Genomic DNA, 57,671 nt, shown 5'->3' on the forward strand with positions numbered 1-57,671 from the left:
CATCTATTTTACTTTTTATTTCCCTTGGTTTTCTTACATCAGATCCTGCACTATTGATATATCTTTCAACTGTACGAGGATCACAATTAAATCTTCGTGCTAGTTCACTTTTATTCAATAATTTTACATCCTCCTTTATCAACTTAATTTGATTCAATACATCTTTTCGCATAATATCTCTCCTGTCAGTTAAGCTTTTTAGAAATATTATACAAGAAAAAATGTATAAATTTGTGCATTTTGAGATTCTAATTTTTCTACATTATCAGTTTATCATTTACACCATGTAAAAGTCGTATTCACGCTGCAATTCCTCCTGCGTAATCTCGTGTGCCACGGTGTTAGGTATCTTAAAATTCTCAATCTGTTTTACTTCCATTGTGATTCCTCCAGTCCGGGGAACGGTGGAAATGTTCCCTCTGCCTATAAGCGAAAAGACAGGCTGAATCGAACCCCCAAATGGGTAAAAAAATAATGCCCTTCAAGGAAAAATCCTCAAAGGGCATCGTGTTAGTTCGGAATCTTCAGTTTCCAACCGCTATAAATCACATTGGAAGTCAGTCCGTTCAGCTTTTTAATTTCAGTGTATCTGCTGCCTTTGCCGAGATATTTCACGGCAATATCCCAAAGGGTATCGCCCTTCACAACCGTATGGACACGGTAATCCGGCTCGGCTGTGCTGTCGGCAGGATAAATGGCAGTGCCGTCATTGGCAAAAACAAAAGTACCAGGGTTCTTATCTGCGGCCGCCTTTGCATTGGAAAGAATACGATATGCACCTACCTGGGATTTGCTGTCCTTCCAGGTCTTACGCACACGGTAATAACCAGTAGTCAGCTTTTCGGGATATGTCACCGTAGGCTCTGCAGGAGTTTCGGTTTCCTCCTCATCGGTAGACGCCAGGAGTTCCTTTACCTCCGCACGGAAAGTATCCATACTCTTGCCGTGTTTCGGAAACCAGTGCATTACATCACCGTGGTTAGATGCAACACCCTGCTTGTAACCCTCGGAATGGCAGATAATGTTCTGCTCGGTCAAACCATACTCCTTGCAGAGGTAGGCACAAAGTTCAGCGGCCTCACGGTACACCTTTTTGAAGTAGGCATAATCCGTAAGACCGTCCTCGCAGATTTCAAAACCGATATGCGTGTTGTTTGCACTACCCCCGGCGTGCCATCCACGATGATTCCAAGGGAGCGTCTGATAGGTTGCAATGCTACCGTCAGCCAGCTTACCGATGAAAGCATGAACGCAGACCTCTCTGCCGCCGGGATGATAAGTATTCCAGTGATTGCCGTACTGGTTCTTGCCAAGCAGACCATCATCGGGACCGACATAGCGTTTCAGATTCGGATTGTTGGCACCCGTAGAATGAACCATGATGCCCTTGACCGTGATTTTCTTGCCCGCTTTGTAGCAGGCGTTTTCCGTAAAAATAAGTTTGTGTAAGTTCATATTACTTGCCCTCGCTTTCTGTATCATCTACACGATTATGGAGCTGCTCTAAGATATCCTTCATCTTCTCCGGAATCGGCAAACCAAGGCGGGATGCGTTTTCCAAAAGGCTCACGCCCTCATTGGAGAGATAGAAGAAAATAACCGCCGTTCTGAGTACGCTGCCGTCACCGATAACATTGGCATCCAAAATGTGCGCAATGCCCACCAAAGTGAAAATCAGCACCTTACGGCAGATGCCCTTGAAGCCTACGGAACTGGACAGGTTCTTGTCCACAATGGCACACATGACTCCTGTGATGTAGTCCACAACCACGAACGCCACCAGTGCATACAGAAAACCGTCAAAGCCTCCCAAGAACCAGCCGAGCCAACCGCCAAGGGCAGTAAAAATGATTTGAATGGTGTTCCATAAATCCTTCATAGTAAAATCCTCGCTTTCATAAATTTTTGTAAAACAAAATGGCTGCCCAATCGGACAACCATCTGTAGATAACGTATTTAAGGCCGTTCATCCTCAATATTTGTGATTTTGGCCATGTAATAAACCTGTCTGAGTGTTCTTGGAAACAGCACATCAGGGTTGTTGATAATAAGATAGAGCCACGCAGAAGACACAACACTCTCCCAAACATGAAACTCCCACGGAAGTGTACCGTAGGTGGCAGTGGTATATATCACTCCTCCGGAACTGCCGTTGCATTCCTGCAGGCGAATACACTCATCCACATAGAACTTTGCCTCATCCGCGCGTCCTAACATAAGAGCAAGTGCAGCATATCCCAACGTACCCTCTGTCCACACAATGTCCGGTGCACCTGCATAATCTATCGTTCTGTCACTGTAAGGTTTGAAACCGGAAAATGTGCCATCGGATGAATATGTCATGTTGTAATAGTCCGTTTCGGAACTCATGACGATTTCCTTATCCGTGGTCAGATAGACCTCGCAGGCGGTATTAAGGCAGGTTTTGGCACAATCCGAATGCACCACAGAAAAAATGAGCATTCCTGCCCAAGTGGTACAGTCCAATGCCCATGCCTCATCCGGTTTGCCGCCGTTGATGCCTTGAAAAAATCTGCCGTTTTCAGTGTCATAGCATTTTAAGAACAACTGGTCACGTACCAATTCCGCTGCCTCTTTGTATTTCTTCTTTTTCAACACAAGGGCGCAGCCTTCCAATGCCTGCAGAGAAGAGCATTGATGCTCTACCGAACACCACTCAATCTCCACGTCGGTATAGTTGTAATCATTGTCATAAACACCATAGCCGCCTCGGAGAAGACCGTAACGAGGGTCATCCTTATTGGTTACTTGGCGAGATAACAGCCAACTGCCTCCTTTTTCTAACATCTCAAGCCATTCAGCGGTTTTATCTTTACCGTCAGTTCTTGTAAGCAAAGCATAACAAATTCCCCAGACAACCCATCCCATTGCTCCGGTACGAACATAATCGTGAAATAACTTCCCGATATAAATGTCATAGGAGAAATTCCAACTTCCGTCTGTATTCTGGTCTAACATCAGACGGTGCAGCATTTCATCCACGATGTCCCAATCACCAGAGGTGGCAAACACCAACAGCGCAAGACCCACATCATATGACCATGTACGGGAGTTCAGCATATATCCGTATGCACCGAGAGCAGTGTTACCTTCTTTGCTGAATTGCGGGTCACCCTCCGGTATCAGAAACGAAGCCGGGTATCGATACCACGCATCATAGCCGCTGCCCGTTGCTCCCACTGTAATTTCAGTATTCACATCATGAATACGAACAATCTTTTTCCCTGCAAAAGACTGCGGAAACGCAATATATCCCATAGGCATCACCTCCCGATGGAACACGAATCAATCGTTGTTCCTTCATAATCATAGGTAGTCAGCGTAATCTGATTTGTGGTAACATCCATGACCGTATACATCGGCTCTTTCTGCTCTATGACAACCTCATTCCATTCGGCAGAAGGATTATCCGGCACATGGTATTTTGAACCTGTGCAGGTAGGTGTTGTAAAGAACAGTTTACCAGGATAAGTGGTTCGGCTGAGATGATGTTCGTGTCCTGCCAGAACCATACAGATATCCGTCTGATTTACGATAAAGTCCGTCAGTCCTTCTCGCAGCGTATTCACATTGTCTGAAATACCGGACTTACTTGCAGAATACAAGCTGTGGTGCGTAAGGAGTATCGCCCACGTGTATTCATGCTCTGCCAGAGCCTTTGTAATATAGTCGATGTGGAATTGGCAGTTCGTATTATTTGTATCGATAGCAACAAAAAGGACTCCCTTATGCAGAAAGGCAAAATTGCCTCCATCTGCATTTGGAAGTCCATAATGACCGAAGAAATGCTCGTTTTTATCATGATTTCCTCGCACTGTCGCAATCGGAACGGAATGCTGTTCCGTAAACATATGATACTGCGATGTCCTCGTTAGGCCATCCGTGATAGCATCCACCTGATCACCCATACTGATGATGAGTGTCGGTAACGGGTCAAGAATCGTCTGTACACGATACCAGTTCTCAGCAGAATCTTCCGCAATAATCTGAGGGTCACCTGCAATGAGAAATCTCATATTATCCGGCACTACAAAACTCTTGGTAAGTGTTACACCGTTTTTCCCTTCAATGGTGTAGGAATACTCACCGCCAAGAGGTGCCTCCACCACCGCATGAAAGGTGTAATATCCATCCACAATATCCTCATAGGAAACTTGTTGCGAATTGCCGTTTACGGTTATCGTACAGGCATCCGTAAAATTGGTAATCCAAGTTATGATGACCTTTCCCTCAGAGGTATATGGCTGAACGATGGCATCTCTGATAAACGGCACAGGCTCCTCCGGCAGAATAATCGGATTCTCTGGCAGGTCAGCAAGTGTAACAACGCCATCATAATAAATATCCGTAGTAAACGCATCATACTCAACATCAGCGTAAATATAGAGCGTTGCAGTGTAATCTGCATACCTTGGAACGGCATTATCCAGTATCGTGTCATCCACCAACTGCGGACGGAGAGTATATGTTTCAGCATATAAAAATTCTTCCGTCGGTGCAGTTTCTCCCTCCGGTACATCAAAGATTTCCTGATTAAACAGTTCCTCGACCATACCGGGGAGATTGTCCACATCTATTACCGTGCCATCCTCGTCAAGCCAATCATAATATTTTAAGGTAAATCCTTTGATACCATTTGAACCGCCCTCATTGATAATGACATCCTGTCTGTACCAATAGGTCTGTTTCTTTGTTACCGTTCCGTTTACTCCATAATAATCCGTTTCCTTAAAATAGAGTTCACTGTGCCACGTCCCATCATCGTGAAGGGCGCAGATATTGGAACGATACTGCATATCCGTGTAGGTTGTTATCTCTACACCCATCTTTTTTGCTGCCGTATCGAGGTTTTGATGCTTTCCACTGCAAATACCTACATAGGTTTCATCGTAGAACTGGTCGCAGCAGATATAATTCGGATAATTGACTATAGCATCCTCCGGAATATCAACAGCAGCAAGCACACGGCCTGTATGCGCATCCGTATAATCTTCTTTCAGCACCGGATGAAGGGTATAGTTATTTACATTCATCTGCCTTTTGATAAACTCAATAGCCTTATCAGATGAAATCTTGTATTTCTCATCATTAAATATGCCTGCCATAAATACTCCTTTCCGGTTATTCTTCATCTGTTGGGACGGTACAGTAGAAAACAAGCAGCGTTGATGTAGTAGTATCAACTCCCGAAAGCGTTGCTCCCACATACGAACCAAATTCACTACCACTGCTACGATTAAGCGTGATGACACCTTCACTTCCATCACTCGTATGAATATGAAAGTAGGGTCTGTCATGATAGGCACGGGTAAAATAAAAAGTGCCATTCCCGATCATCTCACCAAATTCTACGGTGTATTTTGCCGTAGTATCGCGGATGTTCTGCACGGCATTGATATATTCATAAAGCGAATCGTTCAAGGTGGGGATGTACGCACCGATTGTGATTCTTACTTCCTTATGGTTAAATGGATTCCAATCCATACCAACAATTCTGCTCTCCGTCTGGATTGCCATAGGTTTGAACGCCACAATCAGTTCATCGCCGAGTTCAAGAGAACCCTTTTTATATAGCGAAATCTCATAGTTCGTAGTCTTATCAGAAACACTGTAAGAAAAGCTGATATCCTGAACGGATGCCTTCTTTACAATATCAATTGGCGTTTCGTTTCCCACATGGCCGCGAATACCAATGGTGTATCCATAATACTCGATTTCTCCCTTGGCAAGTGCTAAAAGCTGCATGATAGCAGCACGGCGGGTACATTCCTTGTTAATTCGGAGAGTGACCTCTTCCTCAATATCAACGATACCCACATTGAATGGTGTTCCCATCAAAAGAGTTTCTAAGATGCTCTTTACCGTACCGGATTGTTCAAACGCCGTAACCTTGTACTCATCGTTATTGAGAATGTAGGTGATGTGTTCTCCAGTAAACTGCGTATAACATATGCCGCCGGAAATGTTTTTCTTAAGTCCTGTAATATAGAACACAAGTCCATCCAATTCCAATCGACTGTTCACATCAACATACCCTTCCGTGGTTCTGGTAAGGAGGCTTACATCAATCGTACATTCGCCGCTTAATTTCTGCACAATGCTGCAGGAATTTACTGCCCGGTAGCTTTTAATCAAATCACCGGAAGAATTATCCTCTGCGGGTGCATAAAACTTCAGCACCGGACTCGGTGGTATTTCACGATACAACGGTTTTAGAGTTCTGTCAGAATCGATATTTCTATAGGATGAACTCCACCTAAGAAATATCATTCCTTTTATTTTCTCCGGTGTTGGAGGAATGGCATCTCCACCTTTATCCACATACTGGACAGACAAAAGGTCATCCTCGGCATAATTTAAAAATCGCACTGTGAATCCTGTAACCTCATACACAGGATTGATAGTCAAATCGGACTGCACATTGGTGTAATCAGTATCCCACTCAACAAACGTCTTACCACTGACAACTTCCGGTTCAGGAGGCACTGCATCATATGTCTGCTCGACTGTTTGTGTAGACAAAGCTGCAGTGCCATCGTGATTCATGAATATTACCGTGTACAGATTATGGTAGAGGGGTCTGACCGTCTTGTCATTCACAATATTGGTAATATCGCGATTCCAACCAATAAACACCATATTTTCAAACACTTCTGGTTTCGGTGCATATGGTGTAGCATCACCGCCCTCCGGCACATCGACAGTGCCAAGGAGGTCATCACCATCATAATTCAAAAATCGAACGGTGTAATATGTCACACCATCAAGAACATAAGACATAGGGACCTCCTTTAAACTGTACCAAGGTTACGAATGGATGCTCGGCCCTGGCTATACTGAATTTGGGAAACAATAGTTGTGATGATTTTTCCATCAATCATCAACGGCTGATTTAAGGTAAAACTTGCTGGGTTATTTGTGAATTCCATTGGCGTATGCTTATCCGCCGTGTATCCGACATCGGCAGAAAAGTCAAAGTCGGTAGGCAGTGCAGTATTCATCTCTGCTGCCAAGCCATGCATAACGCCGTTGATGTCTTCTGCCATGTGCTGTGCAGATTTTACGGCATCTTTACCGCTTGAATCAATGGCACCGGACAGACCCTTTACAAGCATTTCACCGACCCATGCCATCTCATCGGATGGAGAGTGGATTCCAAAGAAATCACAAATACCATCCCAAATGGACGAAATCCAACCGGATACTTTATTCCATAACCACGAGGCGAGGGACTGGATGCCTTGCCATAAACCACGAACAAGGTTACCTCCGACCTCTGCAAGCTGCCCGACACCTTGACCAAATGCGGATACAAGACCCGCTAAAATCTGCGGAACTACTTTCACGATTTCCACGATAATGGTAGGCAGATTTTGTACCAATGCAATGAGGAGTTTCACACCAACTTCGATAATCTGTGGGATAGCGCCAATGAAGAAATCTACAAGACTCAAGATAATTGCAGGCAACTGCTCAATCAGCACCGGAATCGCATCAAGCAGACCCTGTGCCAATCCCATAATCAACTGCAACGCTGCATCCAAAATCATCGGCAGGTTTTCAATAAGGCTCTGAACAATCGTAATCACAGCCTGCACTGCTGCAGGGATAAGTGTAGGAAGTGCCTCGCCGATGCCTTGCACCAAAGACATCACAATCTGAATGGCCGCATCAATCAGCAACGGCAGATTTTCAATCAGTGTGTTTACGATGGTCATCAGTGCATCGATTACCACGGGGATAAGTTTCGGCAGCATGGTAAGTATGGTGTTCAGCACCTGCGAAAACAGGTCAACCACGGTATCCAAAAGTGTCGGAAGAAGTTCTCCCACTGTTGCGAGCAAGGCGTTCAGAGCCGTTGGCAGTGCCGCTATAATGTTTTCGATTACAGGCGTGATGTTGGTCAGCACATCCTGGAACGCATCCACCACATTGTTGCAGAGCATTTCAATGTCTGCATCTGCATTACCGAAACCTACGATAAGGTTATCGATGGCAGCCTTCATGGAGTTCAAAGAACCCTCAATGGTGTGTTCCGCCTCTGCTGCCGTTGCACCCGCCACACCCATGCTCTCTTGAATCACATGGATGGCAGAAACCACATCGGCATAGGAACTGATATCATACTCAATACCGGAAATCGCCTGTGCATCGGCAAGCAGACGTTCCATTTCAGTCTTGGTGCCTCCGTAGCCGAGTTTCAAGTTGTCCAGCATCGTGTAGTTCTGCTTGGCAAAACCCTGGTAGGCGTTCTGGATGAGTCCGATGTCCGTACCCATCTTATTGGCATTATCCGCCATATCGGTAATAGCCATATCCGCATACTTTACTGCCGCCTCAGTATCTCCTCCAAGGGAAGAAATAAGGGATGCGGAAAAAGAGGTAACCGTGGACATATAGTCATTTGCCGACATACCCGCAGTTTTGTAGGCATTATTGGCGTATTCCTGCAAAGATGCAGAGGAATCCTTGAACAGCGTGTCGATACCACCGACCAACTGCTCATACTCGCCGTATGCTTCTACTACTGCTTTTCCAAGGGAAACTGCGGCGGCAGCGGCAGCCGTAACCACCGCACCCATTGCAACGCCCACGGTTTTCAGAGTGCCGCCAAGTTTTGAGAATTTACCCTCGGAGTCATCGGCAGCATCTCCGGCATCATCGAGTTCTTCTTCCAGATCATCCGCAGCATCGGCGGCATCGTCCATTTCACGTTCGGCCTCATCCAGGGCAGTGTTATTACGGTCAAGTTCACGCTCCATATCATTGAGCGCCGCCGTAGCGTTATTAAGCTGAATCTGCCACTGCTGTGTCCTTCGGTCATTTTCTCCGAAAGACTCGGAGGCATTGGCAAGTGCCTGCCGCAAGGTTTCGATTTTCTGTTTCTGTGCCTCGATTTCCTTATTCAGCACCTGATTCCTTGCGGTCAGTGCCTGCACGGAATTATCGTTTTTGTCGAACTGTGAAGTAACAACCTTCATTTCCGACCCCAGAACCTTAAAGGACTGGTTGATTTCGGACAATGCTTTCTTAAATTCTTTTTCGCCCTCAAGGCCAATCTTCAGACCAAAATCATCCGCCATCAAACCACCTCCTTAGATTCCGTCCGGAATGATATCGTCAATGAAATATTCTCGTTTCGGTTTTGCTGCACCCGTGTACTGCTTGTGGCATTCCCACAGGTCCATTAGCAAGCCAAACGGCATCAGCCACACCTCATCCATTGACAGATGAAGCTGACTGATGCCGTAATATAAAAGTCGAGTAAATAACTCTTCGTCACTTACCCGACCGCCGCGTTTTTTGAGTTGTCCTCACTTTGGATGTTACGCTTGGTACCCTTATACAGAGCCTCGGTAATGGCAGCCTTGTAATCTGCCAGATCCAAAGGTGTGGTCAGAAGTTCCACCATCTCCTCGGTAAGGACTTCTTTCTTGTCATCCTTGTTTTTCAGGTTGTGGACAAGGATGGACTGGTTTGCCAGAAGCGTAATCAGCCATACGATTTCACCGATTGCCATCTCGAAGTTCTCGGATTTCATCAGCTTGTCGCCAAGGTTCTCCAAACCGCCGTAGCGTCCTGCGATTTCCCTGGTAGCCTTGGTAGTGAGGAGCAGCGTATACTCGTCACCGCCGATATTGATAATTGCAGAGCGTTCTTTATCCATGTGTCATATCCTCCTTATTCAGCCGCCTCTGTAGCATAGGAAGGTTCATATACTTCCGTATACCAGTTTGTGATGATTTCCGAAGTCACTGCAGCATCACCCTCCGTAACCTCTGCCTTCCAGGGATGCTTGCCCTTGCCGTCCACCTTGTTACGGCGCAGAATCGTACCCTCGATGGTAGGTGTAGAGAATGTAATGCTGTCACCCTTGGTAGCAAGGTTGGTGGCAGGGATGCCAAACTTCACGCGGTAGAGCCAGTAATACTTGTATTTGCCGTTGGATTTCTTTGCACGGAAACCGACAGCCACAGGCTCTCCGCCGTCCTCACTTGCAGACACCACAACACCGTTTGCATCGATAGTCGCACCGGTAAGGTCGGATGCCACAGAAGCACCGATATCATCCACGCCCAGTGAAAGGGTGCCGTTCTTAAATTCCTTCACGATTTCCGATGCGCCGTCATCGGCATAAAGGGTTGCCTCGGCAAGTTCTACCGAGAGATCGGCGTTCATAGCCTTTGCCAGTTGCACCGGAGTGCCGTAGGTTTCATCCCCGGCATCATCTTCGGTGATTTTGGCATAAAAAAGTTTATCAAGACCGATAGTAGCCATTGTTTATTCCTCCATTTCATAGTGTTTCGCCACATCCACGTTGTAATGGAAGTAGCCTGTTTCGGTTTCATAACCGATATATCTGCGGTCGGTTATGGTAAAATCCGCACCAAGCAAGGCACGGACGATTGCATTTTTGTCTTTAGTGTAGCTGCCTTTGGCATACAGAGAAATTCGTGCCTCCTGGATATCACAACCGGGAGTATTGTCTGCATGAAGTTCAAAGCTGTCTGCCATAGGAACTACCACGATATATTTATCCGGAGCCTCATCCTTAAAGACGCCCGTTTCAAGCGGAACGCCTAACGGCTCAAGGGTTGCATTGATATCTGACAGCACACTCACAGTTTTCTGACCTCCTCCTCGAATTTATTCTGCATTGCACTGATACAGGCAGCACGGGATGCTGTCTTTGCGGGTTTCATAAAAGGTTTGGCAGGCTGGCCGTGTTTGCCGTATTCGATGATGTTCGCCAGTTTTGCATTGCTAATGCCGTCACTGCGGGGTTCGGCAAAGCCGACTTTGATGTTGTGATTGCCGTTTTTGTCCATCTTCACAGAAGACAATCCGAGTGCGCCCTCCAACTCTCCCGTGGAACGGGACTCATACTTTGTGCCGCTGCCTACCACAGAAGAAAGGTTGCTCTGTGCCTTGGCAAGGACAATCTCGGCTCCGGCTTCAAGCACTTTCTGTGCAACAGGGTCAAAGTCCGAGCCGAGCCTTGAAATACGCTCCAGAAAGTCCTCCGGCATTTTGATATCCACTTTAGCCACTGGTCGACACCACCTTTTTCGCAAGCACCTCCACATACATCCCACGCCCTTTGACATCTTCCACGGACGTAATTTCAAAACGCCCGTCCTCACAGACCAAGATATGGTCGGTGGTAATCTCAAGACCGGGAATGACACGGAGGCGGAATAGGTCGGTTGCCTCGGAGAATGCAGCGAGGTTTGCCCAACGCTCACTCCCGTGGCGGCCTTCCCTGTAAACACGGACAGAGGCGAGGATTTCATCTGTCGTAGAGGAGAAACCCTCGCTGTCCTTTACCTTTTTTGTGATGACAATGTCAGCAAAGCCATTCATTTTTCCGAAACTCATATCACACCTTCCAATCTCGGTCGAGCCTGAGAAGAAGGTTGACCGTATTCCATACCTGCTGACCCGCCTGAACATTATCGGCAAAGAAACCGCCCGTAGAGCCGTCCCTGGATTCATAGAAATGCGATGCCAGCATAACCACTGCCTGTTCGGTAGTGGCGGGCATCGCATTTTCCGTATAATATCCTGCCGCAATGTGCTGATAGCTTTCCGCATAGGAAACGGCGGCAGTGATGAACCTTTCAATCAGTCCATCATCCACCGAATGCTCCAGTATCAGATTTTCCTTAACCTTCGTCAGAAGTTCACTCATCACTGCCACCTCCCATCTTAGGCAGTAGCCATAGTGAGCAGTTTTACTGCTTCAGGCAGTACCAACTTGCCGTCCACACGCTCCTTGGCAACAAAGCCGACCATACCGTTTCCGGCGAAGAGTTCCTTCAGTTCCGCAAAGGAACGGGTACCACGGTCACCGATGTTGTAGTAGCTGTAGTCACCGAAGGCAATGGCAGGCATACCTGCAGTGATAACAGGGAAATAAGGAGAAGTATGCACCTCATAACCCAACAGTCTGCCAGGCTCTCCCGCCTGAACGGAATCCTGCCAGAGGTAGCGGCCGTTCTTGTCGGTCAACTTACGGATAGCAGCCAAGGTCTGGTCATTACAGATAAACTTGGCATTCTTACGGTAAGGACGCTTGAGGGAGTACACAAGGTCGATGAGTTCATCGGCAGTGATATCCGTTGCAGATGCGGCAGTGACACCGATTTCCGCACCGCCCTCAGATGCAAGCAGACCCAAAGGCTGACCCACGCCGGTACCGTTGAGGAAGGCATCCTCTTCCGCATTGGCGAGAGCCTTTGCAAACTGACGGAGAATATACTTCTCAAGACCGAATGCATTGTCATACAGAAGTTCCTCGGTAACCTTAACAGCAACATGGAGCTTGTGGGCATCCAGGTTGATCTGGGCGAACTTTGCATCACCCCAGGTAAGTTCCTCGCCCTCGTCAATCCACGCTGCCGCAGGCTTGGTGGCTGCGATGTTGATTTTACGCTCACCACTGGTAGTGATGGTGTGACCCAGCTTACGGAAGATGTTCTCTTCCTCCAAAGCCTCAATCAGGCGGGAATCGTACTCTTCGGGAACAAGGTAACCACCGTCAGCGTCAATTCCCTCGGACAAAACATTGCTGACCTGTCGGAAGTTGGTACGGAGTGCCTTAAGCATACCGTCCTTGTAAGCATCAGAAGCACGTCCGGTCTTTGCCTTCTGACCGTCCATAGCCTTGCCGTTCATAGGCTTTTCAGTGATGGGAGCAGAGGTAGGTTTGGAAAGCTGTGCATCCATAGCTGCCATCGCCTCCATACGCTCAATTTCAGCACCGAAGTCCTGAACCTTCTTCTCCATCTGTGCATAGGTCTTTGCATCCTCATCGGAAAGCAGACCGTCCTTGTCGCGCTTGGTTTCCACAAAAGCCTTTGCAGCCTGCCAAGCCTGGTTACGCTTTTCGCGCAGTTCGTTAATAGTCATAATAAATTACCTCCAATTATTGATAAGATTTAGCCTTGCCATAAGGTCATCAGCTTTGGTTTTACGGGTTGGTTCGGACTTGATTGCACACTTGGCTGCAACCTTGTCCATGAGAGAATTGACCACATTTGCCTTGGAATAAAGCATGGAAACCGCAGGGGATTCCATATCCTCGGCACCGCCCACACGCTGCATGATTTCATCTGCAAAGCCGAGTTCCACGGCCTTGTTTGCATCCATCCATGTTTCAGCATCCATAAGGTGGGACAGCTTTGTGCGGGACAATCCTGTCTTGATTTCATAGGCATTTATGATGGAATCCTTCACGCTTGCCAGCATTTCAATGGCTTTCTGCATTTCCGCAGAGTCGCCGAAAGCAACGGTCATAGGGTTGTGAATCATCATCATGGACACAGGGGACATCAGCACCTTTGTGCCTGCCATCGCAATCACGGATGCTGCGGAGGCAGCGATACCGTCAATCTTGACCGTGACATTACCCTTGTATTCCATCAGCATATTGTAGATTTGGGCGGCCGCCACGCAGTCACCGCCGGGCGAGTTAATCCAAACGGTAATATCACCGGAACCTGCATTCAGTTCTTCCTTGAAAAGCTGTGGTGTGACATCATCATCAAACCAGCTTTCTTCTGCGATTGTTCCGTTCAGAAACAGTGTCCTCGCCTCCGGCATCGTTTCCGTCTGTGCCTGGTTCTTCCACTTCCAGAACTTTTTCATCGGGGTTTTCCTCCTTTCCGTCATTGTCAGTTGTATTTGCAAAAGCACCCGCATCTTTCAGAGGGAGCATATTGCCGTTGATAAGGTAAAGGTCACCGCCTTCTTCCGCAGGGATGCGGTCAAGGTTTTCCAGTTCACGGATATCATTTGCAGACATCCAACCGTTCTGGCGACCGATGGCGTAACCGTTCATACGGCTTTGGTAATCGCCACGGAGCAGACCTTCCAGATTGAATTTCACGAAATAATCCTTCTTTTCCGTATTGGAAAGCAATGCCCTCATAATGGACTGCTCCCAACGGATGACCCACGGGTCCAAGGTGTATTTCACAAATTCAAGGGACTGCTGCTCAATATTAGAAAAGCTCGACTTCTCAAGGTCGCCCACCATATGGGGAGGTACTCTGAAAATTCGAGCAATTTCATTGATTTGGAACTTCCTTGTTTCAAGAAACTGTGCCTGTTCCGGTGAAATGGAAATCGGTGTGTACTTCATTCCTTCTTCGAGGACAGCCACCTTGTTGGAATTGGAACTGCCACCAAAGGCAGCCTGCCAACTTTCCCTGACCCTCTGTGGGTCTTTGATAGCACCCGGATGTTCCAGAACACCACCAGGGGTTGCACCGTTGGCGAAGAACTTGGCACCGTACTCCTCACAGGCAATTGCCATGCCGATGGCGTTCTTTGCCATAGCAATCGGAGAATATCCCACCAACCCGTCAAAGCCGAGTCCGGGAATGTGAAGCACATCAGAAGGCTGCAGCGTTACTGCAAATTCTTTGTTTTTAATGGCTTCATCAGAGCCACGGTAATAGGTGTAGTACAGATGCCCATTCTCATCCCTGTCCACTGACATCTTGTTTGGCATCAGCGGATAAAGGGCAACAACCTCATTCTTGCCGTTACGTATAATCTGGGCATAAGCATTGCCCCACAAAAGCAGATGGGTCATAAGGGTTTCTCGGAATACGAAAGAACTCATTTCCGGATTCGGCTCATCGTGAAGCAGTCGGTAAAGCGGATGGTCGATGGCTTTTTCCTTGCCGCCGTCATCGTTATATTTGTAAAGATGTAAAGGCAAACCCGCCACTGCCTCCGCAAGAATACGGACACAGGAATACACTGCCGTCATCTGCATGGCAGAACGCTCGGTTACTGCCTTGCCGGAAGTTGTACCACCCATATAAAAAGTGTAGGCACTGCCTGCCGTTCTGTTTTGGGGCTTATCTCTCGACTTAAACATTCCCGTAAAAATACCCATATCAAATCACGCTCCTTCCTAAATAAACAAAATGCCACGGTCATCGTAAACCGAAGCACTGTTGGTGTTGCCACAGCGGATTGCACGGTCGAGTGCCATAATCGTGGCAACGGCACCGTCAATCTTTTCTGTGGATTTGGCTTTATCTGCTTTGATGTTTCCGGCAGGGTCGGTTTTGATGTAGATGTTATCCATCATCCACCTAAGAACCAGATGCCCACCGTGAGCCAGTTTTTTCTCCAGCGCAAGTTTCATCAGTTCTTTGGTCGGCGGGGACATATCTTTGTACCCCTGCCCAAAAGGAACTACCGTAAATCCCATACCCTCAAGGTTCTGCACCATTTGAACAGCGCCCCAACGGTCATATGCGATTTCACGGATGTTGTATTTCTCACCCAGGGACTCGATAAATTTCTCGATGTAGCCGTAATGGACTACATTGCCCTCGGTGGTCATAAGCAAATCCTGTCGTTCCCAAATGTCATACGGCACATGGTCACGGCGAACACGCAGGTCAATGTTATCTTCCGGTATCCAGAAATACGGCAGAATGATATATTTATCATCCTCATCTTCCGGTGGGAACACCAACACGAATGCCGTGATATCCGTAGTGCTTGAAAGGTCAAGGCCGCCGTAGCAGACACGGCCTTCCAGTTCGGATTTGTCGGTTGGAAACGCACAGGCATCCCACACCGCCATCGGCATCCAACGGACAACCTGTTTTACCCACTGATTCAGCCTTAACTGACGGAAGGCATTCTCCTCGCCGGGGTTCTGCTTTGCCTGTTCGCAGGCTTGCTGCACTTTGTCGATACCAACCGTTACCCCAAGGGACGGATTGGCTTTTTTCCATACTTCCGGGTCAGTCCAGTCATCATCATCCTCTGCACCATAAATCACAGGGTAGAAGGTAGGGTCAACTTTTCGCCCTTCGATGATGTCCTTTGCCTTTTGGTGGGTTTCGTAGCAGATGGACTGCGTATCGTTTCCCGCCGTGGTGATCAGGAAGTAAAGTGGCTGCATTCTTGCGTCACCGGAACCCTTGGTCATAACATCAAACAGTTTTCGATTCGGCTGGGTATGCAACTCATCAAAAATAACGCCGTGGGTATTGAAACCATGCTTGTTGGCTACATCCGCCGACAGAGCCTTGTATTTACTGCCCGTCGGGTTGTAGGTCATGGTCTTCTGGCTTGCCTGGATGGTCATCTTATTTTTAAGCAGTGGACTTCGCCTTACCATTTCCAAAGCAACATCAAATACAATTCGTGCCTGGTCTTTATCCGCAGCACAGCCGTACACTTCTGCACCCGGCTCAAAGTCAGCACACAAAAGATACAACGCCACTGCCGCCGCCAGTTCCGATTTGCCTTGTTTCTTTGGGATTTCGATATAGGCTGTGTTGAACTGCCTGTATCCGTTTGGTTTTAGGACACCGAAGATATCTCGAATAATCTGCTCCTGCCAGTCAATCAGTTCAAATGGCTTTCCATCCCATGTACCTTTGGTGTGACAGCAGAATTTTTCGATAAAGCATACTGCGTGGTCGGCGGCATCCTTATCGTAATAACTGCCCTCCGCCATAAAGCGGGTTGGCTTATAGTTTTTCAGTTTTCTCAAATGCCGTCACCTCCTCAAAAATGGCATAAAAAATAGCCGCCACCATATTCGGTGCGACTTTGCGTATACGAGGAACAGAGCCTCTCGGCTCCGTCCTGCCTTTACAGGATTTTTAATTGTGTTCGTTCAGCAAAATGCAAAGGGCAAGGTTTGCTTCTTCGGTTGCAGGCTCGATGTCCCAACCTCTGTCATAGTTGGCAATGACCTCACCATTCAGTTTCAGCATCAGCTTGCTGATTTTTCCGCCGTTGATACCGAACTGGCTGCCTTCCTCATAAACCTTTATCCAGTAGTGGACTGCCTTGTAACCGCCGTCCTTTTGCGGGATGCCGATTGTTCCTTCTTTCCACATAGTCAGTCCTCCATTTCGCCTGTCAGAATAAAGTGGGTGTATTCCTTACGGTGTTCCTCAAGGTATACCACCAATTCGTAAAAATGCATCTCGTTGGCAATGTACTGCACCATCGGAACATCAAACATATTGGTGCGTCCGGTTGCTCGGATGGCGAGTATCTGTTCCTTGATTTTATTCATCGGTGCAGACCTCCTTGCCCATAAGCAGTTCAGTGTAAATCTTGGTATAGCGTTCACACTCGCTGCCCTCTGACCCTGCAATGGCACGAAGGTAGAAGTCGGCAGCCTCTTTTCTGCTGTCCCAAACCTCGGTGCTGCCGTAGCAGGTAATGGTCACTGCATCCAGTTTTCGACAACTATCGACACCGTACACCACATTCAAGCCGGAGCCGTTATCCCAACGAACCATGATGGAGGCAGTATCATCCACACCTCGAACCGTACCCTTCGTGCCAATGGGTGGTGCCTGCATATCTTCCATCTGCACCAGTTCCACACGGCAGCCTACAGGGTAGGCTTTGCGTACACGCTCGACTGTTTCTTTATTCGGAAATCTCATGCTTGACACCTCCTTTGAAAGCACTGCTGCCGGAAAGGTTGCGGAGCAGAATTTTTCGCTCGGTCTTGTATTCGTTTCCGATAAAGCCGAGGCGGAGGAGAAAACAGCGGAATGCGTATTTCTCGTTGTCCACCGCTTTTTCCGTAGCATTGATGCGTTTCTGATTTTTACTCATTTCGCAAAGGGCAGCAATGAAGTGGCTGTAAGCCTTGACCTCGTCGGCATCCAACTCACCTTCGAACCAAGGGAAGGAAACCCTGTCCTCGCCGATTTCGATTGGTGTTGCCGAAATGCCCAACGCCTTCTTAATAAGACCGCCCTTGGCATCCAGAAGGTTTGTAAGGTTACCGACCGCAACCTTATCAAGAGGAATCGCCACCGTAAGCCCCACCGTTTCGCCCTGTGGCTCGTTTTCATAAGGGGTAAGGTAATCCGGCGGGCAATCTTCCATCGGCTCTTCTTCGGAAATTACAGGCTCCTGCTGTTCGCTGTCATACTCTGAGATGTCACTTTCAAACCCCTCATCGTAAAGATGCTCCAGAAGTCTTTCGATGACCTCACTGTCTGCCATATCATCAAACAGCAGGTTGCCTTCCTTGTCGATTGTGAAGTAGTCCACTTCGTATGCGCAGGTGGGAACTCCCTTGTACCTGCAGTCTGCCTCAAGCCATGTGGCTATGGTCTGTGCCAGTTCCTTGCGTTTTTTACCTGGAACATTGTAATGAATTCTCATTGTGAGTACCTCCTTTATTTTCGGTACTACATATATCACTCTAAAGGGCAAAAATAGCAAGTCATATGTGCAAAATATATGGGAGAATACTTGTAGATTTACACCCCTTCGTTTTGTGTATAGTACACGATGCCCATCAGCACATAAACCACATTGGGAAGTGCCACGCCGTTGCCCCACATCTTATACTCCGCCGAATCAGAGTGAGGGTTCTGTAGCCACTTGAATATCTGCTTCCGTGTTTTCGGTTTGCTTGATGTTCCCACAATCTTACGATGTGTTTCAAAGATTTCTGCCCACCGTGCGAGTTCCTCTTCAGAAGGAAGTTTCTCACCAAGGTCAGCGCACCACCAATCCGGAAATCCCTGGAGCCTTGCACATTCCGTAGGTGTCAGCCTACGCACAATGTATTCCAGATCCGCATCGGTATCGTTGACAAGCGGAGGGTCTTTGTAATCCGTAGCTACTAAAGTATTGGCGAGTTCCTCTTCCGCAGAAGTGAAGAACGATGCCTTGCTGCTTGAGTAGGTGGGAACGGCAACCGCATCGGGCCCCGTGGCTTTCAGTGTGGAATTGACACCCTCATCACTGATACCCATATTCCTTGCGAAGTTCTGACCGCAGTTATAACTTTCACGGTCAATGGCATAGACAACGGCGTGGCGGTCTACGGTGTTCAAGGTGTACATGACATCACTTTCGGCATAACCGTTACCGTGGTGGGAAGGACGAGAGCCGTTGCCCTCCACAATGGCAATGCCGCCCTGATTGCAGGCAGGGTTTCCACCGTTGCCGTCAAGGGTTCGTGAAGTATCCGCTTTATAAAATCCGCTGTTGGGATTTGCAGACTTCATTGCATTACTGTCCTTGGAGCAGACACCGAAAGCGGTCGGCTCTACCACAAACGGCTGATTGTTTCCGCCTGTGCCGTAGGTTGCCGCCACGGTCTGTGCCACATCAAGGGGACCCACATATCGGGTATCCTGCGAGTGATTTTCATATACGGTTGCAGGAACGACTCCTGCTCGTAGCGTTGGAGATTTTTCCGCCTCATAACCGATGCCACGGCTGTCGGCAGAGTGTTCCGTACAAAATCCCGCAGACTCCATAACACAAGGCGGATGATGCGCCTCGGCACGAAGGGTACAGGTCACATCATCAGTGACATCCATACGGTTGCCGCCCTGGTCATTTAGGACGATGCCTGTCGCAGGAGTGCTTTCTTCAGAAGTTCCGGCAGTTCCTTTCCACGGGCATCGGCTCGTTTCAAGATTCCTAAACAGGCCTTCTGACTCAAATAATATTTTTCCGGCACACCCACCATTAAAATCTGCGACAAGATAGATACGTCTTCTTCTTTGGGGAACTCCCCAAAACTGCGCGTCAACGCATCTCCAGGCGATACTGAAACCGTCTCCCAGGATTTCTCCTGCACCTGTCCATTTTCCTTTTGGAGGACAAGAGACAGCATAGTCACCTTTGACGAACGCGACTGCTTCGAGGACGGCTCTGAAATCTTCTCCTGCGTTTGAGGAGAAGGCGCCGGGGACGTTTTCCCACACGATGTATCTTGGATACTCACCATTGGTTTTACACCTCATTTCTTTTACGATTCGGATTGCTTCGTAGAACAGGCAGGAGCGTTCTCCGTCAAGACCACTGCGTTTTCCCGCCACACTCATATCCTGGCAGGGACTGCCGAATGTGATGATGTCCACGGGGTCAACCTCGGCACCGTTGATAGTTGAAATATCACCCAGGTGCTTCATCTGAGGGATACGCCTGCTTGTTACACGAATAGGAAAAGGCTCAACTTCCGATGCCCACAAAGGGGTAATACCGGAAATCAAGCCTCCCAAAGGAAATCCCCCGGAACCGTCAAAAAGACTGCCGAGGGTCATAGGTTTCTTATTCATCTGCACCAACCTCCTTCACAAGGTCGGCATACGGTATCTGCACACCGTTACGGATAACAAAGACAGCGTCTGCATCACCCGTATCTTCCACATATCTGCGGAGGATAACCGATGCGTACTTTTCATCCAGTTCCATCGTATGGCAGATACGGTTGGTTCTCTCGCAAGCCATCAGCGTTGAACCGCTGCCGCCGAAGGTATCCACCACAATGGAATTCTCACGGCTGGAATTGCCGATGGGATATGCCAGAAGGTCGAGCGGCTTGGAAGTCGGATGGTTTTTATTTTTCTTCGGCTTATCGAAGTTCCAAATGGTGGTCTGACTTCTGCCTGCGCTCTTGCTCCAGTAATGTTTGCCGTTCTGAAGGAAACCATAAAGCACAGGTTCGTGCTGCCACTGATAATCACTTCTTCCAAGCACCAGGGAATTTTTCACCCAAATGCAACAGCCGGAAAGGTGAAAGCCTGCATCGATAAATGCCTTACGGAAATTCAAGCCTTCCGTGTCGGCATGGAACACATAAGCGGCACCGCCTTTTTCCAGGTGGGCAGCCATGTTCTGAAATGCCGAAAGCAGAAATTCATAAAACTTCTCGCTTGCCATCTTATCGTTTTTAATGGACAGACCATCGGAACTTTCAAAGGCGACGTTATACGGAGGGTCAGTCAGTACAAGGTTGGCTTTCTTACCGTCCATCAGCGTTGCCACATCATCGGGGTTTGTAGCATCACCGCACATCAGTCTGTGTCTGCCTACCGTCCACACATCGCCACGCTCCACAAAGGCTGCCTTTTCCAAAGCATCGTTCAAATCAAAATCGTCCTCTTTTACATCGGATTTATCATCTCCGGCAAAGAGGTCTGCGATTTCATCATCGTCAAAGCCTGCCAGACCGATATCAAAATCCATGCCCTGCAAGGACTCGATTTCGATTTTCAGCATTTCCTCATCCCAGCCTGCATCAAGCGCCATACGGTTGTCGGCAAGGATGTAGGCTTTCTTCTGTGCCTCGGTAAGGTAGTCCACAAAAACACAAGGCACCTCATCGATGCCTTCTTCCTTGGCAGCCATCACACGCCCGTGTCCGGCAATGATACCGTAATCCTTATCAATAATGACAGGATTGATAAAGCCGAACTCACGGAGCGAAGAACGGAGCTTCATAATCTGCTCCGGAGAATGGGTGCGGGCGTTATTTACATACGGCACTAATTTTGTAATGGAAACAAGTTCCATCTGCGTTGTTGTTCTTCCCATAGCACCCTCCTTAATACAGACCCCATTCAGCAAACTTCTCAAAGCCACCGAGTTTCTGAATGAACTCTCTTGCAATGGCTACGATTTCCGCATAAGGCTTGTCATCAATGGTGTCATCTCCAATGGCACAGCAAAGCTGCACAGGCTGTTTGGTTTTCTGTGCTTTCAGGAACGCATACACATTTACAGACACATCCGCCTTACTGAGGTCCTTGCCGTGCAGACCGCCGCCTATAACGGAATCAGCCATATCAGAACCGAGTTTACGGTTGGTCGCACCCGTGTCTACATTCGTGCCGCCGGTCCAGTCACCAAGAGGATTGATTTCCGCACCGGGGTAAAGCATCTTCAAATCCGCTGTTTCTACATTGCTCTGACAGATGATCAGGCGAACACCGTCCATAATGTACTTTCCGTCATAAGGACATCTGCCGTAAATGTCACGGGCAATGTGGGAAAGTTCCTCTTGCTCCTGTGTCAGAGGCATCCCCTTAAAGATGCCGTTATCCCCACAACGCACACCGTCTTTTTGATTATCCGACAGGTGCTTATCCTGGGGAACGATAACGATGTCCGTATCCATCACACCTGCGATGCGGTGCACGGCATTTATAATTTCTGCTTTATCCAAATCCGCTGTGGTTTCAATAATGGCATGGCACACACCATGACCGATTAAAACCTCCACTGCGATTTTCGGATTATCTTCTTTTGCATAAGCCAGATCCACAATGGCTCCTGCAATTCTATCTGCCACCTTGTCCGGATGGCTCGGATTTACTTTTTCAATCATGATTAGAACCCCTTTCGTTGGTGCAATAGTCGTTCCAGGTCATCATTCGGATTGGTACCGGAAAAATCCACGGAACAGTTTTCTTTTACGATTTGCATGATGTTGTCCCACTGCCTTGAGGCCTGGTTCATATAGTTGATGCCGATATTGATAAACGGGGAGGTGACAGGTTTTCCGGTTGTGGGATGCTTTGATAAGAATCCAAGTTCATTCGTCATCTCCTCGCACTGCAGCCATCTCGCCACACACATAGCGTAACGCTCAATGGTCTGTGGGGAAACATAACCCGCACAGCCGATGGAATTGAGCCAGTTCCATGTATCCTCATAAATCTGCTTTGCTCTCAATTCCGTTCCGTCTCGCTGCTTTGCACTGAGCAGTTCATTTGGTTTCGGCATCTGGATACCTTCCACATCGGGGATATCCAGCATCGTTAGTTTGCGACCGCCGGGGTTGCCGTTCTGCACCTTTTCCAGATTGGACTTTGGCTTACGACCTGCACCCGGACGTTTTCCGCCACGGCCGCCTGTGTTATTCGATTTTGTTGGCACATTTCTCACCGCCTTTCTGTCTGCGGGCCTTATTACCCTTTTGAATACGCAATTTTTTCACACGAAACCCCCCGCCCGTTGCACGAAACATATCCACTAGAGATTTTGACCCCCCTACCGTCTTGCCCACCGCTCTCCTTCGCGGGCAGTGATCGAAGAGTGACATCTTTTACACAGGCTCATAAGGTTGCTGTCTGCATTGGTTCCGCCTTTAGACAAAGGGATGATATGGTGCACCTCTTCGGCCGGAGTGAGACTTCCGTACTTTTGACACTCCTCACAAAGCGGATGCTCTGAGATATATCTGTCTCTGATGCGTCTCCATCTCCGGTCATAGCGTTTTCTTGTTTGGGGATCTCGTTCATATTTGTTGTAATAAGCATCAACTTGCTTTTGATGCTTATCGCAGTACCTTCCGTCCGTCAGCTCAGGACAGCCGGGAAAGGAGCAAGGCCTTTTTGGCTTTCTTGGCATCTGGCCACCTCCTTTACGGGTATAAAAAAAGCCCTCACAGGTTCATCCCATGAAGGCTTATCCATAATTTTTCACAATACCATTATATTTGGATTTATAATGAATTTCATCTCATAAAAATCTCATCTGGAATATTGAACAACACATTTGCTATTTGACCATGGCATCTTACCGTTATAATACTTATCGGAGATATACCGCTGCATATCGGGTGGTAAAGCTGCAAGCAAAAGATAAGCCTTTTTTCTATCTTCCTCTAACTCTTGGGTGCTTTTATAGAAGGAACATTTATCTTGCAAGCACTTGTGTACAGTCAGGATATTGCAGCCGTTCCTTCCGTTACTGCCAAAGCATTTATTAACCATCTTTCCTCCCTCCTGTTTTATGGCATAAGAAAAAGCCCCGAGGGGCTTATGCGTTTTAATGTCATTTTTCCACGATATCATTATATATGGGATACCTGTGTTTTACATCTCATAAAAATCTCACATAAAAGGAATGTAAAAATATCAGTTTATTTGTTCAAAGATAGCTTTCGAGTATACTTCTATATCTCCAGGAGTGAGCATGTTGAATTTTTCTTTCACAGCGACAAAATATTCCCCGATCAATTCTTTGGGTATTACACGATTAGAATGCGCATCCACCGGCAAACCGTCTCTGGTATACCGCCATGGTTTCTCCAGATGCGTAAACTTTTCTAGTATTTTTCCACTATAGCAGCAGAAGTTCTTAATAACGCTATCCAATATCGCTTTTTCAGCAGTTGTAAAAACTGATTCATCGAAAGCTTCAACGCTCTCAATTGGGTCAAACCGATAAGATGAATACCTGTTATATACATCTCTGTAAACCGGTCCATGAACCCATGCCTCACAGTCTTCTTCAAAAAGAAACCGTCCTTCAAAAGCGTAATAAAAGCCCTGGACATAATATAGCGCCTTTTGTAAAGCTAAAGGAGTTATGTCCTCGCACTTATAAAGCAGATATTGGATAATTGAGTCCAGCTTTGAACCCGTTTTGTTTTCTTCCCCAAGCAGTTCCTGTACCTTCCGCTTACTTTTTTCATATGCCTGCAGAGATTTTAAATTGTCCTTATTTTTCTCCAGCAATTCTTTATAATATGCTGGATCATCATAAATCTTTTGAAGAATATCCGAATACTGTTTTGTAGGCATATCACCTTCACAATATCTCGAAAAAGTCATTTCTCCCCAACCTAAAAGCAATGATAGGGGACGTTTGCCAATATTGTATTTCTGAGGTATTTCTAATATCTTTTCCAGCGAAATAATGCCGTTTTTTTGACGGTACGTGTCATACAAACCCTTTAGATTTTCGTCTTCTATATCCGCTACATAGACTTCGCTCCCACATTCCGTACAAACAGCCTTCTTTCCAGTATACTCATATTCTTCGCCTTTAAGTTTACCCTTAATTGTTGCTGTTTCTACTATATATTCGACATCTCTTCTGCATTCCTCGCAAAATGTCTTATTCCTATTCATAAGGCGGCCTCCTTTCAAACTCTCTAATTTTCTGATTGATCATCGGAAAAGATAATCAATCGGCTTGTTTCGCTTATGAAACGATATAACAACCACTCGTTTTCCACTTTCACTATCAATTAGATTAAATTTCGTATATATATCAACTATCTCCTCAATGCCATCAAAGTTAAATAACGTAACCTGGGGACAAAATACATATAAAACCTCATGTTCAAATCCTACTTTCGTATTTTGCAATGAATGGCAAAAATCTTCTGTTTTTATTTTCAGTAAAATCTCCTTTTGCCTTCTGCTGTTTAGATTATATTCATTTATAAAATCTATGTTTTCTTGCCTATTCTCATTTTTTGATATAATGAATCTGCCCTCTCTAATACAGTCATGTATCATTGCCAAAATCTCATTAATCTGTTCCCAGGTATAATTCTGATTATAGTGCTGATTCATTGCATCACCTCTTTTGTGATACAATGATACTATATTATATGCCTTTTGTCAAGATTTATGCATCAATTAGTGCATTTTTTATTTTGTTGATTTTTACATTAAGATATGTATACTAAAGATAACAGTTCCTACGAGCTTATATTAGGCGCAATACAGTAGGCCATTAAAAATACCCACTTAGGTAGTTCGTTCTATCTAAGTGGGTTCCTATTTAACATGCAGCTAATGTTATCTTAAACTACTTCCCGTATAAAAGCAGTGCCAGATGATTAAGTGCCTTGTCCTTCCTACGGTACACCTGTGCTCTTTCAAGAAACAGCTTCTCTCCGATGTTTGCTACAGCTTCTGTCTTGCTCACATCATTAACAAAAAATTCTGTCAGTATAAACTGTTCTTCCTCCGACAAGGCGTCCCAAGCAGGCTTGAACCATTCCATATATTCCAATGCCCGTCTATAACGTTCTTTCAACACATCAATCTCGTCAAGGCAAGCAGCAAGGCGTTCTTCGCCGCTTTTGGGATTGTGTTTGCCCGGAACTCCGGTAATCTTTGCACTATGAGGGCTTGTCATACGGGTTTCAATTTCATATATATCCTCATCACTGTGTTCGATAATGTACTGCATGCTGCTGTAATCTTTCAAAGCTTCAACAGCAGCCGCTTTTTTATCTAAATACTGCCATGCAATCAGCATATCGCACCTCCAAAAAATCAAGATAAAAAACCTTGATCTTTGAAGCAGTATGCCTTTTTTCGTTGCTTTGCAGTGCTTGTTTCCTTGTTCGTTATGTCTTCGTTCTTTATAGAAGGCCATGCTTTTCCAGAATAACCTTCACCTCATCTACCGAATGGACAACCGCTGCCACTCCTCCTGCATTGAGGATTTTCCTTATAGTTGCTTCCTGCAGTTTTGTTGTCTTTCCCGATGGGGTTTTTATTTCAAAAGCTATAAACCGTCCATTTACACAGGCAATAATGTCTGGTATCCCCGCTGTCCCGTACATACCACCATGTTCCTTCCAACAGAAACACCCCGGTACTGTCTTTAAGTACCGCAGTACTTTAGTCACAATACTTCTTTCAGACATAACCGCTCATCCTCCAAAAATGTTACCTTTTTCCCTCTTATAACCTCGTAACGTCCAAAAAAGGCATCTCATAAATCAGCTTCCCAAGCGCTTTTCAGGATTTTGTTACCTTGTTACCTCTTTTTGGGGTAGGTGTATACACAAATATTTTTATTTTTATATTTTTTAGTCTTAAAAAAGCAATGGTACTTTCGCGCGTATATATAATGTTGAGGTAACAAAGGTAACATCGGTAACAAGTGGCTATTCATCAGCGTTTCTGGCGTTACCTTTTTGTTACCTTGTTACCTTTTTCAATACTAAAGAGGCTCAATATCTGTGATTTCAAAGCCGCTCACATCGCATCGCTCTTTCAGTATTGAGAAATCAAGAGCCCACGCTTTTTTTGTTTCATTCCCGAAACGCATCGTTTTATTGCTCTCTATAAAAAAGTCACTTTGCCTCAATTGCTTCAAAAACTGGTTATATGGAAGACATTCACCAGTGATTGCATAATCGCGTCTGTACTTGGTATAGCGGTCATATACATCACAGAAACGAATCCCGATAACCTTGCCATCTTTATCAAAAGTGTAGTCTTGATTCGGAGCCAGTTTCATCCGGGCCATGATTTCCAGGGTCTGTTCTACAATGGTCTTGTTATTGCTGCCGCCATCCAGCAAGTACTCCTGCACACCGTTTTGAAGATATCGAATACATGTCACTTTATTAATGGGAAACACTTCAGACCATGTAACATTAAGGAACTCACATAGTTTGTTTACTAGGATCAGTCCGGCATAGCAACAGGCGAGATTATTGACGATACGAGATGGAAACTCATCAGATATCTCTGACTTTGCTTCCTCATACCACTTCTCTGCCTCACCAACCGATACTCTGAGTGCTATATCCAGCAGGCTCCGACCGAAGCTGCCAAGCAGATCCGCTTTTGCACACAGCTTATAAAATGCTTGTCTATGGCTGGCTGGTTTTAAGTCCTTCTTGCTGAATAGCAATTCTATGCTCCGTTCTCTGATGGCCGCTTCATCCGGCGATTCCTCACCAGCTACAATAATAGGCGCCAACAGTTCATAAGTAACAGCACTTTGATCCGCCCTACCGCGGACACCTTCATGGCCGTCATATGCATCTCGAAGATGGTTGTATAAGGCATTTAGCCTTAACTTATCTATCTTTGAAGGCTTGAACTCATCCATTAACTGTGGTATCAGATTCGATGATGCAGATTCCTTCATCAGCGTAAATGCAGTAACCTGTGTAGCCGCGCGGATTTTACTGCATGAAAATACCGGCAGAATAACCCGCTCCAATGTATTACTTTTTCCGCTGCCTTGTTCTCCGACAAGCAATAAATGAGGAAACTTGATGCCTGATTTTTTAAGATGCGGTTTAATAAAGCATCCGGCCACCCAGGCCATTACTGATACCGTTTTTATGGGTTCGTTATAGCTGAGGAGCCATTCACCAAGCATAATAAGCTGTTCCTTTGTCAATGGCTCAAAGGTTAGGATATCGGTTGTTATGCTTTTATACTTATCAAGCTGCACGATATCTTCAATCATGTTGCCTCCGGCTTCAATGGCACCATCCGTTGAAACATATACCATCCGCCCGCCATGCTCATAAATTCCAAGAGCCTTGACCCCTGTTTTCCGTATCCACTCCATTTCGGATATATAACCTTTCAGCAGTTCCAAATCTCCTTCTGAACCAAAATAGCCTAAGGATATCGTCCGGCGGTTCAAGATATTTTTAAATTTTTGGATATTATTGAAGTCGGTAGTCATAAATGTCTGGCGGTATATTTCATCACGAATTGTAATAAGATCAGCAGTCATCTGCGTTTCATCTTCCGATACAATCATCTCCACCGGTTGAATGATAAAATTTGTTATAGGATACACACTTTCGCCTCTGGTGCGGTAATACCTGCCCTCATGTTCAAAGATAACTGACTCGCTTTCGCGGCTGTATACGTTCTCTGTAACTTCAATGGCCTTATCCAGTGTCTCCTGCCCATATGTTGCTCCACTTGCATGATGTACCGTATCCCACTTTTCCCGGAATAACCCGGAATTTCTAAACAGCCTGTCCATCTGCTCTTTGTTTTTGCCTGACCAGAAAGCTAGCATACAGCAAAGGGCAAGGTCGGCTTCGGACTGGCTCGGATACCCTGCTTCCTGCCATTTTCCTTCCCATAGCAGATTAAATTCCTTATGGTTTTCGGCTGTCCGGGCTTTCTCCAGAATTTCTTCGTCTGTAAGCGGCTCTAGCTTAACCACCTTACTGTCTTTCTTGCTTTTTCCTCTCCGCTTTTTACTTTTGATATAATTCTCATGTATCCAGGCCAGTGCCCCGTTATCTTCAGCAATGTAATCAGGAGTCCCTGGCAGTCGTTCGCCAGTCATTGTGAAGTATCTGCTGTGGGCATACATTTCAACGCCGGTTTTAGTGTTTTTATTGCCCTTGGCAGGCATCTCCCCTTTATAGAAAATATGAAGCCCAGTTCCTGAAGGGCTGATTTCCGTATAGGACGGAAACCGCTCAAGGATATCCTTAGCGGTATCGCTTAATTCCCCAGTGTTTTTGTCGCGGCAGTGATCTATGTCTATCCCCACTAAACCTCCGCTTTTTGCGAATACAAAACCTAATCCGGTATAGAGGTATTGTTCTTTTGCCGCAATCGCATCGTCAAGCGTCGACCAGTCGTTTGGGTTAGTGCTTGAGGCTTTTCTACCAGTTAAGGGATTATAAGGGATTTTACTGTCTCTTCCGTCCTTTGTGTTTGGTTCCAGACGCCAGCAGATCCATTGCTTCCGGTTTGCCAATTCTTTAGGGAATGAGATGCTCATTTACACCGCACCTCCTCGCATCGTTCATTAAAATACCGGATCGGAATGCTGCGCTGCTTTGCCTTTTCAATCTCAATGGACATCCCTTTAGTAATTTTTCTGCCAAATACCCACACTTCTGAGCACTTTGACATCAATACCATGCCAAAGTACGAGCCCAGATTTCGCATTTGTTCATCATCGTCGTCCATAAACTGCGGAAACAAGAGGTGCGGAGCAATAGGTATGCAATTCCTGCTCACTGCAAAGCGGCAGTACCCCTGAGCCTTACGGATATTACGTTCTATATCACCAGCATATGGGCTGCAGATAAATACCATCGGTCTGTAAGGCGCTTTCCTGGCCTCTCGCTCAATCCTAAGCAGTGCTTCATAAGGTGTGGGGTCGTAATATCCTTCCGCGTTAAACTTGCTGATACTCATGGTATTACCCCCTGCCTATGCGCTTTTTTGTTCACGTTCGATTACAGGCAATATACCTTTCTTGTTTTTAAGAAGGTCATAGATAAATAGCCTTCCTTTTTGTGTCCAATATGTGTGCATTACGCTTCTTTCTGCATCAATAGCGTGGGTCTTGGACTGCGTGTATCCTTGATCGGCGTACTCCTGATATAAAAGCCAGCAGTTTCCCATTTTGTACTGTACTCCAAGCTCATGAAGCAGCTTATTGAAAGCGCGGCCAGACATTCCGTAATCCTTAGCAATCTTGCTGATCGGCACAAGGCTCTTATTTTGCAATATGAGATCATAATAGCTCGCTTTGGGCTTCAACTCACTGATAATCTGTTTATTCTTTGCATTTTCTATTTCTAAAGCTTTCCGCCTGTCGCGTTCTGCCTTTAGTTCAGAGAAAATCCTGATGCCATACTCCGGATTAGAAATCATCTCTTCGATAACTTTATCTGTAGCATAAACTCCATATTTTCTGATCGTGGGCAGCACTTCATCAAAGACCCATCTTTCAAAGCGTTCAGCAGCAGGAAGCTTTGATTTAACTATCAACCGGAACAAATCACCTTCGGGAATATAATTAATGTTGATAGTTCTTTCAGGACTTTGCGGATGAGGTACCTCACGTTTTGTTAGGTACTTACAATGATCTATTACTGCCTTATGTGGGTTACTATATCCCAGCATCCTCGCACAATCTGTCGCAGGGAAGTATTCCTTTCCATCAATAACGAGTACTTTAAGTTCTCCAAATTCTGTATTCTTAAAAACCTGTAAGTTATTCATAACATCAATCCTCCATTTCTTTCATTTCTCCAAAATTTCTGCCTATCGAGGCTTCTGCCACAATAGGTACATCAAATTCTGGGAAGGGTTGTGTTTCCATACACTTTTTTATAAAGGCAACTGCTTCATCCACCTTGTCTTCCGGTAATTCAAAAACCAGCTCGTCATGTATCTGCAGTATAGGTTTCAGCCAAAGCCTCTCGGGAAGTCCACTGATGATGCGCCCACAGGCAAGCTTTAGAATATCTGCCGCTGTACCTTGAATAGGTGTATTTAATGCGCACCGCTCGGCAAAGGACTTCTTGCCCCAATCTGATGACCGAATTCCCAGCAGGTATCTTCGCCTGCCCAGCCATGTTTCTGTATAGCAGCTTACAGCAGCTCGCTTTTTAACCTCATCCTGCCATTTGGCAAGACCGGGGTATCCGGATTTCAAGTTTTGAATGATGGTCTCACATTCGGACAAAGTTGGGTTCAGCCCAGCTTTAAATTTAAGTGTTCTCTGTAAGCCAGTAGGAAACAGGCCATAGAACACACCGAAATTGCAGTTTTTTGCAATGGTCCTACGCTCTTTATAATGTGGAGCATTTTTGTCTGCTGCCTCCTCAAAAGGAATGCGGTAAATAACAGAAGTGGTCTGAGCATGGATATCACCGCCAGTACGATAGGTTTCCAGCATACATTTGTCCCTGCAATAAAATGCTCCGACGCGCAGTTCTATCTGCGAGAAGTCAAGGGATAAAATAGCCTTTCCTTCCGGTGCAATGATAAATTTCCGTACGCCTATTGGGTCATTGTCTTTCTGCGGACAATTCTGCATATTCGGGTTTCTTGACGCAAATCTGCCTGTCTCTGTCCCCAATGGCATAAGTTCCGGATGAATCCTGCCGGTATCCTCATCAATAAATCGAAGATACCCGTCTATATAGGTGGATTTGAGTTTTCCCCACTTGCGGTATTCCTGCACCAGTTCAAATAAGCGAGCAAGTTCAGGCCTGTTGGATTCACACCATTCTTTTAATAGGATCATGGTTTCATCATCGGCAGCTTCCTGATGTTTTGCGGTCGTTTTCATTACCGGAAGACCGAGATCCACAAAAAGATATTTTTTAAATGCTGAAGTTGAAGCATTTGCCCCAATCTCTACATTGCCGATAATTCCGGCAATCTCTTTTCTGATACTGACAATCTTTTCTGCGGCTTCCGCTTGTTTCTTCAGCATGGCTGACTTATCCACCAATATGCCGTTATACTTCATTATCCCGACATATACTGATGTAGGCGATTCTACCTCTTCCACAATAGTTCTGTGTTTGGATAAAAATCTATCAAACCACTGATTGAAAACATGATACAAGCGAAGAGTGTAGTCGCTGTCAGCACAAGCGTAGCGGACAGTCTTCTCATCCTGAGGGTTCAATTCATCGAAAAACCGACCTTCAGTAACCGTTGAGAATTCTGTCATTTCTGCTTTGCAGAGTGCAGGTGCAAGCGTTTTTAATCCGCTGTCAGCAAGACTTCTGAACTCCCACTTGCTTTTTAATGTAAGTTGTGATGCTGCAATCGTGTCATAGCAAGGCTTTTGAAGGACGATACCTCTTGCGTAAAGGAACATAGACTCAAAAGCCAGATTATGAGCAACTTTTATTACATCTTTTGATTCGAATAGTAATTTCAGATAATCCCATATTGCCGCCTGGTTCTCTGCATTTTGCCCGCTGCGATGTTTAAGTGGAACATATATAGCAGTCCCTTCTGATACTGAAAAACTGATTCCTGTAATATCTGCTTTATGAGCATCCAGAGCTGCACTTTTATCGTTCCTCCATTTATCGCGGGGTGACGTTTCAAAGTCGAAAGCAAATAGGACAGTGTTTTTCAGATACTCTTGTATTTCAGACAGCATATAAACACATTTGTATCCCATGCGGTTCTCCTTTCCGCCCTATCGGAGATAGAAAGTTCCTCCGATAGGGCCTTTGATCACTTAAGCGGCTCAGTAATTTCACCTGATTCAGGGTCTACGGTTATTACGTCTTCACTGACAGGTTCAGTATCATGGCCTACGCGGGTACTGAATGCTTTGACCTGTTCGGAAAGCTTGGCTATCAGTGCATATTCGTCAGCGGTCAGATCCCGATCTACTGCAAACTGAGCTTGGGAATAGGTGATACCGCTTGAATTGGTCGCCTTTTTCAATGAAAAGCGGGTAACTACGCTGTTCGACTTTTTACCTTTAGAAAGCAGCCTTTTGATGTAGCGGGAAAACTCTTTCAACGATCCAGTAGGCAAAGAAAGTATTAACGGGAAAATCTCCCCTTCACGCAGTACATATATCCTGCGGCGGTTCTTGCAAGCTTTGCTGCCGTTTTCCCCCGAACCGAACTGATTATATGGGCATTTGGCACAGCTTCCTCCGGGGTCTCCTTCGCCAGTTATACCATCAAAGCTTCCGCAATCCGGCGGGTTACTGCCTCCGGTATGCCTGTAGCAACTACCTTAATGGGCTTAGGCGGTTTTCCTTCAACCCACCCCTTGTATACAGGATTGGTTGGAATGCATGGTACAAAAACTTCAAACCTTGCGGTTTCCAATTGTGACTTATTTATTGCTGTCGGCGCAAGGTTTAGTGATAGGGTAATAAGCGATGTAAAAAGATTTGCACCCAATGCAAAGATCATGCATATTGACATTGACCCGGCCGAAATAGGAAAAAATATTACTGTCCAGTATCCGATGGTTGGGAATATTAAAAAAATACTGCACAAACTAAATCAGATGATTGATGAAAACTAAAGAAAAGAATGGATTGAACAAATTCAACTTTGGAAAGAGCAGTATCCGCTCTCCTATGATAAAAATTCATCATTAAAACCCCAGTTTATCATAGAAAAAATATATGAGCTTACAGAAGGAAAGTCCCTTATTACAACGGAAGTAGGTCAAAACCAATTGTGGGCTGCCCAATATTATAAATACACCGGACCCAGGACCTTTATATCCTCAGGCGGGCTAGGAACCATGGGTTATGGCCTCGGAGCATGCATTGGAGCACAAATTGGCAGACCGGATAAAAAGGTATTTAATATTGCAGGGGACGGAAGTTTCCGCATGAACTGTAATGAACTTGCTACAGCTGTTGAATACAAATTACCTATTGTAGTGGTAATATTAAATAATCACGTACTTGGAATGGTAAGGCAGTGGCAGGATCTCTTTTACGGCAGCCGTTTTTCATGCACTACCATCGATAGGGGAACCGATTTTGTAAAGCTTGCGGAAGCCTATGGCGCGAAAGGAATACATGTTACCAGCAATTATGAAGTGGAGGATGCAATAAAAGAAGCACTGGCGTCATCTGGTCCGGTAGTAATAAATTGCGAAATAGACAGGGATGAAAAGGTATTTCCAATTGTACCACCCGGTGCACCCATTGTGGAAAGCATTGTTGAATAAAATAATAGTCAAATTAAATAAACCATAAGGGGCAGACACAGTTGTCCGTCCCTTATTTTTTATGCATTTTAACGAGGTAGGTAGGACATAGCCATATATTTTTTTTGGCGCACAAAAGAATTCAAAAGGTTGCAATCTCTTATAAATAAAAGTATAATATCATTAGGTAATTAAATAAATTTTTAAAATAAAAAAACACAAGATTTAAGTAAAGGATGGTGATGTTAATGGATACGGATCCTTATCCGAACCAAAGCAGTATGTATAGAAGTTTTTGCAAACAATATACATACGAGATGTATAAAAAAATTCAAAAGGGTTTGGCAGAGGAAGAGTATTTTTTGACATTGCCAGAAATAATTTACTTTAATACCGTATAGTGGTGGGTTAGGTTGTCAAAAAGCTACTCTTTCTCGTCATGCACAAGTTAAATGCACTTTAAATGATGTAGTCAATAGATCCACGAACTGCAATTTAAAACAGACTAAGAGAATGGGGGTAGCAGAATGCTATGTGTATACAAGACGATAGATGGAAAGATTCAAGAAATGGACAGGATTGAAGAGGGTTGCTGGATTAATCTAGTATCTCCGACTGAAAGTGAGATTGATAGCGTAGTGCAAGCACTTAATGTAGATCCCGGCTTTTTGAGAGCTGCGTTGGATGATGAAGAGGCATCGCGAATTGAATCGGAGGATAACCAAACACTTATTATTATCGATATTCCATTAGCGCAACAAGATGAGGATACAATTTACTTTTCCACCATACCCTTAGGTATAGTTATTACTGATAAAAATATAGTTACCATATGTTTGAAGGAAAATTCCATAATTAATGAATTTTCAAATGGTATTGTAAAGTCCGTTTATACGAATATGAAGACGAGATTTGTCCTGCAGATATTCTTTAGAGTTGCAACCCGGTTTTTACAGTATCTTAAGCAAATAGATAGAATAAGTAACGAAGTGGAGAATCAGCTTCATAAATCTATGAAGAATAAGGAGCTAATCCAACTGCTTGGACTAGAAAAAAGCTTGGTTTACTTCTCCACATCCTTAAAAGCTAATGAAATTACAATGGAAAAGATTCTAAGAGGTAGAACTATTAAGCTTTACGAAGAAGATCAGGACTTGTTGGAAGATGTAATTATTGAGAACAAGCAGGCTATCGAGATGTCTAATATATATAGCAGTATATTAAGCGGTATAATGGATGCCTATGCATCTATAATCTCAAATAATTTAAATATAGTAATGAAGTTTTTAACATCCGTAACGATTGTACTGTCTTTGCCAACGATGGTAGCGAGTTTTTATGGTATGAATGTTGAGCTGCCGTTTCAGCATTCGCCCCATGCCTTTTTGTTTACCATATCGTTGTCCCTTGTATTGGTATGTACAGCTACATTCATTTTGGTAAAAAGAAAAATGTTTTGAAAATAATTGACTTTTTAGGAGATTTGACGTATACTATTGATTAAGTTAGTTTAAGATGAGTTGAGTAATTGTATAAGCTGAGATGAGTTTAGATGAGATGAGCCTATAACCGAGTTTTTTGAAATAACAGCGGTAGGGTTTTTCGTCCTACCGCTTTTTGTATTTTGGCTCTTTGTCAATAGTTGGGGTGGGATTTTTTGCAATCCCGCTCCATTACTATTTTTAGCCCTAATTTTGTGTTATGAATGAGATGGATAGAGATATACGTGTTTTAGGGTGCACTTAATAAACCTAGCTAAAATGTAGGCTTTTTACAGGTATTCACTTTTAAGATGTTTACCTAGTACAGTGAAGAATCCTATTGCGAAATCTATAAAAGTTTTTAAGTCCAAAAGATATTCGCTTTAACACCTTGATCTTATTGTTGAAACCTTCAGTTGGGCCGTTAGTATAACCATATTTAAAAGCATTTTTAATTTCTTTATGCCATCTTCTATATGTATCTGCACACTTCTCAAACTCTGGTATTCCAGAGCTTTCTGCATTTTGAATCCACTTAGCTAATTCCATACATTGGTAGGAATATTTATCGCTTTGGCAGATTTCATAAAACCATTCTTTAAGTTTATGGGCAATACGTAAGTCATCATTATATAAAAGCATTAAATCAACAGCTTCTTTATTCTCATCCTTAAGTTTGTGATAGCGGGTTAAAATCAGTTTTCTACTCCGTTTATAGTATTTTCTAAGAGTAGTAGTCATAGATTTCTGTATGCGTTTTCTCACATTTTCAATAGCCCAAGTTACATGCCTAATAAAGTGGTATTTATCAATAATAATTATGGCTTTAGGGAAAAATACTTTAGCTAAATCAACGTAAGGTTGCCACATATCACATACAAAGAATTTAACCTTATTTCTTTCCTCACGAGAAAATCGCTTGAAATAACTCACAAGATCACTTTGACATCTATCAGGAATAATATCTAAAACTTTGTTCTTTTCGCCATCAACAAGAATACATTGATACTTTCCAGTCTCTGCATTACCCTTAAATTCATCAATACAGAGAACCTTAGGTAGTGTAGGAATACCATAATTAATATGATTAAAAATACGAATAACAGTAGAAACAGAAACATTAGCAGATTTAGCCACAGAAGTTAGACTAGTTAGCTTAGTAAGCTCTTGGCAAACAAAAAATGCTAATCGATTAGTCATGCGTTGATAACGAGGCAGAAAGTTATATGACTCATAAAACCTCTTTCCACAAGAGCAAACATACCTTCTTTTGCGAAGTACAAGGTAGGTATGCTTAAACTGTAAAGGTAAATCCTTAATTGTTTGTTCTCTATAATCATGAATTCTAGAGGTTTTAGAGCCACAAGCAGGACAAGTATGTTTTCGTGGCTCTGTTGTAATATAGATCTTAACAAAAGAATCACCATGTGATATTTTAGTTACTTTAATCCCTTTTAAATTTAATAATTGTGTGATAAAATTAGATTGCACTTGTGAATAAACCTCCTTTTTATGTTTGTTTGAGCAATTAACATTTTAGCAGGTTTATTTCACGAGTGCATTTTATTTTTAGGGAAAAATAAATGTTGGAGTACATTTTTTTATACACCCCAACATTTATTATAGATCCTTTTTACATTCGCCTAAAGTTAATGGGTATGAGCAACTACAGATATTTATTGAGCCGAAAGGTACCCACCTTGTCAAAAATGATAGTTGGAAAGAAGATTTTTTATTGCAACTTGAGTCAAATGCGATTCCTATAGTTAAATTTGCAGACGACAATAATTACAGGATTTGGGGATTCCATTTCTTTAACAGGGATTTAAGACGTAAAGAGTTTGATGAAGATATGAACCGACTTTTATAATATATCGCATTGATATAAGTTATTGATAAGTTTTTATTTGATTTACATCCATCCTGTATCCTCAACCCCCTATAAAAAAGGGGGTTATCTAATCTGGTAACTCAACTATTAATTTTCAGGGTGGTTGATATGTTCCCGCAAACAATAAAAATAAGGGTTTCCTGACATTGCCACATCCAGCAGATCGGCCTCGAGAAAAACTAAATGTCTGGAAACCCTTTATTTACAAGCTTTTCAGTTTTTTATTTCTCAACCTTTGACATCAATGTGACGCACTCCACATGTGATAGTTAGACTAAATAAAACGGCAATATTGATGTCACATTCATCTTTTTAAACACCCTTAAAGCTTGTGAAATAGCCATTTCTTTAATATTCCTATATAAGCCATTACTATTTATAGCTTAAACTTTTGCAATGAGGTTGTGTTAATAATATTGATGTCATCTCAAATCTATATACTTATAACCCTAGGACGCTTTTTCCAGTCACTCAACTCTACAGTCCAATACCCTGCCCATTCTCGCATTTCTTTATATTCTGGGGAGTTAGGATTCATTATAATTTCATAAAAGTCAATAAATCCTGGCACCCCTCCAACATCCTCTGGTGGCGTTTGACCACTTGCCTCTAACAAATATGGTGATTCCTTATCGTACTCATCTATTACATTTATAAGCTGAATTTCATGCTTCCAGTTGTCTCCCATATCATAGGTATAGATTATATATTTCTTCTCAGACAAAAATTCTGATAGGGTGTGATTTTCCATCAAAATTGCTTCTTTATCATACTCTAAATTCTCCTCAAAAGGGACAATTCTGGTAATCATCTTATTCTTGTCTTTATCAATAACAGTAAAGTCATATAGATGATAGTTCTTCCAGTCAAACACTGACTGTAGCACCTTATGTAATTGTTTAAATTGTATATCTGCTGGTACAATAATTTTCCTTACCGCCTTGTATATGTCCAAATCAAGTGTGACAAGTAATTCAAAGGCACGATATTTGTAGGCTTGCTTTCCAGTAACCTCACAAAGTGCATTAATCATTGCCTTGTAAGGATAGAATCCCTCTTTATTAGTACCAGAACAATTGACAATCATTCGGTTTGCAGCAATACCTATTGTATCACTAAACATTTTTTCAATCCCATTATATTCATTTGCTACATAAAAAGCACATTCTGTTCCTGCTTTTGTTACCCATGATGCAGCCTGTCTGCTACTATTTTGGACGAATTCCACCTCACCTGACAGTCGCATATATTCTGCCACAAGCTCTGGATTTAAATTCATGGAAAGAAGTGTGTTTGAAATAGCTGTCTTCATCATTTCCCCTACATTTTTCAGTGAATTTCGCTTAACTTGATAAATAGCAACAGTAAAACGTGTTGCATTGTTCACTAAAACAAGCATATCTTCTGTTCTACGATTATCCCAAACTTTAGTCCAATTTGCTGTCCAGGAAAATAAAGGGTTTATGTCCTCATAAATAGGTGGTGGATTTATTCCCATAGCAGTCGCCAGTTTTTTAGTTAGTGCAATTTGCATATTTTCTCCTCACTTTCATCCAATTCAAATCTATGCACTCAAATCACTAGTTAAGTGCATGATAAGATTAAATTTTATCTTCTTTCTTTGTACTATAACGAGTTCCTTTTCTTTTAATTTTCCCTTCAATAACTTCTACATTGCTTCTGCGTCTCATCTCTTCTTGTACCTGCTCAAATTTTTCAAGTTCTATTATTGGTTCATGAGCGTTCTCCAGTAAATATTTTTCTTGTTCACCATGATTTATTTGCTGTTTATTATTAGGGAATACTCTTGTATAAGTTTTTCCTAAAATTACATTTCCTATATATTTTTCATTTGTAAGTATCGTTTGAATAGCACGTTTAGACCACTTATCTTTACCCTTTGAGGATTTGATATTTTTATACTCTAACTCTTTTATAATTAAGCCTATACTGTATCCTCTTAAATATAAGTCAAAGATTTTTCTTACAACCTCTGCTTGACCTTCATCAATTACCAGTTCTCCCTTTTCGTTATGTTTATAGCCATAACACTTTCTAGAATACAGCTTAGATTTTCCTGATTCAAATCCACGCTTTAACCCCCATTTGATAGCCTCACTTGTTGATTCGCTCTCTGCTTGTGCAATTGCAGTTAATGCAGCTACAAGTACATCATTGTCAACTTCACTGGTTCTAATATTTTCTTTATCAAATATCATTTCAATTCCCATGCTTCTTAACTTATTTACTGTTTCAAGTAAATCTACTGTATTTCTAGCTAGGCGGCTAATAGACTTAACTAAAACAATGTCAATTAAATTTTCATAGCAATCAAATATCATACTCTGAAATCCTGAACGAAATGTATTTCCTCCTGAATCTTTATCTATGTAAACTTTAAATAAACTCCACTTAGGATTGTTTTTTACAATCTGCTTTAATCCTTCTATTTGTGCTTCTAGACTTTCTTCTTGAGAATCATGATTTGTACTAACCCTACAGTATATTGCTACCCTTTTATTTGGCTCTATTTTAGCTGGAATGTACATTACTTTGGGATTTAAACTCTTATTCATCATAACAAAACCTCACTATTAAGTTTAGACTACTTATCTTTAATTATTCCCAGCTAAATGATAAGTAGTCTAAAAAATAATTATTTTATCCATAATTTTCAAACATCTATCTCGCCTACTCGTAAAAGCCACATCTATTCTGACTTCTCAACCTCTACGATATCTATCTTGCCTACTACACTATACAAATATTATAATCATTAAAATATTTCTCTGCAAAACAAAAATAAGGATTCCAAGATTAGAGACACATAAAAATAAATTTTATGATGCTATTCAAATCTCAGAAATCCTTTATTTATCAGTGCTTTACACACTTTTATATTTATTTTTTTGTTATCAATACGACCGTCTCAACATGTCCCGTTCTAGGGAACATATCCACACATTTTGCCTTTACTAATCTATATCCATTTTCATTGAATATTTTAATATCTCTTACAAGAGTTACTGGATTGCATGATATATATAGAAATTCTTCAGGTTTATATTCTATAATCTTTCCAATTGCTTTAGGGTGAATTCCATCTCTTGGTGGATCTAATACTACCAAGTCCGGTTTTACATCTATATCTTCTATTTTTTCTAATACATCTCCTGCTATAAATTCAACATTAGTGAAATTATTTAGCTTAGCATTTTCAATAGCCATTTTTACAGCTTCTTCAACAATCTCAATGCCAATGACTTTCTTTGCTTTTTTTGCCATTATTTGTGCTATTGTTCCAGTCCCTGAGTATAAGTCGAATATAGTCTTTCCCTCGATATTTTCGACGAAATTCAAAGCTGTTTCGTAAAGTTTTTCAGCTCCAAATGTATTTGTTTGAAAGAAAGAAAATGGGGATATTTTAAAATTAAGTCCCATAATATTTTCTGTTATATAGTCTCTCCCATATAATATCTCTATTTTATCAGCTTTTACTACGTCTGCTAATCCATCATTTATCGTATAAATTATACCTACTATATTGCCTGACAATTTTATTGACTGCAATAGTCTTACAAAATCTTCTTTGTTAAAATCCATAGTGCTTGTAGTGACTAGATTTACTAATATTTCACCTGTTGAGAGTGCTTTTCTTATAACTAAATGTCTTAAAAAACCACTGTGTGTTCTAGTATTATAGTAGGGGAAATTCAAATTTAAGAAATATTTTCTCACATTGTCTCTTATAATTGTAAAATCTTTATCGACAATATTACAATAATCTGTATTTACAACTTCAAATATTCTCCCTTTTATATGAAGTCCTAAAGAAAGAGATGTACCTTTTCCTTCATCCCCAAAAGTATATTCCATCTTATTTCTATACTCGGTTAATCTTGGAGATGGTATAATCTCAAATCCATCTAATTCAATGTTTTCTTTTTCAAATAAAGCTCTGATTTGCCTATTCTTTAATTCTAATTCATCTTCATAAGTAAGACTTTGATATGTACAGCCCCCACATAAGTCCTTATGAGGACAGCCTTCTATTTTTTCTAAATGCGATTTCTCAACTACTTCTAATATCCTAGCTTCGTCATGATCTTTTCTTCTTCTAGTTATCTTAGCTCTAACCTTTTGCCCTTCTATTCCACCTTTTAACTTTACTGTTTTTCCTTCATATTCTCCGATTGATACATTCGGATAGAGTACCTTTTGAATTTTTATTTCAACGATCTTATCTTTTCTTCCCATAATACCCTCCTAAAAATATAAAAGAAGCTTAATTAAGCTTCCTTTATATTATATCAGTTTCTTATTGATTTAAAATATTTTTACATGAGTTTAGCTATGTTATTTGCAAACTCTATAGGGTCTTCTATTGGCAAGCCTTCTATTAGTCTTGCTTGGTCATAAAGGAGATTTGTGTAAAGTTTGAATTTTTCTTCATCATTTTCAAATGCATTTTTTAGTTTTTCATAAATTGGATGATTAGGGTTTATTTCAAGTATTTTTTCTGCTTTAATCATGTCTCCTTCAGGCATTTGTTTTAAGACTTTCTCCATTTCAATAGAAATTTCTCCTTCACTAGCTAAGCATACAGGATGATTTTTTAATCTCTTTGAAAATCTGACCTTTGATACTTTCCCTTCCAACAGTTCTTTCATCTTATCGAATATCTCTTTGCTTTCTGTTTCTTTTTCCTCTTCTATTTTTTCTTCTTCAATACCTAAATCTTCGCTAGATATCGATTTGAACTCTTTGCCTTTGTAATCTCTCATTACTTTTAATGCAAACTCGTCTACCTCGTCAATGAGATATAGTATTTCAAATCCTTTCTCTTTGATTAATTCAGTTTGAGGCAATTTATCTATTAGTTCATAATTATCTCCTGAAGCATAATAAATGAACTCTTGCCCTTCTTTCATTCTTGATACGTATTCATCTAAAGTTACTAATTTCTTTTCACTTGAAGAGTAGAACAGCAAAAGATCTTCTAGTTTGTCTTTGTTCATACCGAAGTCTTGGTAAATTCCATATTTTAATTGTTTTCCAAAGTTCTTGAAAAACTCTTCATATTTTTCTCTATCTTCTTTTAGCATATTAAGAAGTTCTTCTCTTATTTTCTCCTCAATTTTCTTAGCCATAAGCCTTAATTGTCTATCATGTTGAAGCATCTCTCGTGATATGTTGAGTGAAAGGTCTTCAGAGTCAACTACGCCTTTAACAAAGCTAAAATAATCTGGCAATAGTTCTTTGCATTTCTCCATAATCATTACGCCGCTAGAGTACAGTTCGAGTCCCTTTTCATATTCTCTCGAATAATAGTCAAAAGGTACTGTGCTTGGTATATACAATATTGCGTTATATCTAACTGCACCGTCAATGCTAAGGTGTATCCATTTTAATGGTGTGTCAAATCCAAATCTCTTCTCTTGATAAAAGTTTATATAGTCTTCATCTGTCAATTCATTTTTATTTCTTCTCCAAATAGGAACCATGCTGTTGATGACTTTTTCTACTTTTATAGTTTCATATTCATCAGAGTCTTCTTTCTTCCTATACTCTGAAACTTCCATTTTGATTGGATAACGTATAAAATCAGAATACTTCTTGACCAAGTTCATCAAATTGTATTCATCTAGATAGTCATCGTAGTTTTCATCTTCCGTGTTTTCTTTTATCTTTAGTATTACTTCTGTTCCATATTCATCTTTTGTAGTTTCTTCAATAGTGTAACCGTCAATTCCCTCTGATTCCCATTTCCATGCTTTATCAGATCCAAAAGGTTTTGTTATCACTGTAACTTTGTCTGCTACCATGAAACTTGAGTAAAATCCGACTCCAAATTGCCCAATTATGTCATATCCATCTTTTATTTCATTTTCTTTCTTGAATTGTAAAGACCCACTTCTAGCTATGACCCCTAAATTGTTTTCTAGTTCTTCTTTAGTCATACCTATGCCTGTATCTTTAACACTTAAAATTCTGTTTTCTTTGTCAAAAGAAATCTTAATATAATAATCGTCTTTATTGAAGGTTATGCTCTTGTCTGTTAGTGCTTTATAATATATTTTGTCTATGGCATCCGAAGCATTTGATATAAGCTCTCTTAGGAATATCTCTTTATGAGTGTATATTGAATTTATCATTAGATCCAATAGTCGCTTGGATTCTGCCTGAAATTCTTTTTTCTCCATATTCATACCTCCTCGACATCATTAGCACTCTTTTTGTTTGAGTGCTAATAATAAATTATCATATTGATTTTTCTTTGTCAACATCTCTCCAAAACTTATTTAGTTTTGAATGCATCTCTATAATGCTATTAATTCTCTTATGATTTGACCATTCGCTAGGCATGAGATTTTTATATTTATTAGTCAAATACCTATCGTCTATTAAAAGTACAGCTCCTTTGTCATTTTCTGATCTTATAACTCTGCCAACTGCCTGCATCACTTTATTCATACCAGGGAAAGTGTATGCGTAATCAAATCCTTTTTTGTATAATTTTTCAAAATAGTTTTTTATTATATCTCTCTCAAGTGAAATTTGAGGCATCCCAACTCCCACTATAACAGCACCTATCAATTTATCACCAACTAAGTCTATGCCTTCTGAAAAGCTACCTCCTAGTACGCAAAATGATATCATATCATTGTTTAAAGTAAAGTTATTCAAAAATTTTTCTCTTTCTTTCTTGGTTAAGCTCGATTCTTCTTTCATAATGTATAAATCTGGATATTTTGAATTGAAATCATCATATACTGTGTTTAAATAAGCATATGATGGAAAAAATACAATGTAATTTCCCTTTTTAGCCTTTACAAAATTATATATGGTTTCAGTAATTTGAGGATATGTTTCCAAACGATCTTTGAACCGAGTTGAAATGTTTCCATTTATCAAAATTAATAAATTTTCTTTTTTAAATGGAGATTTTAATATCATATGATAATCATCTTCATCTGAGCCGAGCAAATCTTTGAAATAATCTATTGGGGTAAGTGTTGCTGAAAAATATATATTTGCCCTGTTGTCAGAGGTTATGTTTTTTATAAATTTTGAAGCATCTAAACAATAGAGTGTGAGTGAATGATTTTCAATTGCTTTGTCAAATTTAACAACATAATTTTCCCCATAAAATTCAGATATCTTTAAGAAAGTATTTAAATTAAAGTAAGTCTCTAAGCATTTGTCATAGCATGGTACATCTTTTTTATCCACTAAAAATTTCTCTAAAATTGCTAAACTCTTGCTAATAGGCCAGTATATGTCATCAATTTCTTCATTTTGGTATAGTCTGCGATTATTTAAAGCTTCATTTACTTTAGTTTCTATTCTGTTTATAACTTTTTCCAAGTCTTTTGTCTTTTTTATTTCATTATCTTTTAATATACTTAAAGTTTCTTTGAGTAAGCCCGTGTTTAATGATGCAGAGTACATCTCCCTAGCTCTATCTATTAAATTATGGGCTTCATCAACTAAAAATATGTTTTCTCCATTGTTAAACTCAAAAAATCTCCTCAAATAAACTTGGGGATCGAATGCATAATTATAATCACAGATTATCATGTCAACATAAAGACTTAAGTCCAATTGATATTCAAACGGACAAACTTGGTGTTTTCTTGAATATTCAATGATTACATCAAAAGAAAATAGGTCTTCATTGTTAAATATGTCTATGATAGCTTCATTTACTCTATCATAGTGACCTTTAGCGTATGGGCAATCTATTGGGTTACACTTTATTTCATCATTTAGACAAATTCTCTCTTTTGAAGTTATTATGGCTGTTTTTAATGATAATCCATTTTTCATGAGCATTTTTACTGAATTTACAGGTGCTTCTTGTGTTAAAGTCTTTGCTGTTAGATAAAAAATCTTATCTAACCCATAGTTTTCCAATGCTTTTAAGCTTGGAAATATAGTTGACATTGTCTTCCCAATACCTGTTGGGGCTTTTACAAATAATCTTTTCTGATCTTTTATTGCAGTATATACACCTACTGCTAAATCCCTCTGCCCTTTTCTGTAATTGTCAAAAGGAAATTCAATCTCTTTTATCGACAAATCTCTTTTTATTTTCCATTCTTCAACCATTTGCGCAAATACTATATATTTATCTAATAGAGAATAAAAAAATGCTTCAATTTCATCTTTATCATATTTTTTTATGAATTTCTTTATTGTTTCCGTTTCTATGTTAAAATAAGTAATGCTTATTAAAATATGATTTAAGTTTTCTTCTCTCTGGTAGATAAAAGCGTAGCAAAGGGCTTGCGCTGAGTGCAAAATGCTGATTTCTTCTTCTAGATTTTCTAGATTTCTTGTAGTGGTTTTGATTTCATCTATAATCACATTCTCATCTTCAAATAAAATCCCATCAGCTCTGCCATCTATATCAAAAACAAATCCTTTGTACTCCAAGGTAATAGATAGGGAGACTTCTTTTAAGTCACCTTTCTTATAACTACTTTGTATCTTTTGATGTGCTAAAGTACCTTCTAAAGCTCTTGACTTTGACATGAATCTATTGTCAATATCCCCTGATCTCAATGTAGTTTCTATTAAATTTCTTACTGATAATCTTATATGCTTTTGCATTTATTTCTCTCCGATATTGTTATAACTACATTATATCAGAAAACAAGTAACAGTTATGGATAATATATCTCCTTTACATATTCTTCTTTAATTTGCCAAATATTCGCTTGAACTCGAAATATATTCCATTCCTCTATTTCAAATATTCTTATCCAGCTTTCAATAATTTTCTTTTTCTCATTCGTAAAAAAGTGTGCATTTGAACCTACAAAAAATTCAAATTCATTTTTAAATCCCTTTAATTTTAATTCTTTTAAATATTCTTCATGATCTTTTTCATCTTTCGGAATGTATAGATGATTTAATACATAATCCCATTTTTGTCCATCAAAATAAATGACTTCATCTTCTGGCACTTCTAGTTCAAAGCATACACTTCCTTCAATTGGCCTATACATGTTTTCTTTGCTGATTGAACACCATATCGGCATTGAAACATAATCTGGTTTTGGCACTTTTTTAGAAGCTTCTTTCACAAACCATTTGTACAGTTCAATAAAATGATCTGCTATTTCTTCATATTGAATTCTTATGTATTTCTCTTTATTGACAAAAACTTTATTTTTTTTAAGTTCTTCAAGGCTTCTTTCATCTTGTCTTGTCCACAACCTAACATTGCTCACAATAATCACCTCAATCTTTTATTTTTATTTACCCTAATTTTATGTATAATATTCTTAAAAGGTGGGATAGTATGGGTAAAATTTATATAGATAAATGCAATGAATATGTCTATGAAGAAGTAATAAATGTTGTAGGTAAAATGCTTAGTAACATCCCTGAAATTCAGGATTTAAAGATAGGAACAGTGCTTGTAAAGACAAATTTGTTAAAGAAAAACAAACCTGAAGATGCAGTTACAACTCATCCTTTTGTAGTGGAGGGGGTAGTGAGATTTTTCCAATCAAAAGGGCATGAAGTTATCATAGGAGACAGTCCTGGTGGTCCTTTTAATCCTCATATATTAAAAAACTTTTATACCCAGGCAGGTTTAGTAGAAGTGAGCGAAAGAACAGGCTGTAAACTCAATTACGATACTGAAACAATTGATGTTAAAGTTGAAAACGGTAAAGTCGTTAACACCTTGAAATTAGTAAAAGCTTTCGTCGATTGTGATTATGTAGTTTCTTGTGCAAAACTTAAAACCCATACTATGATGACTTATACTGGTGCTGTAAAGAACCTATTCGGGACAGTTCCAGGTGTAAATAAAGCAGATTATCATTTGAAGATGAATGATACTTTAGATTTTGCAAATTTATTAATTGATATTTGCGACTATATAAAGCCAGTTGTATCAGTAATAGATGGTATCCATGCTATGGAAGGCAATGGACCTTCAGCTGGAGATATCAGGAAATTGGGGTTGTTGTTTGCAGGTGCTAATCCTTTTGAATTAGATTATGTTGCAAGTGATTTAGTAGGTATAAAAAATCCTCCAACTGTCACAGAGTCGCTAAAAAGAGGTTTGTTCGACACAGCTTCTATTGAAAAAATCGGACTGGATTTTGAAAAACTAAATATAGTACCGTTTAAGCTCCCAGAATCCACACATGTAAATTTCATATCTGGAAAAATACCAAAGTTTGCCGAGAATTATGTACTTGATAAATTCAGACCTTACCCATATGTTAATAAAGAAAAATGTATTGGCTGCGGGATTTGTAGTGCAAATTGCCCTAAAAAAGTCATTACCATAAAAGATAAAAAAGCAAATATAAATACAAAAAATTGCATCAGATGTTTCTGCTGTCATGAACTTTGTCCAGAAAAGGCTGTTTCAATAAAAAGGCATCCTTTGCATAAATTAATATTTGGTGAATAGAAAGGGGATTTTTATGAAAAATTACAGAATTGATAAGGATAATACGGTTATGCTTATGATTGACATTCAAGAAAGACTTGCTCCTGCAATATTTAATTCACAAGAAATAATCAAAAATCAAAAAATATTAATAAAAGGCTTAAACAAATTAAATATACCTATTATCTACACTGAACAATATCCAAAAGGATTAGGTAAAACATTAAGCGAATTAACAGATCTATTGGAAGAAAAAGTTGCTGTGGAAAAAATAGTTTTTAGTGCTTATACAGATGAAGTTAAAGAAAAGATTAAAATGTTAAATGTAAAAAATATAATAATAACTGGAATGGAAACTCATGTATGTGTTTATCAAACTGTTCGAGATTTGGTAGAAGGTGGTTACAATTGCTTTGTAATTAAAGATGCAGTAGGCTCAAGAACAAAAGAAAATTATGAAAATGGATTGTTTATGATGAATGATTTAGGGGCTGTAATATCAAACACTGAGACAATTCTGTTTGACTTAATAAAAAAAGCTGGTAGTGATGAGTTTAAATTCATATCAAATCTAATAGAGTAGGGGGAATTTAATCCCCCTCTCACACCACCGTACGTGCCGTTCGGCATACGGCGGTTCAATTCAAATAATAATCTAAACAACTAATGAGTCCTCGCTTTGCGAGGATTTCTTTTGATATCTTTCGTAACCCGGTGGTTTTAGCCACTGCCTGATAGTGGTTTCCAAATCCAACAGACTGTCTGGCCATCCATTCCGGTACACCAAGTTTTCTTAATCCCCACATTCTCTTCTGACTGGTTTTCCACTGTTTCCAAATCACTATACGAATTCTTGTACGCAAGTGTTCATCTATTCGTGACATATTCCATTTCATCTTTCCAATTCTAAAGTAGTTTATCCAGCCCCTGATTACCCAATTTAGTCTCATGATTCTATCGTCCATGCTGATTGACCATGAGCGTTTTGTGAGCTGCTTGAGTTTACTCTTAAATTTAACTACGGAGTCCTGATGAGGCCGAACCTCCCATTTACCCTCCATTTTCACGAAACCGAATCCCAAGTATTTTAGTCTTGTTGGTTTTGTGGTTCTTGTCTTTTCTGCATTGACTTTAAGACCGAGTTTTCTCTCTATCCACTTTGTTATGGTGTTCATAACTCTGTTGGCGGCAGCATTGCTTCCTACTGCTATGACGCAGTCATCTGCATATCTCACAAAATGTAGCCCTCTCGCTTCCAGCTCCTTGTCCAGTTCATTTAGCATGATGTTACTGAGTATTGGAGAGAGGTTACCTCCTTGTGGGGTTCCCCTGTTGGTTTCCACATATTTTCCCTTTTCCATTACTCCTGCCTTTAGATACTTGGCTATGAGTGATTCTGTATCAGGGTCTTTTATGATTTTTCCTACCAGGGTCATCAGTTTGTCTTGTGGTACATTATCAAAGAACTTCTCCAAGTCTATATCCACTACGTAGATATATCCATCATTAAGATACTCCAATAGCTTGATGACTGCCTGTTGTGCACGCCTACCCGGTCTGAAGCCGTAGCTGTACTCGCTAAAATGTGGCTCCACTATGGGTGTGATTACCTGCACTATTGCCTGCTCTATGATTCTGTCCATCACCGTGGGTATCCCAAGTTTTCTTACTCCACCGTTTGGCTTTGGTATCTCCACTCTAAGCACCGGTTGTGGTTTGTACTTTCGTTTTCGGATACGCTCCTTGATATCTTCCCAGTTTTCTTTCAGATATTCATCTATTTCGTCAATACTTATGTTGTCTATGCCTCCTGCTCCTTTATTGGCTTTCACTTTCTTGTATGCAAGCAGCATATTTTCTCTTGATAATATCTGTTCCATTAGTTGTGACATGATTTGTCTCCTCTTCCTGTTTTGCTTTCATGCATATTAGCCTTACCTCCTGTGAACCCTTCGCTCCGTTACGTCTTCGCTACTATGGTTCTCGTCAGGCCTATACACTTACATTCGTAAGTCCATTTGACTTTGAATTGTTTGGTCCTTCCTTGTTTCCAAGTACTATGACCTCTGCTGACTTCTCATGGTTCGTTGTTACTACGGTTTTGCCCGTCCATAAGATCTCACGGGATAAGCCGAATGTCTTTCCTCGTCTACCTGCCTGATCTACCTGCATGGGTTACGATTGCCTTTTGGACTTCACAGCTCTATGCCAGTTTATCCTCCAAGCAGGCCTTGGTATCAGGTTTCTGTCCGTCAGGCTACGATTTCGCTATTGCTTCCTCTCGCCCACACCTCGCGATGTGAACCTTGCAAGTCGCTTTAGGGTTCGTCGGCAACCACGCCCCTTGTGGACTTTCACCACAGACAGACGACATGCCCGTCATACATAAAATAAATGAGTGCTTGCACTCATTTATTTTGTATGTTCCGGTCTTATTGAGACGATTTCTATGGCTTTAGTTATTTCTTTTATTACATCTGCAACATATTGAGTTTCCATTTCTTTAATCTTAGAATACACTTCACCTATTTCTGTGACTGAATACATGCCTGGCAAATTATTTAAAGCCAATGCAGCGATATCTAGTCTACATTTCTCACAATTGCAGACTGAGTCAAATTGAGGCAAAAGCTTATCTACATAGGATAGTACTAAATCTTCCATGTGGTTATGCAGCTTCATAGAATCATCTCCATATTTATATTTGTTAATTTCACTATAACATAAAATTTAAAAAACAACACTAAAAAGTGTTGTTTTTTAACCAAATCTTCCCGTTATATAATCTTCAGTACGTTTGTCCCTTGGAGTACTAAATATAAAATCAGTTTCATCAAATTCTATGAGCTCTCCATTTAAGAAAAAAGCTGTTTTATCAGAAATTCTAGCTGCTTGCTGCATATTGTGAGTGACAATTATTATTGTTATCTCTTTCTTTAGCTCTTCAGCAAGATCCTCAACTTTTAATGTAGAAATAGGGTCAAGTGCTGATGTAGGCTCATCCATTAACAATACTTCCGGTTCCACAGCTAGCGCTCTGGCTATGCAAATTCTCTGCTGTTGTCCTCCAGATAATGATAGCGCGTTCCGTTTTATCCTGTCTTTAACTTCATCCCAAATAGCTGCTCTTTTTAAGCTTTTTTCAACTATTTCATCCAATACAGACTTCTTTTTTATTCCATGAGCTCTAGGCCCATATGCAACATTATCATATACTGACATGGGAAATGGATTCGGTTTTTGAAAAACCATTCCTATCCTAGTCCTTAGCTTAGTTACGTCTATTTCTTTGTATATATCTTCTCCATCGAGTAAAACTTCTCCCTCAACTCTTACTCCTTCAATCAAGTCATTCATTCTGTTTAGCGTCCTTAAAAAAGTTGACTTGCCACATCCAGAAGGCCCTATAAGAGAGGTTATTTCCTTTTCTTTAATTTCCATGTTAATATTTTTAAGTGCTTGAAAATCTCCATAATACATATCAAGGTTTTTTATGCTAAATTTATTTTCCATATTATTCTCCTCTAAATCTTACTGAATTTTTTGGATATGAATTTTGAAAGAGCATTGAGTATTATAATAATTATTATTATAACACTACCTATTGCACTAGCCAATTCTATATTTGCTTCTTCTTTAGCAACTGTATAAGCTTTTACTGTTAATGTTGATCCAGACTCGAGTAATGAACCTGGAATTTTCGCTGCAGTACCTGCAGTTAGTAATAGAGCTGCAGATTCCCCTATTATACGACCTATACTTAAAATTATCGCAACGACAATGCCAGGTACTGCTGTTGGTAATACAACTTTTGTAATCGTGTAGATCTTATTTGCACCTAATCCGAAAGACGCTTCTCTATATGAATCAGGTACTGCTTTTAAAGACTCCTCAGTTTGTCTAATTATAACTGGCAATAAAATGATACTTAAAGTCAGTGCTCCTGCAAGCAATGAATATCCGAGATTTAGTGTCATGACAAATAAAATCATGCCAAATAAACCATATATTATAGACGGTATACCTGCCAAACTTTCAGTTGCAAACCTGACTAGATTGACAAATTTACCTGGCTTTGCGTATTCAACTAAATAGATTGCTGCAAATACCCCTATAGGAACTGAAAATAATAATGATAAGCCGATCATCATAAGCGTGGTTATGATCATAGGGAATATCCCGCCGCCCTGTTTAGTAATTCTCATTGTAACAGTATCTTTATTTACATTATTTAGTATCTGATTTACTTCTTCAACACTTTTCCCTTCAACATTTATCCCATTTACCCTGTTTATGATGTCTTTTTCACTAAGAGCTAAGGGTTTTCCTTTGTTATTTATGGCATCTTCTACTAAAGATGTGTCTTCTATCTCTTTAATGACTATTACTTTTTTTTCTTTTGATCCTTTTTCTTTTATTGTGGTTTCTTCTAATATTAGCCCTAAAGGATTTTGCGAGCCTTCACTTAACTTCACATCAACATATGCAGATGTAGAGTCGAATTGACTAGTAAGAAAATATAAATCCACATGAGGAAGTCCTTTAGAAAAAATAAAACCTAAAATAAAAACAAGAATCCCAATAGTAAAAAGAGTAGCAATTCCAATAAGCCCATATATAAAACTTTCTTTTATATTTATTTTCTTTTTCATTTTAGAACACTTCCTCTAGTAATCCTGCTTAATATTAAGTTTATTAAAATAATAAATACAAATAGCACAACTCCTGTAGCAAAAAGCATTTCTTGATGTAGTCCAAAGGCGTAACTCATCTCCATCGCAATATTTGTAGTAAGTGGTCTTATCGGTGAAAAAATGCTCTTAGGCAGTCCTGCAATTGGATTTCCAGCAACAAGCATCACCGCCATAGTCTCGCCTATTGCTCTACCTATCCCAAGCACTACGCCCGCAAGTATACCAGACTTTGCAGCGGGTAATACAACTTTAAATATCGTATAAAGTTTAGTGGCGCCTAATCCGAAAGAGCCTTCTCTATACGCATCAGGTACAGAATTTATAGCACTTTCTGTTATAGTAATCACAGTTGGTAAAATCATTATCATAAGTACAATAATTACTGCAAGCAATGACTGCCCTTGTGCTTGAGGAGAAATCTGCATGATCCATGGGACTATGACTCCTAGCCCAAATAGTCCATATAATACAGAGGGTATCCCTGCTAGCATCTCTACTGCTGGTTTAATGATTTTTTTTGCCCATTTGGGTGCGAGTTCAGCAATAAAAATTGCAGTGAGTATCCCGACTGGAACTCCAAGTATAATTGCTCCAAAAGTCGCAAGTAGTGAACCGACGATCATGTACAAAATGCCAAACTTGCCTAAACTAGGCCTCCACTCTAGTCCCGATAAAAAGTCAATCAAATTGTAATTTCCCTCTGCGTTGCCAGGTATAAACGGCTGCAATCCTCTATAAAACACAAAAAATGCTATCGCCGCAACACTAATAATTGCCACTGTAGCATTAAATAAAAATAAATAATGAGCTAATTTCTCTTTTAATTCATTTTTTTTATCTAATTTCATATCCTTTTCCATATAGAGTCTCCTTATGTATTTAAGTAAAGCTAAGCTTAAGCTTAGCTTTACTTATTCTGTATTTATTTTACTCTTATAGCGCCATTTTCTTCAACTATATTTTGTCCTTCTTCACTCATAACAAAATCTAGAAAAGCTTTTGCTGGTTCTGTTAAATTTTCCTCTTTGTAGACAAATATGAAAGGTCTTGAAATTTTATAAGTTCCATTAATTACATCTTCTGCTGTTGGTTCTACTCCTTCAACTTTTAAAGGTTTTACAGTATTGTCAAGGGAAGAGAAAGATACATAGCCAATAGCTTTAGGATTCCCTGCGACAGTTGTTTGGACGTTCCCATTTCCTTCAGCTATCAAAGCTTTTTGAGTTAATTTGCCTTCAAAACCTAATATTTCCTCAAATGCTCCCCTTGTTCCGGATCCATCTTCTCTAGAAACAACTACTATTTCTTCGTCATTTCCACCTAGTTCTTTCCAATTAGTTATTTCACCAGTGTAGATTTTTGTAATTTGGTCTATTGTTAAATCTTCAACTGGATTTGCTGGATTGACTATTACTCCAATCCCATCATATGCGATTGTTAGTTCTTCTATACCCCAAGCTTTTTCTTCATCTTTTATTTCTCTTGATGCTGTACCGATTTGAGTAACTCCATCTGCTGCATTCTTAATTCCACCAGATGATCCTATTGCTTCATAAGTTCCTACTACATCTGGATTTAATGCCATAAATTCTTCAATCAATGCCAATCCTACTTTTTCTACTGAAGTCGAACCTGATAAAGTCAATGGACCACTTAAATTTTGAGGTTCTTCCGCTACTGGTTCTTCTGTTCCTGGTTCCTCAGTAGGTGGTGTTTCATTACCTGATGTACAAGCCACTAAAAATACTGACAGCGCCAACATTAAAACTAATATAAAACTAAACTTAGATCTTTTCACTATTAATCCTCCTATCAATCTTTTCTTTATTGTTCTCTTATATAATACGTTTTTTCTATTAAGAAACAATATAGTGAATGTTAAGAGTATGTAAAATAAAAGCTTCCATTTTTATATTACCCAAATGGAAGCTTTTTAGTCAATTTACTAAAAAATTAAATGAAGTATCGGCGCAGTCAATAAAATGGAAATAGCTACTCTTTCTAACCATATCAAAATATAATCTTTCATAGTTAAAGGTATTTCTGTTCCCATCATGCAAGGGATAGATGCAGAGAAAAATAATATCTCTGATACACTGACGACCGCTATCAAAAATTTAGTTATGATGTCTGCCTCAGTAACTAAAAGTGCAGGTAAAAACATCTCTGCAATACTTAAAGCGCTAGCTTTAGCTGCAAGCATAGGTTCTGGAACTCTTGTTATGTATGTAAAAGGATAGAAAATGTACCCGATAACATCAAATATTGGAGTGTATTCAGCTAACAATATTCCAAAAACTCCTATTGACATTAGCAAAGGTCCAATAGACAAAGCTAATTTTACCCCATCAATTAAATTGTCTTTCACACTTTCAAAAACCGTCGGCGCTTGATCAAATGCTTTCATACCCTCTTCCATAGCCAATTTAAATCTGTTTCCTTTGCATTCTTTTTCTTTTATGCCTTCAACGCCTTGGTAATAGTTATTTGGTTTTTTATTTAAAGGATAAATTCTAGCAGTTATCGCTGTTACTACAAACGTAATCACTAATGTCAACCAAAAATACAACAGCCAGTGCTCCATTATGCCCAATGTGTTTGCGACTATGACCATAAATGTCGCTGAAACTGTAGAAAATCCCGTTGCTATAATTGCAGCCTCTTTAGCTGTATATTTTCCTTCTTTATATACTCTATTGGTGATTAACAATGCTATAGAGTAGCTGCCGACAAAAGAAGCAACAGCATCAATCGCAGATCTACCAGGTGTTTTCCATATTGGTTTCATTACAGGCTGCATAAATACACCAACAAATTCCATAAGACCATAATTCACTAAAAATGCTAAAAATATGGAGCCTATAGGTACAATCATAGTAACTGATTTTACTATGCTGTTGTAAATAAATGGGATTACATCCTCATTCATTAAAAATTCTGGTCCTTTATTAAATATTGCCATGAGTACGAAAACAATACCGAACAACTTAAAAAAAGAAAATATTTTCGTTGTTATTGACTTTTTCCATTCCCCTTTTATAAATGGCAATACACCACCTAAACAAACGATGATACCCACATAGATTGGACTAAAATATGGGATGTTTTTTACAAATGTCACTATGTGGTCAATTGGAATAGTACTTTTTCCACCTATTTCAATAGGGATAAAAAACATGAATATTCCGACAAATGAATATAAAATGAATCTAAATATTTTACTACTAGTTATTTCTACATTCTTTTGCATAAAAGTCCTCCTTTTTCATTACCCAGGCATAAAGCCTGGGCTTATTTTACTTATAGTATTTATCTACTAAATTTTTTACCAACTCGTCATCCGCTACAAATGGCAGTGTAATATGATCTGTTGAACTATTTCTATAATTATACTCAATCGCTGTTTCAATGGAGTTTTCGTTTCTTGCCCATGCTCTTCTTGCTACACCATTCATTACATCCCATGGCATTGCACGTCTTAAAATTTTATCAACACGTTCAGAGCCATCTAATACCATGCCGAAACCGCCATTTATAGCTTTCCCTATTCCAACTCCACCTCCGTTGTGCAAAGTCACTAAGCTCATGCCCCTTGCAACATTCCCTGCAAAGCATTGAGTTGCCATGTCTGCCATGATATTACTTCCATCTTTAATATTTGCTGTTTCCCTAAATGGTGAATCAGTACCTGAGACATCGTGATGATCTCTGCCCAACATTATCGGCCCGACTTCTCCATTTCTAACCATTTCATTGAATTTAAGCGCAATTTGTGTTCTTCCAACTTCGTCTTGATATAGAATTCTAGCTTGAGTTCCTACGACTAGATTGTTCTTTTCAGCATCTCTAATCCAGTTGTAATTATCTCTATCTTGATATCTTCTATTTGGATTTATGCATTCCATAGCTGCTTTGTCAGTCTTAATTAAATCTTCGTGTTTCCCACTTAAACAAACCCATCTAAATGGCCCATACCCATAATCGAATAACATTGGCCCCATTATATCTTCAACATAAGATGGGAATATAAAACCTTCAGAATCATCTATCCCATTTTTAGAAATTTCAGTTACACCCGCATCATAAACCGCTTTCATAAAGCTATTGCCATAATCAAAGAAATAGGTTCCCCTGTCTACTAGTGTTTTAATCAGTTCAAAGTGTTTTCTTAAAGACTTATCCACTTCTTTTATAAAGTTCTCTTTATCCTCATTTAGCATCTTAGTTCTTTGCTCAAATGTCAAACCTTGTGGACAATAGCCACCATCATAGACAGCATGGCAAGACGTTTGATCAGACAATAGTTCAATGTGAATATTATTATTTACGGCATACTCTAATAAGTCAATGATGTTGCCATGATAAGCTATCGCCTTTGCTTCTTTTTTACCTGCATATTCAAAAGCTTTGTCAAAAACTATGCCTAAATCATCATAGCATTCATCAATCCATCCTTGTTTTAATCTCGTTTCAATCCTTGAATAATCAACTTCTGCAATGACACCTACTCCATTAGCTATTTTTGTAGCTTTACCTTGTGCGCCACTCATTCCACCTAATCCAGAACTTACAAACATATGGCCACTCAAATCTCCTTCAGCAGGTATCCCCAACTTCATTCTTCCTGCATTGAGAATAGTGTTGAATGTTCCATGTACGATTCCTTGAGGTCCAATGTACATCCATCCCCCGGCAGTCATCTGCCCATAGTTTGCAACTCCCATAGCTTGAGCTTTAATCCAATGTTTCTGATCATCAAACATTCCTACCATGAGAGCATTTGTGATGATTACTCTAGGCGATTCCTTTGAAGATCTAAATAATCCCAATGGGTGCCCTGATTCAATAACTAATGTCTGCTCATCTGTCAATTCTTCAAGGTATTTTTTCGTAAGCCTATACTGCATCCAATTTTGAAAAACTTGACCTGTTTCACCATATGTTACAAGTTCATATGGATATAGTGCTACTTCAAAGTCCAGATTGTTATCTATCATAACTTGAAAAGCTTTACCTTCTATACACTTTCCTTTGTATTCATCAATAGGTTTACCATAGATTCTACCTTCTGGTCTAAATCTATATCCATAAATTCTTCCTCGGGTTAGTAGTTCCTCTAAAAATTCAGGTGCTAATTTTTCATGCAATTCTTCTGGAACATATCTTAATGCATTCTTTAAGGCAATTTCAGTTTCTTTCTTAGTAAGAGTAACCTCTCTCTTTGGAGCTCTACGGATTGATTCGTCAAATTTAGGATAATCAGGCAAGTAATTATCTAATTTTATTTGCATTGATTCTCCTATTGTTTTGTTATCATACATTTTAATTCCTCCCATTTTTCTTATATACAATTTCCCCGTTTTTTATAACTGTATTAGTATGATTTATTCCGAAATGATAAATCATATATGCCACATTTGG

General features: G+C 40.8%; 57 protein-coding genes (1 of these 57 running past the window's edge). 6 read left to right on the plus strand and 51 right to left on the minus strand.

Going from position 1 to position 57,671, the window contains the following annotated elements:
- Window positions 1-510: 510 nt before the first annotated feature.
- The 34 genes from BO51_RS03815 to BO51_RS03980 all read right to left on the minus strand — a co-directional run bounded on the left by BO51_RS03815 (window position 511) and on the right by BO51_RS03980 (window position 32,606).
- Window positions 511-1,455 carry an N-acetylmuramoyl-L-alanine amidase gene (locus BO51_RS03815; protein ID WP_496484140.1) on the minus strand — a complete coding sequence of 315 codons (945 nt, stop codon included), beginning with the start codon at window positions 1,453-1,455 and terminating at the stop codon, window positions 511-513.
- 1 nt (window position 1,456) lies between these two features.
- On the minus strand, window positions 1,457-1,879 hold the full coding sequence (locus BO51_RS03820) for a phage holin family protein (RefSeq protein WP_496484142.1): 423 nt from the start codon (window positions 1,877-1,879) through the stop codon (window positions 1,457-1,459).
- Window positions 1,880-1,956: 77 nt separating this feature from the next.
- Window positions 1,957-3,279, minus strand: coding sequence for a hypothetical protein (locus BO51_RS03825; RefSeq protein WP_496484144.1), 1,323 nt, complete (start codon window positions 3,277-3,279; stop codon window positions 1,957-1,959).
- Window positions 3,280-3,284: 5 nt separating this feature from the next.
- Window positions 3,285-5,126, minus strand: a complete 1,842-nt coding sequence (locus BO51_RS03830) for a metallophosphoesterase family protein (protein WP_496484146.1) — start codon at window positions 5,124-5,126, stop codon at window positions 3,285-3,287.
- Window positions 5,127-5,142: 16 nt separating this feature from the next.
- A complete protein-coding gene (locus BO51_RS03835) occupies window positions 5,143-6,801 on the minus strand; it encodes an InlB B-repeat-containing protein (RefSeq protein WP_496484148.1) in 1,659 nt (552 codons plus the stop codon).
- A gap of 11 nt (window positions 6,802-6,812) precedes the next feature.
- A complete protein-coding gene (locus BO51_RS03840; protein ID WP_496484149.1) occupies window positions 6,813-9,104 on the minus strand; it encodes a phage tail protein in 2,292 nt (763 codons plus the stop codon).
- 200 nt (window positions 9,105-9,304) lie between these two features.
- On the minus strand, window positions 9,305-9,688 hold the full coding sequence (locus tag BO51_RS03845) for a hypothetical protein (protein ID WP_496484151.1): 384 nt from the start codon (window positions 9,686-9,688) through the stop codon (window positions 9,305-9,307).
- A 14-nt stretch (window positions 9,689-9,702) separates the two neighbouring features.
- Window positions 9,703-10,299, minus strand: a complete 597-nt coding sequence (locus BO51_RS03850; protein ID WP_496484153.1) for a major tail protein — start codon at window positions 10,297-10,299, stop codon at window positions 9,703-9,705.
- Window positions 10,300-10,302: 3 nt separating this feature from the next.
- Window positions 10,303-10,644, minus strand: coding sequence for a hypothetical protein (locus BO51_RS03855; protein WP_496484155.1), 342 nt, complete (start codon window positions 10,642-10,644; stop codon window positions 10,303-10,305).
- A complete protein-coding gene (locus tag BO51_RS03860; protein ID WP_496484157.1) occupies window positions 10,641-11,072 on the minus strand; it encodes an HK97-gp10 family putative phage morphogenesis protein in 432 nt (143 codons plus the stop codon). Before BO51_RS03860 ends, BO51_RS03855 begins: the two co-directional genes overlap by 4 nt.
- Window positions 11,065-11,400, minus strand: a complete 336-nt coding sequence (locus BO51_RS03865; protein WP_496484159.1) for a head-tail adaptor protein — start codon at window positions 11,398-11,400, stop codon at window positions 11,065-11,067. Before BO51_RS03865 ends, BO51_RS03860 begins: the two co-directional genes overlap by 8 nt.
- 1 nt (window position 11,401) lies before the next feature.
- On the minus strand, window positions 11,402-11,713 hold the full coding sequence (locus BO51_RS03870; RefSeq protein WP_496484161.1) for a head-tail connector protein: 312 nt from the start codon (window positions 11,711-11,713) through the stop codon (window positions 11,402-11,404).
- Window positions 11,714-11,730: 17 nt separating this feature from the next.
- Window positions 11,731-12,933 (minus strand): phage major capsid protein, encoded by a 1,203-nt coding sequence (locus BO51_RS03875; protein ID WP_496484163.1) that lies wholly within the window; start codon window positions 12,931-12,933, stop codon window positions 11,731-11,733.
- A gap of 6 nt (window positions 12,934-12,939) precedes the next feature.
- Window positions 12,940-13,671 carry a head maturation protease, ClpP-related gene (locus BO51_RS03880; RefSeq protein ID WP_496484165.1) on the minus strand — a complete coding sequence of 244 codons (732 nt, stop codon included), beginning with the start codon at window positions 13,669-13,671 and terminating at the stop codon, window positions 12,940-12,942.
- Window positions 13,568-14,932: a phage portal protein gene (locus BO51_RS03885; protein ID WP_496484167.1), complete on the minus strand. Its 1,365-nt coding sequence runs from the start codon at window positions 14,930-14,932 to the stop codon at window positions 13,568-13,570. The genes BO51_RS03880 and BO51_RS03885 overlap by 104 nt, the downstream gene beginning before the upstream one ends.
- An 18-nt stretch (window positions 14,933-14,950) precedes the next feature.
- The gene (locus BO51_RS03890; RefSeq protein WP_496484169.1) at window positions 14,951-16,555 is read right to left on the minus strand and encodes a terminase large subunit; all 1,605 of its coding nucleotides are present in this window, start codon (window positions 16,553-16,555) and stop codon (window positions 14,951-14,953) included.
- A gap of 112 nt (window positions 16,556-16,667) precedes the next feature.
- The gene (locus tag BO51_RS03895; RefSeq protein ID WP_044036342.1) at window positions 16,668-16,907 is read right to left on the minus strand and encodes a DUF7678 domain-containing protein; all 240 of its coding nucleotides are present in this window, start codon (window positions 16,905-16,907) and stop codon (window positions 16,668-16,670) included.
- A 2-nt stretch (window positions 16,908-16,909) separates the two neighbouring features.
- A complete protein-coding gene (locus BO51_RS03900; RefSeq protein WP_044036341.1) occupies window positions 16,910-17,089 on the minus strand; it encodes a DUF5049 domain-containing protein in 180 nt (59 codons plus the stop codon).
- Window positions 17,082-17,468 carry a DUF4314 domain-containing protein gene (locus BO51_RS03905; protein ID WP_496484172.1) on the minus strand — a complete coding sequence of 129 codons (387 nt, stop codon included), beginning with the start codon at window positions 17,466-17,468 and terminating at the stop codon, window positions 17,082-17,084. The genes BO51_RS03900 and BO51_RS03905 overlap by 8 nt, the downstream gene beginning before the upstream one ends.
- Window positions 17,452-18,201 carry a virulence protein gene (locus BO51_RS03910; RefSeq protein ID WP_496484174.1) on the minus strand — a complete coding sequence of 250 codons (750 nt, stop codon included), beginning with the start codon at window positions 18,199-18,201 and terminating at the stop codon, window positions 17,452-17,454. The genes BO51_RS03905 and BO51_RS03910 overlap by 17 nt, the downstream gene beginning before the upstream one ends.
- Window positions 18,202-18,299: 98 nt before the next feature.
- Window positions 18,300-20,117 carry a DNA cytosine methyltransferase gene (locus BO51_RS03915; protein ID WP_496484176.1) on the minus strand — a complete coding sequence of 606 codons (1,818 nt, stop codon included), beginning with the start codon at window positions 20,115-20,117 and terminating at the stop codon, window positions 18,300-18,302.
- Window positions 20,110-21,375, minus strand: coding sequence for a site-specific DNA-methyltransferase (locus BO51_RS03920; RefSeq protein WP_496484178.1), 1,266 nt, complete (start codon window positions 21,373-21,375; stop codon window positions 20,110-20,112). The genes BO51_RS03915 and BO51_RS03920 overlap by 8 nt, the downstream gene beginning before the upstream one ends.
- Before the next feature lie 10 nt (window positions 21,376-21,385).
- Window positions 21,386-22,168 carry an S-adenosylmethionine synthetase N-terminal domain-containing protein gene (locus BO51_RS03925; protein WP_496484180.1) on the minus strand — a complete coding sequence of 261 codons (783 nt, stop codon included), beginning with the start codon at window positions 22,166-22,168 and terminating at the stop codon, window positions 21,386-21,388.
- A 2-nt stretch (window positions 22,169-22,170) separates the two neighbouring features.
- On the minus strand, window positions 22,171-22,719 hold the full coding sequence (locus BO51_RS03930) for a hypothetical protein (protein WP_044036329.1): 549 nt from the start codon (window positions 22,717-22,719) through the stop codon (window positions 22,171-22,173).
- 114 nt (window positions 22,720-22,833) lie between these two features.
- On the minus strand, window positions 22,834-23,193 hold the full coding sequence (locus BO51_RS03935) for an HNH endonuclease (RefSeq protein WP_303264149.1): 360 nt from the start codon (window positions 23,191-23,193) through the stop codon (window positions 22,834-22,836).
- Between the two features lie 509 nt (window positions 23,194-23,702).
- Entirely contained in the window at window positions 23,703-24,701 is a 999-nt protein-coding gene (locus BO51_RS03940) for a type II TA system antitoxin MqsA family protein (RefSeq protein ID WP_496484182.1), read from the minus strand.
- 39 nt (window positions 24,702-24,740) lie between these two features.
- Window positions 24,741-25,151 (minus strand): hypothetical protein, encoded by a 411-nt coding sequence (locus BO51_RS03945; protein WP_014256601.1) that lies wholly within the window; start codon window positions 25,149-25,151, stop codon window positions 24,741-24,743.
- Window positions 25,152-25,389: 238 nt separating this feature from the next.
- Window positions 25,390-25,845, minus strand: coding sequence for a hypothetical protein (locus BO51_RS03950; RefSeq protein ID WP_433436374.1), 456 nt, complete (start codon window positions 25,843-25,845; stop codon window positions 25,390-25,392).
- 106 nt (window positions 25,846-25,951) lie between these two features.
- A complete protein-coding gene (locus tag BO51_RS03955) occupies window positions 25,952-26,239 on the minus strand; it encodes a VRR-NUC domain-containing protein (protein WP_003515992.1) in 288 nt (95 codons plus the stop codon).
- 299 nt (window positions 26,240-26,538) lie between these two features.
- On the minus strand, window positions 26,539-29,094 hold the full coding sequence (locus BO51_RS03960) for a phage NrS-1 polymerase family protein (protein ID WP_496484186.1): 2,556 nt from the start codon (window positions 29,092-29,094) through the stop codon (window positions 26,539-26,541).
- Window positions 29,091-29,516 (minus strand): DUF7768 domain-containing protein, encoded by a 426-nt coding sequence (locus BO51_RS03965; protein WP_496484188.1) that lies wholly within the window; start codon window positions 29,514-29,516, stop codon window positions 29,091-29,093. The genes BO51_RS03960 and BO51_RS03965 overlap by 4 nt, the downstream gene beginning before the upstream one ends.
- A gap of 15 nt (window positions 29,517-29,531) precedes the next feature.
- Window positions 29,532-30,329, minus strand: a complete 798-nt coding sequence (locus BO51_RS03970; protein WP_398503367.1) for a phage antirepressor — start codon at window positions 30,327-30,329, stop codon at window positions 29,532-29,534.
- A 4-nt stretch (window positions 30,330-30,333) separates the two neighbouring features.
- The gene (locus BO51_RS03975; protein ID WP_496484190.1) at window positions 30,334-32,256 is read right to left on the minus strand and encodes a bifunctional 3'-5' exonuclease/DNA polymerase; all 1,923 of its coding nucleotides are present in this window, start codon (window positions 32,254-32,256) and stop codon (window positions 30,334-30,336) included.
- Between the two features lie 56 nt (window positions 32,257-32,312).
- A complete protein-coding gene (locus BO51_RS03980) occupies window positions 32,313-32,606 on the minus strand; it encodes a hypothetical protein (RefSeq protein WP_496484192.1) in 294 nt (97 codons plus the stop codon).
- A 180-nt stretch (window positions 32,607-32,786) separates the two neighbouring features.
- Between BO51_RS03980 and BO51_RS03985 the strand changes: the two genes are divergently transcribed.
- The 3 genes from BO51_RS03985 to BO51_RS03995 all read left to right on the plus strand — a co-directional run bounded on the left by BO51_RS03985 (window position 32,787) and on the right by BO51_RS03995 (window position 35,224).
- Window positions 32,787-33,125, plus strand: a complete 339-nt coding sequence (locus BO51_RS03985; RefSeq protein ID WP_496484230.1) for a hypothetical protein — start codon at window positions 32,787-32,789, stop codon at window positions 33,123-33,125.
- Between the two features lie 129 nt (window positions 33,126-33,254).
- Entirely contained in the window at window positions 33,255-33,785 is a 531-nt protein-coding gene (locus BO51_RS03990; protein ID WP_496484232.1) for a thiamine pyrophosphate-dependent enzyme, read from the plus strand.
- 506 nt (window positions 33,786-34,291) lie between these two features.
- Window positions 34,292-35,224, plus strand: coding sequence for a magnesium transporter CorA family protein (locus tag BO51_RS03995; protein WP_496484194.1), 933 nt, complete (start codon window positions 34,292-34,294; stop codon window positions 35,222-35,224).
- Window positions 35,225-35,560: 336 nt separating this feature from the next.
- Here BO51_RS03995 and BO51_RS04000 read toward each other — a convergent pair whose 3' ends face one another.
- On the minus strand, window positions 35,561-36,736 hold the full coding sequence (locus tag BO51_RS04000) for an ISL3 family transposase (protein WP_496484196.1): 1,176 nt from the start codon (window positions 36,734-36,736) through the stop codon (window positions 35,561-35,563).
- 124 nt (window positions 36,737-36,860) lie between these two features.
- On the opposite strand from BO51_RS04000, the gene BO51_RS04005 reads away from it, so the two are divergent.
- Entirely contained in the window at window positions 36,861-37,115 is a 255-nt protein-coding gene (locus BO51_RS04005; RefSeq protein WP_496484233.1) for an HI_1054 family type III restriction endonuclease, read from the plus strand.
- A gap of 454 nt (window positions 37,116-37,569) precedes the next feature.
- Here the strand turns inward: BO51_RS04005 and BO51_RS04010 are convergent, their stop codons facing one another.
- The 6 genes from BO51_RS04010 to BO51_RS04035 all read right to left on the minus strand — a co-directional run bounded on the left by BO51_RS04010 (window position 37,570) and on the right by BO51_RS04035 (window position 46,375).
- A complete protein-coding gene (locus BO51_RS04010) occupies window positions 37,570-38,670 on the minus strand; it encodes a plasmid pRiA4b ORF-3 family protein (RefSeq protein ID WP_484081288.1) in 1,101 nt (366 codons plus the stop codon).
- Between the two features lie 67 nt (window positions 38,671-38,737).
- Window positions 38,738-39,715: a recombinase family protein gene (locus BO51_RS04015; RefSeq protein WP_496484198.1), complete on the minus strand. Its 978-nt coding sequence runs from the start codon at window positions 39,713-39,715 to the stop codon at window positions 38,738-38,740.
- 322 nt (window positions 39,716-40,037) lie between these two features.
- Complete coding sequence (gene rlmD / locus BO51_RS04020; RefSeq protein WP_496484200.1) at window positions 40,038-41,393, minus strand: 23S rRNA (uracil(1939)-C(5))-methyltransferase RlmD; 1,356 nt, start codon at window positions 41,391-41,393, stop codon at window positions 40,038-40,040.
- An 80-nt stretch (window positions 41,394-41,473) separates the two neighbouring features.
- The gene (htpG, locus tag BO51_RS04025; RefSeq protein ID WP_496484202.1) at window positions 41,474-43,339 is read right to left on the minus strand and encodes a molecular chaperone HtpG; all 1,866 of its coding nucleotides are present in this window, start codon (window positions 43,337-43,339) and stop codon (window positions 41,474-41,476) included.
- 58 nt (window positions 43,340-43,397) lie between these two features.
- A complete protein-coding gene (locus BO51_RS04030) occupies window positions 43,398-45,752 on the minus strand; it encodes an ATP-dependent DNA helicase (RefSeq protein WP_496484204.1) in 2,355 nt (784 codons plus the stop codon).
- A 53-nt stretch (window positions 45,753-45,805) separates the two neighbouring features.
- Entirely contained in the window at window positions 45,806-46,375 is a 570-nt protein-coding gene (locus BO51_RS04035) for a DUF3841 domain-containing protein (protein ID WP_496484206.1), read from the minus strand.
- Window positions 46,376-46,446: 71 nt separating this feature from the next.
- Here BO51_RS04035 and BO51_RS04040 point away from each other — a divergent pair, with 71 nt between their 5' ends.
- Both BO51_RS04040 and BO51_RS04045 read left to right on the plus strand, forming a co-directional pair.
- A complete protein-coding gene (locus BO51_RS04040) occupies window positions 46,447-47,577 on the plus strand; it encodes a DUF362 domain-containing protein (RefSeq protein WP_496484208.1) in 1,131 nt (376 codons plus the stop codon).
- Between the two features lie 13 nt (window positions 47,578-47,590).
- Window positions 47,591-48,139, plus strand: a complete 549-nt coding sequence (locus tag BO51_RS04045) for a hydrolase (RefSeq protein ID WP_496484210.1) — start codon at window positions 47,591-47,593, stop codon at window positions 48,137-48,139.
- A 55-nt stretch (window positions 48,140-48,194) separates the two neighbouring features.
- Here BO51_RS04045 and ltrA read toward each other — a convergent pair whose 3' ends face one another.
- From ltrA to hutI, 10 genes are all read right to left on the minus strand, one after another.
- Window positions 48,195-49,448 carry a group II intron reverse transcriptase/maturase gene (gene ltrA / locus BO51_RS04050; RefSeq protein ID WP_496484212.1) on the minus strand — a complete coding sequence of 418 codons (1,254 nt, stop codon included), beginning with the start codon at window positions 49,446-49,448 and terminating at the stop codon, window positions 48,195-48,197.
- 100 nt (window positions 49,449-49,548) lie between these two features.
- Window positions 49,549-49,728: a hypothetical protein gene (locus BO51_RS04055; RefSeq protein ID WP_496484214.1), complete on the minus strand. Its 180-nt coding sequence runs from the start codon at window positions 49,726-49,728 to the stop codon at window positions 49,549-49,551.
- A 240-nt stretch (window positions 49,729-49,968) separates the two neighbouring features.
- The gene (locus tag BO51_RS04060) at window positions 49,969-50,238 is read right to left on the minus strand and encodes a late competence development ComFB family protein (protein WP_496484216.1); all 270 of its coding nucleotides are present in this window, start codon (window positions 50,236-50,238) and stop codon (window positions 49,969-49,971) included.
- Between the two features lie 78 nt (window positions 50,239-50,316).
- The gene (gene pstB / locus BO51_RS04065) at window positions 50,317-51,069 is read right to left on the minus strand and encodes a phosphate ABC transporter ATP-binding protein PstB (protein ID WP_496484218.1); all 753 of its coding nucleotides are present in this window, start codon (window positions 51,067-51,069) and stop codon (window positions 50,317-50,319) included.
- 11 nt (window positions 51,070-51,080) lie between these two features.
- On the minus strand, window positions 51,081-52,208 hold the full coding sequence (pstA, locus tag BO51_RS04070; protein ID WP_496484220.1) for a phosphate ABC transporter permease PstA: 1,128 nt from the start codon (window positions 52,206-52,208) through the stop codon (window positions 51,081-51,083).
- Entirely contained in the window at window positions 52,205-53,110 is a 906-nt protein-coding gene (pstC, locus tag BO51_RS04075; RefSeq protein ID WP_496484222.1) for a phosphate ABC transporter permease subunit PstC, read from the minus strand. The genes pstA and pstC overlap by 4 nt, the downstream gene beginning before the upstream one ends.
- A gap of 62 nt (window positions 53,111-53,172) precedes the next feature.
- Entirely contained in the window at window positions 53,173-54,048 is an 876-nt protein-coding gene (locus BO51_RS04080) for a phosphate ABC transporter substrate-binding protein (protein ID WP_496484223.1), read from the minus strand.
- A 147-nt stretch (window positions 54,049-54,195) separates the two neighbouring features.
- The gene (locus BO51_RS04085) at window positions 54,196-55,500 is read right to left on the minus strand and encodes a YjiH family protein (protein ID WP_496484224.1); all 1,305 of its coding nucleotides are present in this window, start codon (window positions 55,498-55,500) and stop codon (window positions 54,196-54,198) included.
- A 46-nt stretch (window positions 55,501-55,546) separates the two neighbouring features.
- The gene (gene hutU / locus BO51_RS04090) at window positions 55,547-57,571 is read right to left on the minus strand and encodes a urocanate hydratase (RefSeq protein WP_496484225.1); all 2,025 of its coding nucleotides are present in this window, start codon (window positions 57,569-57,571) and stop codon (window positions 55,547-55,549) included.
- Between the two features lies 1 nt (window position 57,572).
- Window positions 57,573-57,671: the end of an imidazolonepropionase gene (gene hutI, locus BO51_RS04095; RefSeq protein WP_496484226.1), read on the minus strand. 1,173 nt of this gene lie beyond the right edge of the window; only the last 99 of its 1,272 coding nucleotides appear in the window; its start codon lies off the right edge, out of view; the stop codon is at window positions 57,573-57,575.

This window comes from Soehngenia saccharolytica DSM 12858 (genome assembly GCF_059568515.1).

Coding starts and splice junctions, on each gene's coding strand:
- BO51_RS03975 (WP_496484190.1), bottom strand. CDS start 32,256: ATGGGATACAAATGTGTTTATATGCTGTCTGAAATACAAGAGTATCTG.
- pstC (WP_496484222.1), bottom strand. CDS start 53,110: ATGGAAAAGGATATGAAATTAGATAAAAAAAATGAATTAAAAGAGAAA.
- BO51_RS04055 (WP_496484214.1), bottom strand. CDS start 49,728: ATGCAGGTAGATCAGGCAGGTAGACGAGGAAAGACATTCGGCTTATCC.
- BO51_RS03940 (WP_496484182.1), bottom strand. CDS start 24,701: ATGAATAGGAATAAGACATTTTGCGAGGAATGCAGAAGAGATGTCGAA.
- BO51_RS03955 (WP_003515992.1), bottom strand. CDS start 26,239: ATGTCTGAAAGAAGTATTGTGACTAAAGTACTGCGGTACTTAAAGACA.
- BO51_RS03850 (WP_496484153.1), bottom strand. CDS start 10,299: ATGGCTACTATCGGTCTTGATAAACTTTTTTATGCCAAAATCACCGAA.
- BO51_RS04015 (WP_496484198.1), bottom strand. CDS start 39,715: ATGATGAATAAGAGTTTAAATCCCAAAGTAATGTACATTCCAGCTAAA.
- BO51_RS03845 (WP_496484151.1), bottom strand. CDS start 9,688: ATGGATAAAGAACGCTCTGCAATTATCAATATCGGCGGTGACGAGTAT.
- pstB (WP_496484218.1), bottom strand. CDS start 51,069: ATGGAAAATAAATTTAGCATAAAAAACCTTGATATGTATTATGGAGAT.
- BO51_RS04040 (WP_496484208.1), top strand. CDS start 46,447: ATGGGTAAAATTTATATAGATAAATGCAATGAATATGTCTATGAAGAA.
- BO51_RS04030 (WP_496484204.1), bottom strand. CDS start 45,752: ATGCAAAAGCATATAAGATTATCAGTAAGAAATTTAATAGAAACTACA.
- htpG (WP_496484202.1), bottom strand. CDS start 43,339: ATGGAGAAAAAAGAATTTCAGGCAGAATCCAAGCGACTATTGGATCTA.
- BO51_RS03840 (WP_496484149.1), bottom strand. CDS start 9,104: ATGGCGGATGATTTTGGTCTGAAGATTGGCCTTGAGGGCGAAAAAGAA.
- BO51_RS03935 (WP_303264149.1), bottom strand. CDS start 23,193: ATGCCAAGAAAGCCAAAAAGGCCTTGCTCCTTTCCCGGCTGTCCTGAG.
- BO51_RS03950 (WP_433436374.1), bottom strand. CDS start 25,845: ATGCTGATTGCATGGCAGTATTTAGATAAAAAAGCGGCTGCTGTTGAA.
- BO51_RS04060 (WP_496484216.1), bottom strand. CDS start 50,238: ATGAAGCTGCATAACCACATGGAAGATTTAGTACTATCCTATGTAGAT.
- BO51_RS03820 (WP_496484142.1), bottom strand. CDS start 1,879: ATGAAGGATTTATGGAACACCATTCAAATCATTTTTACTGCCCTTGGC.
- BO51_RS03865 (WP_496484159.1), bottom strand. CDS start 11,400: ATGAGTTTCGGAAAAATGAATGGCTTTGCTGACATTGTCATCACAAAA.
- BO51_RS04085 (WP_496484224.1), bottom strand. CDS start 55,500: ATGCAAAAGAATGTAGAAATAACTAGTAGTAAAATATTTAGATTCATT.
- BO51_RS03895 (WP_044036342.1), bottom strand. CDS start 16,907: ATGTGGAAAGAAGGAACAATCGGCATCCCGCAAAAGGACGGCGGTTAC.
- BO51_RS03945 (WP_014256601.1), bottom strand. CDS start 25,151: ATGAATCAGCACTATAATCAGAATTATACCTGGGAACAGATTAATGAG.
- hutU (WP_496484225.1), bottom strand. CDS start 57,571: ATGTATGATAACAAAACAATAGGAGAATCAATGCAAATAAAATTAGAT.
- BO51_RS03880 (WP_496484165.1), bottom strand. CDS start 13,671: ATGAAAAAGTTCTGGAAGTGGAAGAACCAGGCACAGACGGAAACGATG.
- BO51_RS04010 (WP_484081288.1), bottom strand. CDS start 38,670: ATGCAAATTGCACTAACTAAAAAACTGGCGACTGCTATGGGAATAAAT.
- pstA (WP_496484220.1), bottom strand. CDS start 52,208: ATGAAAAAGAAAATAAATATAAAAGAAAGTTTTATATATGGGCTTATT.
- BO51_RS03875 (WP_496484163.1), bottom strand. CDS start 12,933: ATGACTATTAACGAACTGCGCGAAAAGCGTAACCAGGCTTGGCAGGCT.
- BO51_RS03815 (WP_496484140.1), bottom strand. CDS start 1,455: ATGAACTTACACAAACTTATTTTTACGGAAAACGCCTGCTACAAAGCG.
- BO51_RS03835 (WP_496484148.1), bottom strand. CDS start 6,801: ATGTCTTATGTTCTTGATGGTGTGACATATTACACCGTTCGATTTTTG.
- ltrA (WP_496484212.1), bottom strand. CDS start 49,448: ATGTCACAACTAATGGAACAGATATTATCAAGAGAAAATATGCTGCTT.
- BO51_RS03995 (WP_496484194.1), top strand. CDS start 34,292: ATGCTATGTGTATACAAGACGATAGATGGAAAGATTCAAGAAATGGAC.
- BO51_RS03910 (WP_496484174.1), bottom strand. CDS start 18,201: ATGAGAATTCATTACAATGTTCCAGGTAAAAAACGCAAGGAACTGGCA.
- BO51_RS03870 (WP_496484161.1), bottom strand. CDS start 11,713: ATGAGTGAACTTCTGACGAAGGTTAAGGAAAATCTGATACTGGAGCAT.
- BO51_RS03960 (WP_496484186.1), bottom strand. CDS start 29,094: ATGAGCATCTCATTCCCTAAAGAATTGGCAAACCGGAAGCAATGGATC.
- BO51_RS03825 (WP_496484144.1), bottom strand. CDS start 3,279: ATGGGATATATTGCGTTTCCGCAGTCTTTTGCAGGGAAAAAGATTGTT.
- BO51_RS03925 (WP_496484180.1), bottom strand. CDS start 22,168: ATGATTGAAAAAGTAAATCCGAGCCATCCGGACAAGGTGGCAGATAGA.
- BO51_RS03915 (WP_496484176.1), bottom strand. CDS start 20,117: ATGAATAAGAAACCTATGACCCTCGGCAGTCTTTTTGACGGTTCCGGG.
- rlmD (WP_496484200.1), bottom strand. CDS start 41,393: ATGGGAAGAAAAGATAAGATCGTTGAAATAAAAATTCAAAAGGTACTC.
- BO51_RS03885 (WP_496484167.1), bottom strand. CDS start 14,932: ATGGGTATTTTTACGGGAATGTTTAAGTCGAGAGATAAGCCCCAAAAC.
- BO51_RS04045 (WP_496484210.1), top strand. CDS start 47,591: ATGAAAAATTACAGAATTGATAAGGATAATACGGTTATGCTTATGATT.
- BO51_RS03905 (WP_496484172.1), bottom strand. CDS start 17,468: ATGAGATTTCCGAATAAAGAAACAGTCGAGCGTGTACGCAAAGCCTAC.
- BO51_RS03830 (WP_496484146.1), bottom strand. CDS start 5,126: ATGGCAGGCATATTTAATGATGAGAAATACAAGATTTCATCTGATAAG.
- BO51_RS03965 (WP_496484188.1), bottom strand. CDS start 29,516: ATGAGTATCAGCAAGTTTAACGCGGAAGGATATTACGACCCCACACCT.
- BO51_RS03900 (WP_044036341.1), bottom strand. CDS start 17,089: ATGAATAAAATCAAGGAACAGATACTCGCCATCCGAGCAACCGGACGC.
- BO51_RS03920 (WP_496484178.1), bottom strand. CDS start 21,375: ATGGGAAGAACAACAACGCAGATGGAACTTGTTTCCATTACAAAATTA.
- BO51_RS03970 (WP_398503367.1), bottom strand. CDS start 30,329: ATGAATAACTTACAGGTTTTTAAGAATACAGAATTTGGAGAACTTAAA.